Annotated in this window: 49 protein-coding genes (2 of these 49 running past the window's edge); 17 read left to right on the top strand and 32 right to left on the bottom strand. The window is 69.0% G+C overall.

What is annotated here, in order from left to right; translation table 11 throughout:
• Both kynU and kynA read left to right on the top strand, forming a co-directional pair.
• A protein-coding gene (gene kynU / locus HWX39_RS28075; protein ID WP_175970982.1) for a kynureninase crosses the window boundary here: on the top strand, positions 1 to 971 show its 3' portion. Its footprint begins 280 nt before the window's first position; 971 of the gene's 1251 nt are visible here — the last part of the coding sequence; its start codon lies beyond the left edge, outside the window; the stop codon is at positions 969 to 971.
• 79 nt (positions 972 to 1050) lie between these two features.
• The gene (kynA, locus tag HWX39_RS28070; RefSeq protein ID WP_175970981.1) at positions 1051 to 1983 is read left to right on the top strand and encodes a tryptophan 2,3-dioxygenase; all 933 of its coding nucleotides are present in this window, start codon (positions 1051 to 1053) and stop codon (positions 1981 to 1983) included.
• Positions 1984 to 2013: 30 nt separating this feature from the next.
• On the opposite strand, the gene HWX39_RS28065 is transcribed toward kynA, so the two are convergent.
• The 4 genes from HWX39_RS28065 to mdlC all read right to left on the bottom strand — a co-directional run bounded on the left by HWX39_RS28065 (position 2014) and on the right by mdlC (position 7734).
• Entirely contained in the window at positions 2014 to 3411 is a 1398-nt protein-coding gene (locus HWX39_RS28065) for an MFS transporter (RefSeq protein ID WP_175970972.1), read from the bottom strand.
• 266 nt (positions 3412 to 3677) lie between these two features.
• The gene (locus HWX39_RS28060; protein WP_175970971.1) at positions 3678 to 4622 is read right to left on the bottom strand and encodes a 2-dehydropantoate 2-reductase; all 945 of its coding nucleotides are present in this window, start codon (positions 4620 to 4622) and stop codon (positions 3678 to 3680) included.
• A 14-nt stretch (positions 4623 to 4636) separates the two neighbouring features.
• Positions 4637 to 6088 (bottom strand): aldehyde dehydrogenase, encoded by a 1452-nt coding sequence (locus HWX39_RS28055; RefSeq protein ID WP_175970970.1) that lies wholly within the window; start codon positions 6086 to 6088, stop codon positions 4637 to 4639.
• Between the two features lie 38 nt (positions 6089 to 6126).
• The gene (mdlC, locus tag HWX39_RS28050; protein ID WP_175970969.1) at positions 6127 to 7734 is read right to left on the bottom strand and encodes a benzoylformate decarboxylase; all 1608 of its coding nucleotides are present in this window, start codon (positions 7732 to 7734) and stop codon (positions 6127 to 6129) included.
• A gap of 97 nt (positions 7735 to 7831) precedes the next feature.
• On the opposite strand from mdlC, the gene HWX39_RS28045 reads away from it, so the two are divergent.
• The 4 genes from HWX39_RS28045 (at position 7832) to HWX39_RS28030 (ending at position 12980) form a co-directional block, all read left to right on the top strand.
• Positions 7832 to 8743, top strand: a complete 912-nt coding sequence (locus HWX39_RS28045; protein WP_175970968.1) for a LysR family transcriptional regulator — start codon at positions 7832 to 7834, stop codon at positions 8741 to 8743.
• Between the two features lie 198 nt (positions 8744 to 8941).
• Positions 8942 to 10336 carry a D-arabinitol 4-dehydrogenase gene (gene dalD, locus HWX39_RS28040; protein WP_175970967.1) on the top strand — a complete coding sequence of 465 codons (1395 nt, stop codon included), beginning with the start codon at positions 8942 to 8944 and terminating at the stop codon, positions 10334 to 10336.
• An 83-nt stretch (positions 10337 to 10419) separates the two neighbouring features.
• Positions 10420 to 11901, top strand: a complete 1482-nt coding sequence (gene xylB / locus HWX39_RS28035; RefSeq protein WP_175970966.1) for a xylulokinase — start codon at positions 10420 to 10422, stop codon at positions 11899 to 11901.
• 65 nt (positions 11902 to 11966) lie between these two features.
• Positions 11967 to 12980 (top strand): sugar-binding transcriptional regulator, encoded by a 1014-nt coding sequence (locus tag HWX39_RS28030; protein ID WP_175970965.1) that lies wholly within the window; start codon positions 11967 to 11969, stop codon positions 12978 to 12980.
• Positions 12981 to 12996: 16 nt separating this feature from the next.
• Here the strand turns inward: HWX39_RS28030 and HWX39_RS28025 are convergent, their stop codons facing one another.
• Both HWX39_RS28025 and HWX39_RS28020 read right to left on the bottom strand, forming a co-directional pair.
• Positions 12997 to 14214: an MFS transporter gene (locus HWX39_RS28025; protein WP_175970964.1), complete on the bottom strand. Its 1218-nt coding sequence runs from the start codon at positions 14212 to 14214 to the stop codon at positions 12997 to 12999.
• Positions 14211 to 15407 carry a serine hydrolase domain-containing protein gene (locus HWX39_RS28020; RefSeq protein ID WP_175970963.1) on the bottom strand — a complete coding sequence of 399 codons (1197 nt, stop codon included), beginning with the start codon at positions 15405 to 15407 and terminating at the stop codon, positions 14211 to 14213. Before HWX39_RS28020 ends, HWX39_RS28025 begins: the two co-directional genes overlap by 4 nt.
• 113 nt (positions 15408 to 15520) lie before the next feature.
• Between HWX39_RS28020 and HWX39_RS28015 the strand changes: the two genes are divergently transcribed.
• Positions 15521 to 16405 (top strand): LysR family transcriptional regulator, encoded by an 885-nt coding sequence (locus HWX39_RS28015; protein WP_175970962.1) that lies wholly within the window; start codon positions 15521 to 15523, stop codon positions 16403 to 16405.
• Positions 16406 to 16418: 13 nt separating this feature from the next.
• On the opposite strand, the gene ugpC is transcribed toward HWX39_RS28015, so the two are convergent.
• The 8 genes from ugpC to HWX39_RS27975 form a co-directional block, all read right to left on the bottom strand.
• Positions 16419 to 17528 (bottom strand): sn-glycerol-3-phosphate ABC transporter ATP-binding protein UgpC, encoded by a 1110-nt coding sequence (gene ugpC, locus HWX39_RS28010; RefSeq protein WP_175970961.1) that lies wholly within the window; start codon positions 17526 to 17528, stop codon positions 16419 to 16421.
• A 62-nt stretch (positions 17529 to 17590) separates the two neighbouring features.
• Positions 17591 to 18274, bottom strand: a complete 684-nt coding sequence (locus tag HWX39_RS28005) for an HAD-IA family hydrolase (RefSeq protein WP_175970960.1) — start codon at positions 18272 to 18274, stop codon at positions 17591 to 17593.
• Entirely contained in the window at positions 18271 to 19122 is an 852-nt protein-coding gene (locus HWX39_RS28000) for a carbohydrate ABC transporter permease (protein ID WP_175970959.1), read from the bottom strand. The genes HWX39_RS28005 and HWX39_RS28000 overlap by 4 nt, the downstream gene beginning before the upstream one ends.
• Complete coding sequence (locus tag HWX39_RS27995) at positions 19119 to 20072, bottom strand: sugar ABC transporter permease (protein WP_046544533.1); 954 nt, start codon at positions 20070 to 20072, stop codon at positions 19119 to 19121. Before HWX39_RS27995 ends, HWX39_RS28000 begins: the two co-directional genes overlap by 4 nt.
• A gap of 99 nt (positions 20073 to 20171) precedes the next feature.
• Positions 20172 to 21497 (bottom strand): sugar ABC transporter substrate-binding protein, encoded by a 1326-nt coding sequence (locus HWX39_RS27990; protein ID WP_175970958.1) that lies wholly within the window; start codon positions 21495 to 21497, stop codon positions 20172 to 20174.
• Positions 21498 to 21555: 58 nt separating this feature from the next.
• Positions 21556 to 22917, bottom strand: coding sequence for a D-tagatose-bisphosphate aldolase, class II, non-catalytic subunit (locus tag HWX39_RS27985; RefSeq protein WP_175970957.1), 1362 nt, complete (start codon positions 22915 to 22917; stop codon positions 21556 to 21558).
• Positions 22905 to 23861: a sugar kinase gene (locus HWX39_RS27980; protein WP_175970956.1), complete on the bottom strand. Its 957-nt coding sequence runs from the start codon at positions 23859 to 23861 to the stop codon at positions 22905 to 22907. The genes HWX39_RS27985 and HWX39_RS27980 overlap by 13 nt, the downstream gene beginning before the upstream one ends.
• A 96-nt stretch (positions 23862 to 23957) precedes the next feature.
• Entirely contained in the window at positions 23958 to 24734 is a 777-nt protein-coding gene (locus HWX39_RS27975; protein WP_175970955.1) for an L-iditol 2-dehydrogenase, read from the bottom strand.
• A gap of 329 nt (positions 24735 to 25063) precedes the next feature.
• Here HWX39_RS27975 and HWX39_RS27970 point away from each other — a divergent pair, with 329 nt between their 5' ends.
• The 4 genes from HWX39_RS27970 to HWX39_RS27955 are packed head-to-tail and all read left to right on the top strand — an operon-like array spanning position 25064 to position 28166.
• Positions 25064 to 25525 carry a Fur family transcriptional regulator gene (locus HWX39_RS27970; protein ID WP_175970954.1) on the top strand — a complete coding sequence of 154 codons (462 nt, stop codon included), beginning with the start codon at positions 25064 to 25066 and terminating at the stop codon, positions 25523 to 25525.
• A 46-nt stretch (positions 25526 to 25571) separates the two neighbouring features.
• Positions 25572 to 26486, top strand: a complete 915-nt coding sequence (locus HWX39_RS27965) for a metal ABC transporter solute-binding protein (RefSeq protein WP_175970953.1) — start codon at positions 25572 to 25574, stop codon at positions 26484 to 26486.
• 14 nt (positions 26487 to 26500) lie between these two features.
• Entirely contained in the window at positions 26501 to 27391 is an 891-nt protein-coding gene (locus tag HWX39_RS27960) for an ABC transporter ATP-binding protein (RefSeq protein ID WP_175970952.1), read from the top strand.
• Positions 27384 to 28166 (top strand): metal ABC transporter permease, encoded by a 783-nt coding sequence (locus HWX39_RS27955; RefSeq protein ID WP_069248733.1) that lies wholly within the window; start codon positions 27384 to 27386, stop codon positions 28164 to 28166. Before HWX39_RS27960 ends, HWX39_RS27955 begins: the two co-directional genes overlap by 8 nt.
• Positions 28167 to 28292: 126 nt before the next feature.
• Here HWX39_RS27955 and fghA read toward each other — a convergent pair whose 3' ends face one another.
• From fghA to HWX39_RS27940, 3 genes are all read right to left on the bottom strand, one after another.
• On the bottom strand, positions 28293 to 29141 hold the full coding sequence (gene fghA / locus HWX39_RS27950) for an S-formylglutathione hydrolase (protein ID WP_175970951.1): 849 nt from the start codon (positions 29139 to 29141) through the stop codon (positions 28293 to 28295).
• 16 nt (positions 29142 to 29157) lie between these two features.
• Positions 29158 to 30264, bottom strand: a complete 1107-nt coding sequence (locus HWX39_RS27945; RefSeq protein WP_011353045.1) for an S-(hydroxymethyl)glutathione dehydrogenase/class III alcohol dehydrogenase — start codon at positions 30262 to 30264, stop codon at positions 29158 to 29160.
• Between the two features lie 275 nt (positions 30265 to 30539).
• Entirely contained in the window at positions 30540 to 31976 is a 1437-nt protein-coding gene (locus HWX39_RS27940) for an FGGY family carbohydrate kinase (RefSeq protein ID WP_175970950.1), read from the bottom strand.
• Between the two features lie 439 nt (positions 31977 to 32415).
• On the opposite strand from HWX39_RS27940, the gene HWX39_RS27935 reads away from it, so the two are divergent.
• Complete coding sequence (locus HWX39_RS27935; protein ID WP_175970949.1) at positions 32416 to 33792, top strand: nucleobase:cation symporter-2 family protein; 1377 nt, start codon at positions 32416 to 32418, stop codon at positions 33790 to 33792.
• A gap of 380 nt (positions 33793 to 34172) precedes the next feature.
• On the opposite strand, the gene HWX39_RS27930 is transcribed toward HWX39_RS27935, so the two are convergent.
• The 3 genes from HWX39_RS27930 to HWX39_RS27920 are packed head-to-tail and all read right to left on the bottom strand — an operon-like array spanning position 34173 to position 40189.
• A complete protein-coding gene (locus HWX39_RS27930) occupies positions 34173 to 35696 on the bottom strand; it encodes an efflux transporter outer membrane subunit (RefSeq protein ID WP_175970948.1) in 1524 nt (507 codons plus the stop codon).
• Positions 35696 to 38896 carry an efflux RND transporter permease BpeB gene (gene bpeB, locus HWX39_RS27925; protein ID WP_175970947.1) on the bottom strand — a complete coding sequence of 1067 codons (3201 nt, stop codon included), beginning with the start codon at positions 38894 to 38896 and terminating at the stop codon, positions 35696 to 35698. Before bpeB ends, HWX39_RS27930 begins: the two co-directional genes overlap by 1 nt.
• Before the next feature lie 15 nt (positions 38897 to 38911).
• Positions 38912 to 40189, bottom strand: coding sequence for an efflux RND transporter periplasmic adaptor subunit (locus HWX39_RS27920; RefSeq protein ID WP_175970946.1), 1278 nt, complete (start codon positions 40187 to 40189; stop codon positions 38912 to 38914).
• A gap of 402 nt (positions 40190 to 40591) precedes the next feature.
• Between HWX39_RS27920 and HWX39_RS27915 the strand changes: the two genes are divergently transcribed.
• Positions 40592 to 41233 carry a TetR family transcriptional regulator gene (locus HWX39_RS27915; RefSeq protein ID WP_175970945.1) on the top strand — a complete coding sequence of 214 codons (642 nt, stop codon included), beginning with the start codon at positions 40592 to 40594 and terminating at the stop codon, positions 41231 to 41233.
• Between the two features lie 87 nt (positions 41234 to 41320).
• On the opposite strand, the gene HWX39_RS27910 is transcribed toward HWX39_RS27915, so the two are convergent.
• Positions 41321 to 41998, bottom strand: a complete 678-nt coding sequence (locus HWX39_RS27910; protein ID WP_175970944.1) for a cysteine hydrolase family protein — start codon at positions 41996 to 41998, stop codon at positions 41321 to 41323.
• A gap of 160 nt (positions 41999 to 42158) precedes the next feature.
• On the opposite strand from HWX39_RS27910, the gene HWX39_RS27905 reads away from it, so the two are divergent.
• Entirely contained in the window at positions 42159 to 43175 is a 1017-nt protein-coding gene (locus HWX39_RS27905; RefSeq protein ID WP_175970943.1) for a helix-turn-helix domain-containing protein, read from the top strand.
• 42 nt (positions 43176 to 43217) lie between these two features.
• Here the strand turns inward: HWX39_RS27905 and HWX39_RS27900 are convergent, their stop codons facing one another.
• From HWX39_RS27900 to HWX39_RS27870, 7 genes are all read right to left on the bottom strand, one after another.
• Positions 43218 to 43925, bottom strand: a complete 708-nt coding sequence (locus tag HWX39_RS27900) for an SRPBCC domain-containing protein (protein WP_175970942.1) — start codon at positions 43923 to 43925, stop codon at positions 43218 to 43220.
• 29 nt (positions 43926 to 43954) lie between these two features.
• A complete protein-coding gene (locus HWX39_RS27895) occupies positions 43955 to 44314 on the bottom strand; it encodes a DUF427 domain-containing protein (RefSeq protein ID WP_175956505.1) in 360 nt (119 codons plus the stop codon).
• A gap of 131 nt (positions 44315 to 44445) precedes the next feature.
• On the bottom strand, positions 44446 to 44883 hold the full coding sequence (locus HWX39_RS27890; RefSeq protein ID WP_175970941.1) for a carboxypeptidase-like regulatory domain-containing protein: 438 nt from the start codon (positions 44881 to 44883) through the stop codon (positions 44446 to 44448).
• Positions 44884 to 44988: 105 nt separating this feature from the next.
• Positions 44989 to 46473: a DegQ family serine endoprotease gene (locus HWX39_RS27885; protein WP_175970940.1), complete on the bottom strand. Its 1485-nt coding sequence runs from the start codon at positions 46471 to 46473 to the stop codon at positions 44989 to 44991.
• 111 nt (positions 46474 to 46584) lie between these two features.
• Positions 46585 to 47931, bottom strand: coding sequence for an ATP-binding protein (locus HWX39_RS27880; RefSeq protein ID WP_175970939.1), 1347 nt, complete (start codon positions 47929 to 47931; stop codon positions 46585 to 46587).
• A 3-nt stretch (positions 47932 to 47934) separates the two neighbouring features.
• Positions 47935 to 48597: a response regulator gene (locus HWX39_RS27875; protein ID WP_175956497.1), complete on the bottom strand. Its 663-nt coding sequence runs from the start codon at positions 48595 to 48597 to the stop codon at positions 47935 to 47937.
• Entirely contained in the window at positions 48564 to 48785 is a 222-nt protein-coding gene (locus tag HWX39_RS27870) for a hypothetical protein (protein WP_175970820.1), read from the bottom strand. Before HWX39_RS27870 ends, HWX39_RS27875 begins: the two co-directional genes overlap by 34 nt.
• Between HWX39_RS27870 and dacB the strand changes: the two genes are divergently transcribed.
• From dacB to HWX39_RS27855, 3 genes are all read left to right on the top strand, one after another.
• A complete protein-coding gene (gene dacB / locus HWX39_RS27865; protein WP_175970938.1) occupies positions 48784 to 50310 on the top strand; it encodes a D-alanyl-D-alanine carboxypeptidase/D-alanyl-D-alanine-endopeptidase in 1527 nt (508 codons plus the stop codon). The two genes, HWX39_RS27870 and dacB, sit on opposite strands and share 2 nt — an antisense overlap.
• 393 nt (positions 50311 to 50703) lie before the next feature.
• A complete protein-coding gene (locus HWX39_RS27860; RefSeq protein ID WP_175970937.1) occupies positions 50704 to 51618 on the top strand; it encodes a sterol desaturase family protein in 915 nt (304 codons plus the stop codon).
• Positions 51619 to 51713: 95 nt separating this feature from the next.
• The gene (locus HWX39_RS27855; protein ID WP_175970936.1) at positions 51714 to 52853 is read left to right on the top strand and encodes an SGNH/GDSL hydrolase family protein; all 1140 of its coding nucleotides are present in this window, start codon (positions 51714 to 51716) and stop codon (positions 52851 to 52853) included.
• An 81-nt stretch (positions 52854 to 52934) separates the two neighbouring features.
• Here the strand turns inward: HWX39_RS27855 and HWX39_RS27850 are convergent, their stop codons facing one another.
• The 4 genes from HWX39_RS27850 to HWX39_RS27835 form a co-directional block, all read right to left on the bottom strand.
• Positions 52935 to 53963: an L-threonylcarbamoyladenylate synthase gene (locus HWX39_RS27850; RefSeq protein WP_011353063.1), complete on the bottom strand. Its 1029-nt coding sequence runs from the start codon at positions 53961 to 53963 to the stop codon at positions 52935 to 52937.
• 8 nt (positions 53964 to 53971) lie between these two features.
• A complete protein-coding gene (locus tag HWX39_RS27845) occupies positions 53972 to 55168 on the bottom strand; it encodes a 5-(carboxyamino)imidazole ribonucleotide synthase (RefSeq protein WP_175970935.1) in 1197 nt (398 codons plus the stop codon).
• A gap of 80 nt (positions 55169 to 55248) precedes the next feature.
• Complete coding sequence (gene purE, locus HWX39_RS27840) at positions 55249 to 55770, bottom strand: 5-(carboxyamino)imidazole ribonucleotide mutase (RefSeq protein ID WP_039360624.1); 522 nt, start codon at positions 55768 to 55770, stop codon at positions 55249 to 55251.
• Between the two features lie 16 nt (positions 55771 to 55786).
• A protein-coding gene (locus tag HWX39_RS27835; protein WP_175956483.1) for a phosphoribosylaminoimidazolesuccinocarboxamide synthase crosses the window boundary here: on the bottom strand, positions 55787 to 56639 show its 3' portion. It continues 38 nt past the right edge of the window; only the last 853 of its 891 coding nucleotides appear in the window; the start codon falls outside the window, past its right edge; its stop codon occupies positions 55787 to 55789.

Here is a 56639-nt window from a genome sequence, read left to right as displayed (position 1 = left end):
CCGATACGATCTCGATCAACCTGTTCAAGCTGCTGTCGGCGATGGTGCGCCACCAGGCCGAGCGCGCGCCCGAGCGCCGCGTGATCGTGTCGGAACGCTCGAACTTCCCGACCGACCTGTATATCGCGCAGGGGCTGATCGAACAGCTCGGCGGCGACTACGAACTGCGCCTGATCGACGATCCGGCCGACCTGCCCGGCGCGCTCGGCACGGACACGGCCGTCGCGATGATCACGCACGTGAACTACCGCACCGGCTACATGCACGACATGCCGGCGGTCACGCAACTCGTGCACGACGCGGGCGCGCTGATGCTGTGGGATCTCGCGCACTCGGCCGGCGCGGTGCCGGTCGACCTGAACGGCGCGCGCGCGGACGGCGCGGTCGGCTGCACGTACAAGTACCTGAACGGCGGCCCCGGTTCGCCCGCCTTCGTGTGGGTGCCGCAGCGCCATCACGCGCACTTCTCGCAGCCGCTGTCCGGCTGGTGGGGCCACCGCGCACCGTTCGCGATGCAGCCGGGCTTCGCGCCCGATCCGGGCATCGCGCGCTTCCTGTGCGGCACGCAGCCGATCGTGTCGATGTCGATGGTCGAATGCGGGCTCGACGTGTTCCTGCAGACCGACATGCACGCGATCCGCCGCAAGTCGCTCGCGCTGACCGATGCGTTCATCGCGCTCGTCGAAGCGCGCTGCGCGGGCCTGTCGCTGAAGCTCGTCACGCCGCGCGCGCATCACCAGCGCGGCTCGCAGGCGAGCTTCGAGCATCCGCACGGCTACGAGGTGATGCAGGCGCTGATCGCGCGCGGCGTGATCGGCGACTACCGCGAGCCGTACGTGCTGCGCTTCGGCTTCACGCCGCTCTATACGCGCTTCGCCGACGTGTGGGATGCCGTCGAGACGCTGCGCGACATCCTCGCCACCGGCGCGTGGAAGGCGCCCGAGTTCGCCGAACGCGGCGCGGTGACCTGACCCGCTTCGCGCGGCGCACGCATGACGCGCGCCGCGCCCCCGTCATTCAAATCTGGAGAGAGTCGTGAATTCTGGTCATATGGAGCCCCCCCGCGACGACGCGCCGGCGGGCTGCCCGTTCTCGGGCGCACGCGCCGCGCATCCGGCACCGGCGGCCCAGGCCGCGCACGAAGCGTCGCACGTGCCGGGCGACGCCGGCTGGCACAACGCGCAGCTCGATTTCTCGAAGTCGATGAGCTACGGCGACTACCTGTCGCTGAATTCGATCCTCGATGCGCAGCACCCGCTGTCGCCCGATCACAACGAGATGCTGTTCATCATCCAGCATCAGACGAGCGAGCTGTGGATGAAGCTCGCGCTGTTCGAGCTGCGCGGCGCCCTCGATGCGGTACGCACCGACGCGCTGCCGCCCGCGTTCAAGATGCTCGCGCGCGTGTCGCGGATTCTCGAGCAGCTCGTGCAGGCGTGGAACGTGCTGTCGACGATGACGCCGTCCGAATATTCGGCGATGCGGCCCTATCTCGGGCAGTCGTCGGGCTTTCAGTCGTACCAGTACCGGCAGCTCGAATTCCTGCTCGGCAACAAGAACGTGCAGATGCTGCAACCGCATGCGCACCGGCCCGACCTCCTCGAACAGGTGCGTGCAACGCTCGAGGCGCCGTCGTTCTACGACGAAGTCGTGCGCCTGCTCGCGCGGCGCGGCTTCCCGATCGCGGCGGAGCGGCTCGAGCGCGACTGGACCCAGCCGACCCGGCATGACGAGACGGTCGAGGCCGCGTGGCTCGAGGTGTATCGACACCCGCAGCAGCACTGGGAACTGTACGAGATGGCCGAGGAACTCGTCGATCTCGAGGACGCGTTCCGCCAGTGGCGCTTCCGTCACGTGACGACCGTCGAGCGCATCATCGGCTTCAAGCAGGGCACGGGCGGCACCAGCGGCGCGCCGTACCTGCGCAAGATGCTCGACGTCGTGCTGTTCCCGGAGCTCTGGCACGTGCGCACCACGCTGTAACGCACGACTCGCCCCCGGGCCCGCGCGCCGTCACGACGACGTGCGGGCCAGCGCCTCCCCTTCGCGCGGCTGCGCGGCCGCGCTCGACAGTCGCGGGATATGCCGTCGCACGACGAGCAGCGCGACGCAAACAATCCCCATCGCGATCGCCAGCATCGTCAGATAGGCCACAGCGCCGCCCGTGGTGATCACGATCGCGCCCGCGAACGCGCTGAGGATCGCGCCGAGCCGCCCGAACGCGAGCGCGCTGGCCGTCCCCGTCGCGCGCACGGCTGTCGGATAGATGTACGCACAGAGCGCATACATCGTCGACTGCACCGCATTGACGAACAACCCGTGCAGGCCGAGCCCGACGATCAGCCAGCCCGTGTGGCGGCTTGCATCGACACCCATCAGCCACACCGCGCTCGCCGCGCCGCCGATACTGCATAGCACGAGCGGCCAGCGCGACCCGGCATGCGCGATCGTCCACGCGCACAACAGCGCGCCGATCACGCCGCCGAGGTTGTACGCGGTGAGGCCCGTACCGGCGACCGACACGCTCAGCCCGCTTGCCGCCAGCATCGTCGGCAGCCAGCTGAACGCCGCATACACGGCGAGCAGGCACATGAAGAAGGCGCACCACAGCGCGATCGTGTCGCGCGCCTGACCGCTCGCGAACAGCGCACCGAAGCCGCCGCGCCCGCCTGCCGCGCGCGCGTCCCTCATGTCGGTAAAGGCGGTGCCCGGTGCGACCGGCCGCTCCATCCGCGCAAGCAGCGCGCCGAGCTCCGGCCAGCGCGCGGGGCGCCGCGCGAGATAGCGCGGCGATTCGGGCAACGCACGCACGAGCACGAAACCGAGCACGAGCGGCAATGCGCCGCCCGCGAAGAACAGCCCGCGCCAGCCGTAGCGCGGCAGCACCTCGTGCGCGAACAGGCCGGCCAGCATCCCGCCGAGCGGCACGCAGACGATCGTCGCGGTCACCATCATCGTGCGACGCCGCGCGGGCGTGTATTCGGCCGTCATCGTCGTGGCGGTCGGCAGCGCGCCGCCGATCCCGAGCCCCGCGCAGAAGCGCAGCATCGCGATCGCCGCGACGTCGGGCGCGAAGCCGATCGCGCAGGTCGCGACGCCGAACAGGAACACGCTGCCGATCACGGCCTGGCGGCGGCCGAAGCGATCCGCGACGATCCCCGCGCACGCGCTGCCGATACCCATCCCGATCAGCCCGGCCGCGACGGCCGGCGCGAACGCGCCGCGCGTGATGCCCCATTCGCGGATCAGCACCGGAATCGCGAAACCGATCAACTGGCCGTCGAAGCCGTCGAGCACGATCGCGAGCGCGGCGAGCAGCACCACGCCGCGCTGCATCGTCGTAAACGGCCCGTCGTCGAGCGTCGCGCCGATGTCGACGGACGGCGACTGAACTCCGTCGCGCGTGCTCATGCGGCCTCCCGTTCGCCGCGCCGAGGCGGCAACGTGCGCGAACGGCGCGCGGCAAGACAACGGCATTCGATGGCTTTCATGGCGTCTCCTGTGGCCCGGGCTGGCGCGGTGGCGCGTGCCCGGATCCCGTGCTGCGCAGGCGGCCGGTGCCGACGCAGCGGCGCCGGCCCCGGTGTCTCGTCCAACCCGTCCCGATCCGATGCGGTCGCCTGCGCGCGACGCGCTCGTATCGTCGTGCGGCGCAAGCAGCGCCGCCGGCCCGATGCTCAGCTCATCCGCGCGTCGATCAGCCGGACCAGCGTGAGCAGCGTTTCCGCATGCGGCACCGCCACGCCCGCTTCGCGCGCGGCCGCGACGACCTTGCCGCCGATCGCGTCGATTTCCGTGCGGCGGCCCGCGAGCACGTCCTGCAGCATCGACGGGCGATGACCGCGATGCGCGCGGATCGCATGCTCGACGTTGCGCGCGATGCGTTCGCCGTCGACCGCCATGCCCTTCGCGCGGGCAACGGCGGCCACCTCGGCCGCAATCGCGAGCGCGAGCCGCGGCCCGTCGTGATGATTGCCGAGCTGGTCGACCATGCAGCCCGTCACCGCGCACAGCGTGTTGAGCGCCGCGTTGAACGCGACCTTCTCCCAGATCGCGGCCCACACGTCGGCATCCAGCGTGCACGCGAGCCCCGCGCGCGACAGCGTATCGGCCACGGCCGTCGCGAACGGGCGCGCCGCGCCGTCGGCCGTCATCATGCGGATCGTGCCCGCGCCGTGCGAGCGCACGTGTGCAGGCCCCACGGCGTCGGCGGGCCACGTCGTCACGCCAACCAGGATGCGCTCGAGCGGCACGAACGCATTCAGCGTCTCCACGTTGCCGAGCCCGTTCTGCAACGTGAGCACGTGCGTGTGCGGCGTCAGCAGCGCGCGCACGCCGTCGAGCGCGGTGCGCGTATGCAGCGACTTCGTGAAAACGATCAGCAGGTCGAATGGCGTATCGGACGATGCGGCCGCATCCGCTTGCGCGGTTTCCGGCCGCACGGCCTGCAACGTGCGGACGCGTCGTTCACCACGATCGTCATCGATGCGCAGCCCGTCGCGGCGAATCGCATCGAGGTGCGCGTCGTTCACGTCGATCAGCGTGACGGCCTCACCGCTTTCGGCCAGCAGCCCGCCGAACAGCGAGCCCATCGCGCCGGCGCCCAGAATCGCAATCCTCATGGTCGGCGGCCTCGTCAGAACGGATAGTGGCGCGGTGCGGTCTGCACGGTGATCCAGCGCAGGTCCGTGAACGCCGCGATGCCGGCCTTGCCGCCGAAGTGGCCGAAGCCGCTGTCCTTCACGCCGCCGAACGGCATCTGCGCCTCGTCGTGCACGGTCGGGCCGTTCACGTGGCAGATGCCCGACTCGATGCGCCCCGCGACGCGCATCGCACGCGCGACGTCGCGGCTGAAGACGGCCGACGACAGCCCGAACGCGTTGTCGTTCGCGCAACGGATCGCGGCCTCCTCGCCGTCGACGCGCACGATGCCCTTCACCGGGCCGAACGATTCTTCCGCATAGATGCGCATCGCCGGCGTCACATGGTCGAGCAGCGTGGCCGGATACAGCGTGCTGTCGGCCTTGCCGCCGCACACGAGCGTCGCGCCGTGCGCGAGCGCATCGTCGACCAGCGCATTGCAGCGCTCGACGGCCTTCATGTCGATCAGCGAACCGAGCACGACGGGGCCCTTGCGCGGATCGCCGAGCGGCAGCGACGCGGCCTTGTCGGCGAGCTTCGCGACGAACGCATCGGCGATCGACGCGTCGACGACGATGCGTTCGGTCGACATGCAGATCTGCCCGGAATTCGCGAACGCGCCGAACGCGGCCGCCGCGACCGCCGCGTCGAGATCGGCATCGTCGAGCACGACGAACGGCGCCTTGCCGCCGAGTTCCAGCACCGACGGTTTCAGGTGACGTGCGCAGGCTTCGGCGACGATCCTGCCGACACGCGTCGAGCCCGTGAAATTCACGCGGCGCACGGCCGGATGCGCGATCAACGCATCGACGATGGCGCCCGCGTCCTCGGGCGCGTTCGTCACGAAATTGACGACGCCCGGCGGCAACCCGGCTTCCTGCAGCGCCTCGACGATCAGCCCGTGCGTGACGGGGCACAGCTCCGAACCCTTCAGCACGACCGTGTTGCCGCACGCGAGCGGCAGCGCGAGCGCGCGCGTCGCGAGGATCACCGGCGCGTTCCACGGCGCGATGCCGAGCACGATGCCTGCCGGCTGCCGCACGCCCATCGCGAGCGAGCCCGGCACGTCGGACGGAATCAGCTCGCCGCCGACCTGCGTGGTCAGCGACGCAGCCTCGACGAGCCCGCTCGCGGCAAGATGCACGTTGAAGCCGGCCCACAGCGCGGACGCGCCCGTCTCGGCCGCCATCGCGGCGACGAACTGATCGTGTTTCGCTTCGAGCGCGGCGGCCGCCTTCAGCAGCAGCGCGCGGCGTGCGCCGGGACCGAGCGCGGCCCATTCGGGAAACGCGCGCGCGGCCGCGTCGGCTGCCGCACGCGCATCGTCGACGGTGCAGGCGGGCGCTTCGGACGCGATTTCGCCATCAAGCGGGTTGCGGCGCACGAAGGTCGCGCCGCTGGACGAGTGACGGCGTTCGCCGCCGATCAGCATCGATACGGTTTGCATGAAGGCTCCGGAAGGACGCGCGTTGCGCATCACGTAATTCAGGCAATCTCGACTTCGACGACGACCGGCGTCGCCGCACGCAGCGCATCGGTCAACGTGTCGCGCAGGTGCGCGGCATCGGTCACGCGCACACCGCGGCAGCCCATTCCTTGCGCGAGCGCGACGAAATCCAGGTTCGGCAGATCGGTGCCCTGCACGGGGTCATCCGGGCCGAAGCCGAACACCGGCGCGAAATCCTGCAGCGCCGCGTAGCGCCGGTTGTTCAGGATCACGAACGTGATGGGCAGCTTCAGTTGCGCGGCGCTCCACAAGGCCTGGATCGAATACAGGCTCGACCCGTCGCCGATCAGCCCGATCACGCGCCGCCCCGGCTGCGCGAGCGCGACGCCGACGGCGGCCGGCATCCCGTAGCCGAGCCCGCCGCTGTCCATCGTGTAGAACGTGCCGCTGCGCGTGAACGGCAGGTGTTCCTGCATCACGGGCCGTGCGCTCGGCGCTTCCTCGACGACGATGTCGTGCGCGTCGCGCACGTCGGCGAGCGTCTGCAGCGCGAACGCGACCGGCATGCGCTCGCCGGCGGCCGGCGCTTCGACACGCGCGCGCGGCGGCCGCGGTGCGGGCATCGGCCGCTCGGGCGGCGCCGGGCGCGCGAGCAGGTCGCGCGCCGCGAGCCGCAGGTTGCCGACGACCGCATCGCCCGACGGCGTCCACGCGGCGACACCCGGATCGTCGACCAGCTGCACGAGCGTCGCGCCCGGCGGCACGTGCGGGCCGAAGCCCTCGATGTGATAGGTGAACGCGGGCCCGCCGAACGCGAACACGAGGTCGTGCCCGTCGAGCCGCGCGACGATCTTCTCGCGGATCGCGGGCAGGAAGCCGGCGAACAGCGGATGGTCCTCGGGGAAACTGCAGCGCCCCGACATCGGCGCGACGTACACGCGCGCACGGTGCCGCTCGGCGAGCCGCACGGCTTCATCCCACGCACCGGCGCGATCGACGGCCGCACCGACCACGAACGCGGGACGCCGCGCGGCGTCGAGCGCGTGGCCGAGCCGCGCCAGCGCATCGGGATCGGGCCGCACGATGCTGCTGACGTCGCGGCGCGGCAGCAGTTCGGCCGGCTGGTCCCAGTCGTCGACCGGGATCGACACGAACACCGGGCCGCGCGGTTCCTGCATCGCGATGCGGTACGCCCGCGCGATCGCGGCCGGCACGTCCTGCGCGCGCGCGGGCTCGATGCTCCACTTCACGTACGGCTTCGGCAGCTCGGCGGCCTGCGTCGCGCCGAGGAACGGGTCGAACGGCAGGATCGCGCGCGCCTGCTGGCCCGCGGTGACGATCAGCGGCGTGCGGTTCTTGAATGCGGTGAAGAGGTTGCCCATCGCGTTGCCGACGCCCGCCGCCGAATGCAGGTTGACGACCGCCGCGTTGCCGCTGGCCTGCGCATGGCCGTCGGCCATCCCGACCACGACGGCCTCATGCAAACCGAGCACGTAACGGAAATCGTCCGGGAAGTCGCGGAACATCGGCAGCTCGGTCGAGCCGGGATTGCCGAACACGCGGTCGATGCCGAACTGGCGAAGCAGGTCGATCACCGCATCGCGAACGGTGATCGATGCGGCGGAAGGGGGCGAATGGCCGGACATGCTCGGCGCTCCTCGATGGCTTGGCGGTTTCCACAGTATCGAAGCGCAAGCCATTCTCGGATACTGTATTTTCTGCGATAAGCCATACCATTCCGTCATGACTTTCGATCTCCGACAATTGCGCGCCTTCACGACGATCGTCGCGTGCGGCAGCCTCGGCCGCGCGGCCGACGCGCTGCACGTGACCCAGCCGGCGCTGAGCCGGATCCTGAAGCGGCTCGAGGACCAGGTCGGTGCGCCGTTGTTCGAGCGTCACTCGAAGGGCGTGCAGCTGACCGCGTTCGGCGAGGCGCTGCTGCCGCACGCGACGCTGCTGCAGCACGAGGCCGAGCACGCGCGCGAGGAGCTCGACGCGATGCGCGGGTTCGCGAAGGGCACGATCAAGGTCGGCACGGTGGGCAGCATCGCGAGCCTCGTGCTGCCGGTCGCGGTGGGCCGCGTGCTCGACCGCTGGCCGAACCTGCGCGTCGAGATCATCGAAGGCGTGTGGGACCGGCTCGCGGAAGGGCTGAACAAGCACGAGATCGATCTCGCGCTGTCCGCGCACGGGCCCGACACCGACGAGATCGTCGCGATTCCCGAGTGCCGCTGGGAAGATCGCAGCCATATCGTTGCGGCGCCGCACCATCCGCTGCGCGCGCTCGGCCGCGCGCCGACGCTCGCCGATACGCTGCACGCGCGCTGGGCGATTCCGCCGCGCGGCACCGCGCCGTTCGACCACATGCGCGCGACCTTCGACGCGGACGGGCTCGCGCTGCCCGACATCGCGGTCGAGACGCGCTCGGTCACAACGTTGAAGAGCCTCGTCGCGCATGCGGGCTTCCTCAGCTGGATGGCCGAGCCGATGTACGGTGCCGAGCAGCGCGCCGGCACGATCGACACGCTGCCGGTGCGCGAGGTCGTCGCGGTACGCACGCTCACCGCGTTCCGGCGCCGCCACGGCATCCTGCCGGGGCCGGCCGGCAAGCTGCTCGACGAACTCGTCGCGTTGACGCGCGAAGGACGCTGACGGCACTTCGCGCACCGGCCGCCCGTTCGCGCGCGCCCCGCCCTGCCCGCGCCGCCACCGCAGCGCACCATCGAAATGCGGTTTCCCCGCCTTGACTTTCGCTCGCCCGAATACGATCATTCGCTCACACAAAGAGCAAATGATCGTATTCGTCGGTCGCATGCGACCGGACAGTCAGGCACGAACAGGAGACACCGGATGAGCGCATCGCCCTCCGCCCGCACGCCCGTGCTGCTGCACATCGGCGCGGGCTCGTTTCACCGCGCGCACCAGGCGTGGTATCTGCATCGCGTGAACGCGGCCGTACCGGCCGACGAGCGCTGGTCGCTGACCGTCGGCAACATCCGCGACGACATGCACGCGACGATGGACGCACTCGCCGCGCAGCACGGCGCCTACACGCTCGAAACCGTCACGCCGCAAGGCGAACGCGCGTACGAGACGATCCGGGCGATCACGCGCGTGCTGCCGTGGTCGATCGACCTCGCCGCGCTGATCGACGCCGGCGCCGATCCGGCCTGCCGGATCGTGTCGTTCACCGTCACCGAAGGCGGCTACTACCTCGACGAACACAACCGGCTCGACATCGCGAACGCCGATCTCGCGGCCGATCTGCAAGGCGCGCGCACGACGCTGTACGGCGCGCTCGCGGCGCTGCTCGCCGAACGCGTGAAGCGCGGCGCGGGCCCGCTCACGCTGCAGAGCTGCGACAACCTGCGCAACAACGGCGCGCGCTTTCGCGCGGGGATGCGCGAATTCCTCGAACGGCGCGGGCAGGCCGACCTGCTCGCGTGGTTCGATGCGAACGTCGCCACGCCGAGCGCGATGGTCGACCGCATCACGCCGCGCCCGACCGCCGACGTGCGCGAACGCGTGCTGGCCGCCACCGGCATCGACGACGCTTGCCCGGTGATGGGCGAATCGTTCATCCAGTGGGTGATCGAGGACCGCTTCGCGGCCGGCCGGCCGCGCTGGGAGCTGGCCGGCGCCGAACTCGTCGACGACGTGCACCCGTACGAGGAAGCGAAGATCCGCATCCTCAACGCGACGCACAGCTGCATCGCGTGGGCCGGCACGCTCGCGGGCTACACCTACATTCACGAAGGCACGCAGGACGCGGCGATCCAGCGCTTCGCGCACGACTACGTGACGCAGGACGTGATCCCGTGCCTCACGCCGAGCCCGCTCGATCTCGCGCGCTACCGCGACGTCGTGCTCGAGCGCTTCGGCAACCCGTACGTCCTCGACACGAACCAGCGCGTCGCGGCCGACGGCTTCTCGAAGATCCCCGGCTTCATCGCGCCGACGCTCGTCGAATCGTTCGCACGCGGCGCGGCGCCGGTCGCCACCGCCGTGCTGCCCGCGCTGTTCCTGCGCTTTCTCGAACGCTGGGCGCGCGGCACCTTGCCGTACGCGTACCAGGACGGCGTGATGGACGAAGGCGCCGCGCGGGCGATCGTCGCCGCCGACGACCCGGTCGTCGCGCTGTGCGCGAGCCGAGCGCTGTGGGGCTCGCTCGCCGGCAATGCGGCGCTGTTCGAGGCGCTGCGCGCCGGGCTCGCGCGGGTCGACGCATGGCTCGCGGCACGCTGACCCGCCTCCGGGCGAACCTGCCTTGGCACGGGCGCGGCCGCGCGGCTAAAGTAGCGACTCCCCACTGACGGAACGGATCGCACATGTATCTCGGCATCGACCTCGGCACCTCGGAAGTGAAGGTGCTGCTGCTCGCCCCGGACGGCACGGTCGTCGGCACCGCCGGCTCGCCGTTCACCGTGTCGCGGCCGCATCCGCGCTGGGCCGAACAGCATCCGGAGGACTGGTGGCAAGGCACGCTCGCCGCGCTCGCGGCCCTGCGCGAACGGCACCGCCAGGCGTTCGCGGCCGTGCGCGGGATCGGGCTGTCGGGCCAGATGCACGGCGCCGTGCTGCTCGGACGCGACGACCGCGTGCTGCGCCCCGCGATCCTGTGGAACGACATGCGCAGCGCCGACGAATGCGCGCTGCTCACCGAACGCGCGCCCGATCTCCACGCCCTCGCCGGCAATCTCGCGATGCCGGGCTTCACCGCGCCGAAACTGCTGTGGGTCGCGAAGCACGAACCCGACGTGTTCGCGGCGACCGCCTGCGTGCTGATGCCGAAGGATTACCTGCGGTTCCGGCTGACCGGCGCGAAGGTGTCCGATCCGTCGGACGCGGCCGGCACGCTGTGGCTCGATGTCGCGCGCCGCGACTGGTCCGATGCGCTGCTCGCCGCGTGCGGGATGTCGCGTGACCAGATGCCGCGCATCGTCGAAGGCAATGCGACGTCCGGCACGCTGCGCGCGGACATCGCCCGCGAACTCGGGCTCTCGGAAGCCGTCGTGGTCGCCGGCGGCGGCGGCGACAACGCGACGAGCGCGCTCGGCATCGGCGCGATCCAAGCGGGCGACGGCTTCGTGTCGCTCGGCACATCGGGCGTGCTGAGCGTGGTCGGCGATCGTTTCATGCCGAATCCGGCATCGGCCGTGCATGCGTTCTGCCATGCGATTCCCGATCGCTGGCAATTGATGAGCGTCGTGCTGTCGGCCGCGAGCTGCCTGCGCTGGGTCTGCAAGCTGACCGGCACCGACGAGCCCGCGCTGCTCGCCGAAGTCGAGGCGCTCGACGCCGACGCGCTCGCGACGGCGCCGCTGTTCCTGCCCTACCTGTCCGGCGAGCGTACGCCACACAACGATCCGTACGCGCAGGGCGTGTTCTTCGGGATGACGCATGCGACCGAACGTGCGCATCTCGGCTACGCGGTACTCGAAGGCGTGACGCTCGGCCTCGCCGACGGTCTCGACGCGCTGCATGCGGCCGGCGTCGAAACCGACCGGCTGTCGCTGATCGGCGGCGGTGCACGCAGCGCGTTCTGGGCGCAACTGATCGCGGACGCGCTGAACGTGCGCACGCGCCAGATCGGCGGCGGCGAAACGGGCGCGGCGCTCGGCGCGGCCCGGCTCGGCTGGCTGGCCGTCGGCGGCGATCCGCAGACGGTGCTGACCAAGCCGCCGGTGCGCGCCGAATACACGCCGGATGCCGCCCGCCATGCGCGGCTGCGCGAACGCCTCGATGCATTCCGCGCGTTGTACCGCCACGTGCGGCCGCTGTACGAACCGTCGCGCACACGGCTCGCGTAAGCGCCGCAAGCCAAGCGTGGCGGCCGTCGGCCGCTTGCGCGACATGCGGTACAGTGGATGCCGTCATGCGGCCCATCGGCCGGCCCGCGGGGCGGCCCCCAGATCCGAATCGAATCGCTATCGTGTCCAAGTCCTCAGAAAAACTCGATCTCGCCACGCGTGCCGCGTGGCTCTACTACGTCGCGGGCGACACGCAGAACGAAATCGCGGAAAAGCTGCAGGTGTCGCGCCCGGTCGCGCAGCGCCTCGTCGCGTTCGCGGTCGAAAAGAACCTGATCCGCGTGCGCGTCGACCATCAGCTCGCCGACTGCCTCGATCTCGGCGCGCAACTGTCGAAGCGCTACGGCCTCGCGATGTGCGAAGTCGTGCCCGTCGATGCCGATGCGCCCGACGCGATCGACCGCAAGCTCGCGGTCGCCGGCGCGCAGGTGATGGAGCGCTACCTGAGCGAAACGCGGCCGATGGTGATCGCGGTCAGCAGCGGCCGGACGCTGAAGGCAGCAGTCGCGCAGATCGCGCAGATCGACCGCCCGCAGCACCGGCTCGTGTCGATGGTCGGCGCGATCGCGGCCGACGGTTCGTCGAACCGCTACGACGTCGCGCAGTACATCTCCGAGAAAACCGGCAGCAAGCACTTCCTGCTGCCCGCGCCGCTGTTCGCCGACAGCGCCACCGAACGCGCGCAGTGGTGCAATCACCGGCTGTACCGGATCGTCGAGGCGCTGTCGGGCCAGGCCGATGTCGCGTTCGTCGGGATCGGCAACACCGGCCCGCACTGCCCGCTCTACGAAGACGGCTTCATCACCGAACAGGAACTCGACGAGATGACCGCGCTCGGCGCGGTGGCCGAACTGCTCGGCATGCCGATCGACGCGCACGGCAAGATGATCGACGTGTCGACCAGTGCGCGCGTGACGAGCGTATCGCTCGCCGCGCCGCCGAAACGCCCGACGATCGCGTTCGCCGGCGGCCCGAAGAAACGCGACGCGGTGATCGCCGCGCTGCGCGGCGGCTGGCTGTCCGGGCTCGTCACCGACGAAACCTGCGCGCGCGCCGCGCTCGACGCGAAGGCCGACTGACGCGGCGGCCGAACGTTCAGGCTGCGCGCGGCGCCGGAAACCCATGCCGGCGCGCACGCCACGCACCGACCCACGCGGCCGCCAGCAGCGCAACGAGCACCCACGGAATCGCGCCGGCGCCCGTTGCGCCGAGCAACATCCCGCCTGCAATGCCGCCACCGGCGATCGCGAGATTCCACACCGTCACGAGCATCGACTGCGCGACGTCGGCCGACTCCCCTGCCGCATTCGCGGCAGCGGTCTGGAACAGCGTCGGCGCGCCGCCGAACGCGAGCCCCCACAGCGCGACGCCCGCATAGACGATCGTCATCCCCGATCCGGCGCCGAGCATCGCCGCCGCCAGCGCGAACAGCGCGATGCTGGCGAGCGTCAGGCGCCGTTGCGCGGCGCCGATCCACGCGCCCGTCAGCGCGATGCCGGCGAGCGACGCGATACCGAACACCAGCAGCACCGCATCGACCTGCGCACCCATCCGCACGCCGGCGAGAAACGGCGCAACGTATGTGTACAGCATGTTGTGCGCAAGCACGTACGCGAACATCACGGTCAGCACCGGCCGCACGCCGGGCAGCGTCATCACGCCGAGCACCGGCTCGCGCGCGCCGGCCTGCTGCCCCGGATAATCGGGTATGCGCAAGCGGATCCAGCCGATCAGCGCGAGCGCCGCGAACGTGATGGCCGCGAACGCAACACGCCACCCCAGGGCCGCGCCGAGTGCGGTGCCGGCCGGGATACCGATCGACATCGCGACCGGCGCGCCGAGCATCGCGACCGCGATCGCGCGGCCGCGCAGCGACGCATCGACCATCCGGCTCGCGTAGCCGGCCAGCAATGCCCACAGCAGCCCGGCCGCCATCCCCGCGACGAAACGCGCGGCGAGCGTGAGCGCGTAGTACGGCGACACGGCCGTCAGCGCATTCGACACGACGAAGCCGGCCAGCGCCGCGAGCAGCAGGCGGCGCCGGCGCATCGCGCGCGTCGCGGCGACGAGCGGAATCGCCGCGACGATCGAGCCGAGCGCATACACGGTCACGAGCTGGCCGATCAGCGCCTGGGGCACGCGCAGGTCGACGCTCATCAACGGCAGCAGGCCGGCCGGCAACGCCTCGGTGAGGATCGTGATGAAGGCGGCGGTCGCGAGCGCCAGCAGGTTCGCGACCGGCAGGCGAGCGCGTGCCTGCGCGGGCGCGGCGGCAACTTGATCGTCCATCTCGATCGACGTGCAGTCGCTCATGACGCGCTCCCGGTATCGACGCCGTAGACCGCATCGCGCACGTCGGTCACGATCCGCCCGTGCATGCCCTCGTACAGCGTGTTGGTCAGCGCGACGACCGTCAGCCCGGCGGCGCGGTCGACGAACCATGCATGCCCGTAAGCGCCGCCCCAGCGCCAGGTGCCGACCGATTCCGGCGACCGCGCGGCCGCCGGATCGCGCAGCACCGAAAAGCCGAACCCGAAGCCGAAACCCGGCGCATCCTGCAGTTCGTGCGCGCCCGGCTGGATGCGCGCCATCTCGTCGATCCACGCGGGTTCGAGCCAGCCGTCGCGGCCGGTGCGCAGCGCGTCGAGCAGCGTCACGCAATCGCGCGCGGTGCCGACCATCCCCGCGCCGCCCGACGGCCACGCATCGCGATCGAACGCGCGGGCCGGTTCGAAGCGGATGCCGACCGTGCCGTCGAACGCCGGCACGAGATCGATATCGGCCATCCGGCGCGGGGCGCCCGGCGTGCTCACGTAAGGCGTCGCGACACGCGCGGCGTCGTGCGCGACGAACGCGGTGTCGGTCATCCCGAGCGGCCCCGTGACGAGCGCGGCGACCGCATCGGCGAGCGGCCGGCCGTCGACCGCCTCGATCAGCGCGCCGACCACGTCGGTCGCGAGTGAATAGCCCCACGCCGTGCCGGGCGCGAACTGCAGCGGCACGCCGGCGATGCGCCGCACGTTCTCGGCGAGCGAGATGCCCGCGCGATCCATCCCGTCGGACACGCCGGCGCGCGCATACGGGCCGTCGCCGTCGGCTTCGAGAAAGCGGTAGCCGAGGCCGGCCGTATGCGACAGCAGATGGCGCAACGTGATCGCGGCGGGCGCGCCATCGGGCAGCGCCGGACGGAATTCGGGCAACCGGCGCGCGACGGGTTCGTCTAGCGCGATGCGCCCCGCCGCGACGAGCCGCATCGCGGCGGCCGTGACGACCGGCTTCGTGACCGACGCGAGCCGGAACAGCGCGTCTTCCCGCATCGGCGTACCGGCTTCGCGATCGGCAAGCCCGGCGGCGCGCGCATAGCGCAGCTCGCCGTCGCGCGCGACCAGCACGACCGCGCCGACCACGCGCTCGTCGGCAAGCGCGGCGTCGAGCGCGGCGTCGAGCCGGCGGCGCAGCGCGGCGTCCGGATCGGCGCGGGAAGCTGTAACAGGCAGGGATGACATGGCGTGACCTCATAGCGTGAACGAGCGTCCATCGTAGGGGGCCGACGCAACGAGAAAAACCGGGTTAGAGTTCCGGACACTCCGGACGCTGGCGTCCGCAATCGGAAACTTGCATGGAAAATCTCGGCGGGTTCGTCGTGTTCGTTCAGGTCGCGGAAACGCGCAGCTTCGTCGCGGCCGGCCGCGCGCTCGGGCTGTCGGCGTCGGCGGTCGGCAAGCGCATCGCGCGGCTCGAGGCGCGCCTGAACGTGCGGTTGTTTCATCGCAGCACGCGCAGCATCACGCTGACGGCCGAAGGCACGCGCTTTCTCGAGCGGTGCCGGCGCGTGATCGCCGAGATCGACGCGGCCGAACGGGAACTGACGCACAGCGCCGAAGCGCCGCGCGGGCGCTTGCGCGTGAGCCTGCCGACGATCGGCACGCTGCTGCTGCCGGTGCTCGCGGATTTCATGGCCGCGTATCCGGAAATCGAACTCGACATCGATTTCAGCGACCGGCTCGTCGACGTCGTCGACGAAGGTTTCGACGCGGTGCTGCGCACCGGCCGGCCGTCGGATTCGCGGCTGTCGTCGCGGCTGCTCGGCCATTTCCGCCAGCACCTCGTCGCATCGCCCGACTATCTCGACCGGCACGGCACGCCGCGCGCGCCGGCCGATCTCGCGCGGCACCGCTGCCTGCATTACCGCTTCCCGAGCAGCGGCAAGCTCGAAACCTGGCCGCTGCGCATGCCGCGCTCGGGCGCGCCGCCGGACGTGCCGGTATCGATGGTCAGCAACAACGCGGAAACGCGCCTGTGCTTCGCGCTGCGCGGGCTCGGCATCGCGTGCCTGCCCGAATTCTTCGTGCGCGGCGCGCTCGATGACGGCGCGCTGCGCGCGGTGCTCGACGAACACGTCGCGAGCCGCACGCCGCTCTACGTGCTGTGGCCGTCAGGCCGCCACTCGACGCCGAAGCTGCGCGCGTTCGTCGATTACATGGCCGCGCACCTGCACCTCTGACCGAAGCCGACCGTCACGCCGCCTTCGCGTGCACGCTCAGCCGGCGCAACGCCTGCCCGTGCTCGTCGAACAGGTGGCAGTGCTCGGCTTCCGCGTGCACGTGCAGCGCCTCGCCGGTGCGGTACGTGTCGAGCGGCGGAATCCGCGCGATCAGCCCGTCCGGCGCGACCGCCGACTCCGCATACAGGTACGCGGCATCGCCGAGCGACTCCACGGCCATCGTCTTCGCAGCGACACCGGCAGCCGCCGCTTCGACTTTCAGGTGCTCGGGCCGCACGCCGACCGTGACCGCCGCCCCGCGCTGCAACCCGGCCGCCTCGACCGCGACACGCTGCGTCTCGCCGCTGTCGAAGCGCACGAGCACGCCGCCCGCATCGACCGATTCGACAGTGCCCTTCAGGAAGTTCATCTTCGGCGAACCGATGAAGCCTGCGACGAACAGGTTCGCCGGCGCGTGATACAGCGCGTTCGGCGTGCCGACCTGCTGCACCGCGCCGCCCGACAGCACGACGATCTTGTCCGCGAGCGTCATCGCCTCGACCTGGTCGTGCGTCACGTAGATCATCGTCGTCTTCAGCTCGTCGTGCAGCCGCGCGAACTCCAGCCGCATCTTCACGCGCAGCGCCGCGTCGAGGTTCGACAGCGGCTCGTCGAACAGGAACACCTTCGGCTTGCGCGTGATCGCGCGGCCGATCGCGACGCGCTGCCGCTGGCCGCCCGACAACTGCTTCGGCTTGCGGTCGAGCAGATGGTCGATGTGCAGGATCTTCGCGGCCTGCTTCACGGCCTGGTCGATCTCCGGCTTCTTCGCGCCCGCGAGCTTCAGGCCGAACGCCATGTTGTCGTACAGCGTCATGTGCGGGTACAGCGCATACGACTGGAACACCATTGCAATGCCGCGCTTCGCGCTCGGCACGTCGTTGACCTTCGCGCCGTCGATCAGCAGGTCGCCGCTCGAAATATCCTCGAGACCGGCGATCATCCGCATCAGCGTGGATTTGCCGCAGCCGCTCGGGCCGACGAACACGACGAATTCGCCGTCGGCGATGTCGAGGTTCACGTTGCGCAGCACTTCGGTGTCGTCGTAGCGCTTCGCGATGTTGCGCAGGAGCACGCTTGCCATGATCTGTCTCCGTTCGTTCGTGATGCGCCGCGCCGAACGCGGCGCGCAGTCGTTCGTGGTTGCTAGTTCGGCAGCACCGTGCCGCTCGCCTGCCAGCGCGCGACGTAACCGGGCAGCTCGTGCATGTCGTCGAATACGTGACGCGCGCCGATCCCGCGCAGCGCGTCGATCTGCGCGGCCGACGCATGCCCGCCGCCGACGAAGCCGAGCACGGTCATGCCGGCCGCGGCGGCCGCGGTGATGCCGGTCACGCTGTCCTCGACCACGAGGCACTGGGCGGGCGCGACGCCGAGCGTGCGCGCCGCCGCGAGATACACGTCGGGCGCCGGCTTCGGCCGCGCGACGGCATCCGCGCAGAACAGCCGGTCGCCGAAAAAGCGCGCGAGGCCCGTGCGTGTCAGTGCCGCCTCGACGTACGCGCGGTAGCTGTTGCTCGCGCAGGCCGTCGTCAGTTGAATCGCACCCAGCGCCGCATCGATGCCGTCGACCATCGGCGCGTTGACGGCCGCCGCCTCGACCGCGGCGCGGATTTCGACCACGTCGTCGTTCGACAGCCTGCGCCCGACGGCCTCGCTCGCGCCGGCCAGCACGCGCTCGATGCGCAGCCCGAGCAACGGCATCACGGCCGGCCGTGCATCGACGCCCGGCCAGCGCGCATCGAGTTCGCGCACGAGCACGTCGGCGGCCACCGCCTCGCTGTCGATCAGTACGCCGTCGCAATCGCAGATCAGTACGTTCGTCGTCATTTGACCGCTCCGAACGTGAGCCCGCGCACGAGCTGCTTCTGCGACAGCCAGCCGACGATCAGGATCGGCGCGACCGCCAGCAGCGAAGCCGCGGACAGCTTCGCCCAGAACAATCCTTCGGGGCTCGAGTACGACGCGATGAACACGGTCAGCGGCGCCGCGTTCGAGCTCGACAGGTTGATGCTCCAGAACGCCTCGTTCCACGACAGGATCACGAGCAGCAGCGCGGTGGACGCGAGCCCCGGCAGCGCCATCGGCATCAGCAGGTAGACGATCTCCTGCCACGTCGATGCGCCGTCGATGCGCCCGGCTTCGAGGATGTCCTTCGGGATCTCGTTGAAGTACGTGAAGGTCATCCACACCGCGATCGGCAGGTTGATCAGCGTGTAGACGATCACGAGGCCCGACACCGTATCGAGCAGCCCCGCGTTCTTCCACAGCAGGTAGATCGGCACGAGCACGCCGACCGACGGCATCATCTTCGTCGACAGCATCCACAGCAGCACCTTCTGCGTGCGGTGATTCGGGAAGAACGCCATCGCGTACGCGGCCGGCACCGCGAACAGCAGCGAGATCACCGTGACGCCCGCCGAGATCAGCACCGAATTCCACGCGAACGCGAAGTAGTTGCTGCGCGCAAACACCTCGCGAAAGCTGTCGAGCGTCGGCATGAAGAACAGCGTCGACGCATACGCCTGCTGCTCGGTCTTGAACGCGGTAATCGCCATCCAGAAGATCGGAAAGAACAGCAGCAGCGCGATCAGCCACGCGAGCGCGCCCGGCAGCGCGCGCCGCACGAGGTCGAACACGGCCGGTACGCGCCGGCCCTCGGAGGTCAGGTCGCTCATTTCTCGTACTCTCCCTTCAGGTTGCGCGCGAGCATCCGCACGAGGAAGAACGACACGACGTTCGCGACCACCACGGCGATGATGCCGCCGGCGGACGCGAGGCCGACGTCGAACTGCTGCAGGCCGAGCGCGTAGATCAGGTACGACAGGTTGGTCGTCGCGTTGCCCGGGCCGCCGCCGGTCGTCGTGTAGATCTCCGCGAAGATCGACAGCAGGAAGATCGTCTCCATCATCACGACCACGGCGATCGCGCGCTTCAGGTGCGGCAGCGTGATGTAGAAGAACATCGCGATCGGGCCCGCGCCGTCGATGCGCGCGGCTTCCTTCTGCTCCTGGTCGAGCGACTGGATCGCGGTGAACAGGATCAGGAACGCGAACGGCAGCCATTGCCACGCGACGATGATGATCACCGCGGTGAGCGGGTAATCCGCGAACCAGTCGATCGGCGTCATCCCGAGCGCGCGCATCGCGTTCGCGACGAGCCCGTACACCGGGTGCAGGATCATGTTCTTCCAGATCAGCGCGGATACCGTCGGCATCACGAAGAACGGCGCGATCGCGAGCAGGCGTGCCACGCCCTGTCCGTAGAACTTGCGGTCGAACAGCACGGACATCAGCACGCCGCCGATCACCGTGATCGCGAGCACCGCGCCGATCAGCACGAGCGTGTGCCAGATCGCGGGCAGGAACGACGGATCGGTCGCGAGGAAACGGTAGTTGTCGAGCCCGGCGAAACCCTTCACGTCCGGATTCAGCAGGTTGTAGCGCGAGAACGAATACCAGATCGTCATCGCGAGCGGAATCGACATCCACAGCAGCAGCACCGCGACGGACGGCGAGACGAGCCAGCTCGCGCCGCCGCGCGCGCGGCGCGGCGCGCCGGGCGGCGACGACGCGTCGCCGACCGACGGCGCGTGGGCATGGCTCAGGGGAAGACGCAGGTGACGCATGATCGGAGTCCCTCCGGTTGATGCGCGGGCGCGAAGGCCAGCCCGCCTTTCAGCTTCGACGACGCGCACCGTGCGCCACCGCGCACGGTGCGGGCCGCGTTACTTCTTGTAGCCGGCCTGCCGCACCGCGCGGTCGGCGGCGGCCTGCCCGGCGGCGAGCGCCTGGTCGACCGTCATCTGGCCCGCCACCGCACCCGCGATCGACTGGCCGACCACCGTGCCGAACGACTGGAATTCAGGAATCCCGACGTACTGCACGCCCGTGTACGGCACCTTCTTCAGCGACGGATCGTTCGGGTCGGCCGTCTCGATCGCCTTCAGCACGAAGTCCGAGAACGGCGCGGCGGCCTTGTACTCGGGGCGCTGATACGTCGACGTACGCGTGCCCGGCGGCACCGACGCCCAGCCTTCGTCCTTGCCGACCATCTCGATGTACTGCTTCGACGTCGCCCACGCGATGAACTTGCGCGCGGCGTCCTGCTGCTTCGACGTCTTCGGCACGGCCAGCGCCCACGCCCACAACCAGTGCGACCCCTTCGGCGTGGCGGCAATCGGCGCAGCCGCGAAGCCGATCCTGTCGGCGACCTGCGACTGCTGTTTGTTATAGAGCATGCCGGCCGCGACCGTCGCATCGATCCACATCGCGCACTTGCCCGATGCGGTCAGGGTCAGGTTCTCGTTGAAGCCGTTCGAACTCGCTCCCGGCGGGCCGTCCTTCTTCAGCAGGTTCACGTAGAACGTGATCGCCTTCTTCCATTCAGGCGACGTGAGCTGCGCGTTCCAGTTCTCGTCGAACCAGCGCCCGCCGAACGTGTTCACGACCGTCGACACGTACGCCATGTTCTCGCCCCACCCGGCCTTGCCGCGCAGGCAGATCCCGTAGGTACCCTTCGCCTTGTCGGTGAGCTTGTCCGCGAACTCGGCGATCTGGTCGTAGGTCGGCTGGTCCGGCATCTTCAGGCCCTTCGCCGCGAACAGGTCCTTGCGGTAGAACGTCATCGAGCTTTCGACATAGAACGGCAGCGCGTACAGCTGGCCGTTGTACGACAGGCTGTCGCGCGCGGTCTTCACGATGTCGTTCAGGTCGTAGTCGGCGGGCAGGCCCGTCATCGGCGCGAGCCAGCCGCGCTTCCCCCACTGCGGCGTCTCGTAGGTCCCGATCGCCATCACGTCGAACTGGCCGCTGCCGGTCGTGATGTCGGTCGTCGCGCGCTGGCGCAGCACGTTTTCCTCGAGGATCACCCAGTTCAGCTTGATGTCCGGGTTCGCCTTCTCGAACGCCGGCGACAGCTTCTTCAGCTCGATCATGTCGGGATTGTTCAGCGTCGCGATCGTCAGCGTGCCGGCGGACGCGGCGCAGGCCGCCGTCGCGAGCGCGGCTCCGGCGAAGCAGCGTGCGGCGGCGTCGAGCATCTTTCGTTGCATGGCATGTCTCCTGTGTTTTTTCGAAGTGTCGTCGGTACTGCGTTTCGCTCGCGGCCCGTCATGCCGGCCGCTGCATTCCGCACGCGCGCGCATAGTGCGCGATCACGTCGCGTATCCGGTGGCGCACCCATGCGCGCGGCTCTTTCGCGAGGCCGCCCGCGCGGCATGCCGCGTACACGTCCGGCAACCACTGCGCGACGAGCGTTTCCGGCACCGGCTGGCGCGCCAGGTTGTCGAACAGTTGCTCGACCGCGGCCGCGACGGCCGGCTGCAGCCAGTAGTAGCGGATCCGGTCGCTATAGCTGAACTGGCGCGCGAGCCGCTGCTCGGCTTCGTCGCCACGGTAGTACGGCGCCCAGTGCTCGGGCTGCGCGCGCATCGCGGCGTCGACGACGTCGCGCAACCGCGAGCGCTGCGCGAGCTCGCCGATCAGCGCGTCCTCGATGAAGGTCAGCGCGAACAGCGCCTCGCGCAGCGCGAACGTCAGCGCGGGGCCGACCTTCAGCACCGCGAAGTGGTCGCGCACGAGCGCGGCGAGTGCGCCCTCGGTCTGGTAGTCGGTCGAATGCGCCTCGAACACGAGGCGCGGTGTCTGCAGGATACTCGCGCCGAGCGAGGCGGCCTTCGTGCTGTCGTAGTCGAGCACGTGGCGATCGTCGAAGTCGACGCCCGGTTGCGCGACGATCGCGACGACACGCGTCCATGCGTGGTCGAGACCGGCAGCCGCGAACGCGTGGCGGTGCGCGTCGAGCGTCGCCGCGATGCTGTCGCTGCGCGTGACCGCGATCCGCGCGATCGCCGTGTCGCCCGCCTCGCCCGTATTGCCGCTGACTTCGCCGCCCGGCGTCGGCACCTCGGTGCCGATCACATAGACGGGCGCGATGCCGGCGCGGGCCGCCGCGTCCTCCGCCACGCGGCACAGTTCGGTCGCGCGTGCGGCGATCGTGCGATCGTCGAGCCGCACCGGATCGTCCGCGCACGCCATGCTCGCATCGAGGTGGATCTTTTCGAAACCGGCTTCGACGTACGCGGCGACCATCGCGCACGCTTCGCGCATCGCGTCGGCCGCGCGGCGATGCCGCCACGGGTTCGGGCCGAGATGGTCGCCGCCGAGCACGAGCGCCGACGGGGCAAGCCCGCAACGCTGCGCGATCGCGTCGACGTCACGGCGGAAATCGGCAGGCGTCATGCCCGTGTAACCGCCGAGATGGTTGACCTGGTTGCAGGTCGCTTCGATCAGCAGCGGCGAGCCGTCCGCGCGCGCCGCTTCGCACGCGGCCTCCAGCACGAGCCGGTGCGCGCTGCAGATCGCGTAAATGCCGCGCTGCGCGTCCGCCCGGTTCGCGTCGAAGATCATCCGCAGCACGGCGTCCGCGTGCGCGGTGCGCGAACGCTCGACGAAGGTCGTCACGCCGGACATGCAATACCTCGTTCGGTCAGGAAACGGTCGATTTCGACTGCACTGCTGTTGCCCTCCATCGGGCCGCGCCGCGTGACCGCGATCGCACCGGCCGCGTTCGCGCGGCGCAGCGCGATCTCGATCGGCACGCCCGCGACGAGGCTCGCGACCAGCGTGCCGCCGAAGCAGTCGCCGGCGCCGGTCGGATCGACTTCGTCGACCTGGAACGCGGGCGCTTCCACGCGGTTCGCCCGGTCGAACGCGACGCTGCCCTGCGCGCCGCGTTTCAGCACGACACGCTCGAGCAGCGGATGCGTCGCGAGCAGGCCCGCGATCGCGCGCTCGGCAGGCTGAGGCCCGCAGAAGAACGGCAGGTCGGCTTCGCTCGGCAGGAACAGGTGGCACGCGGCGAGCATCGCGTCGAGCGCCGCGCGCATCGGCCGAAAAGCCAGCATTTCGGGCCGCACGTTCGGATCGAACGACACCTTCGCGCCGGCGCGCGCCGCCTCGATCACGCCGCGCTGCACCGCCGCGATCGCCGATTCGCTCGTCAGCGACGAGCCCATCACGTGGAAGTAGCGGCAGCCGTCGAACATCGCGGTATCGACGTCGGATGCATCGACGCACGCGGCCGCGCTGGTGGAAAGACTAAAGACGAAGCTGCGCGAGCCGTCGTCGCGATACGCGACGAACGCGGTGCCGGTCGGGCGCGCGACGCGGCGGATGCGCGCGACGTCGACCCCGTCGCGTTCGAGCCGCGCGACGATCGCATCACCAAACGCGTCGCGGCCGACGCAGCCCGCGTACGCGACGCGCGCACCGAGCCGCGCGGCCTGGTCGGCGAAGATCGCCGGCGCGCCGCTCGGGAACGGCCCCTCGAACAGGCCCGGCGCATCGAAACCCTGGCCGCGCTCGGCGGCGACGAATTCGGCGAGCAGTTCGCCGGCGACGACGATCTCGGCCATCAGGCGTGCCCTCCTCGTTCGACGGCGGCCTCGACGTGCGGCCATGCCGCTGCGTCGCAGGCCGGCAGGCAAGTGGCGCGTGCGAGCGGCGCCATGTCAGCTCATCCAGTTGCCGCCGTCGACGTTCAGCGTCTGGGCGGTGATGTAATCGGCGTCGGACGACGCGAGGAACAATGCGGCGCCGGTCAGGTCGCCCGGCACGCCCATGCGGCCGAGCGGCACGGCTTCGCCGACCAGCCGCTTCTTCTCGCCGAGCGGCCGGTTCTCGTAGCGCGCGAACAGCGCATCGACCTGTTCCCACATCGGCGTGTCGACGACGCCCGGCGCGATGCCGTTCACGTTGATCCGGTGCGGCGCGAGCGCGAGCGCGGCCGACTGCGTATAGCTGATCACCGCGGCCTTGGTCGCGCAGTAGTGCGAAACGAGCGCCTCGCCGCGACGCCCGGCCTGCGACGACATGTTGACGATCTTGCCGCCGCGCCCCTGCTCGACCATCCGCTGTGCGACGGCCTGCATCAGGAAGAACAGCCCTTTCACGTTGACCGCGAACAGCCGGTCGAACACGTCCCACGATTCGTCGAGGATCGGGCGCATGTCGAACAGCGCCGCGTTGTTGAACAGGATGTCGACGCCGCCGAAGCGTTCGACCGTCGTGGTGACGATCCGCTCGATGTCGTCGCGGCGCGTGACGTCCGCGGTGACGGCCACCGCGCGGCCGGGGTTCGCATCGATGAGCCGCGCGAGCGAGCCGCCTGCCGGCTTCACGTCGACGAGCACGCAGCGCGCGCCCTCGTCCAGATAGCGTTGCGCGACCGCCTCGCCGATGCCGCTTGCGGCGCCCGTCAGGATCGCGACCTTGTCTTCCAGTCTCACTGGCTGTCTCCGGTTCGTTCTGCTTTACGACGGCCGCGAGGTGAGCGAACGCTCGCCAACCGATCAATTGCTCTAGTAGTGATCGAATGATCGGATACGCGATTCGCGCTGTCAAGGCGGCGTGACGGCTTTCTATGATGCGCTGCGGCACAACCGCGCAGCGTGGCGGCCCGCCGCGCACGCCCGGCAAGGCGCGGCGCGCGCGGTGCGGCGCGGTCGGAATCGCGATGAAGGGGACGGAACGAGGACGGAAAGGGGAATTCGCGCTGCACGGCGCGGCGATACGTTATATCATCGCCGTACTGTGTTTCATCGCCCTGCCTCACGCCATGGCTACCTCATCGTCCATTGACGCCCGGCTGTCCCGGGCCGACGCATTCGCCGCCGAGCACGGGCTCGCGTGGACGCCGCTGCGCCGCCAGGTCTACGAACACGTGCTGGCCGCGCAACGCCCGATCGGCGCGTACGACCTGCTCGCCGAACTCGAGCCGCAGCGCGGCCGCGTGCCGCCCACGACCGTCTATCGCGCACTGGATTTCCTCGTCGAGCACGGCTTCATCCACCGGATCGAATCGAAGAACGCATTCTTCGCGTGCTGCGAGATCGGCGTGCCGCACGAAGGGCAGTTCCTGATCTGCGATTCGTGCGGCGACACCGTCGAGATTCCCGGCGGCGACCTCGCCAAGCAGTTGTCCGCGAGCGAGCCCGCGCACGGCTTCGAAGTCCACCACCAGGTCGTCGAGCTGAGCGGCCTGTGCGGGCACTGCAAGCACAAGCCCGTGCAACGCTGACGCGTATCGTGCGGCGCACGCGCCGCCCCTTCCAACGAGGAGTTCCATGTCCATTGCCCTGAAGCGCGCGCCGCGGCGTGCCCTGTCGCCTGTCCGCTGGCTCGCCAGCACCGTTGCCGTCCTGTCGCTCGCGGCGCCCGCCTTCGCGCAGGCCGCGACCGTCAACGTCGTGGCCGCCGAGAATTTCTACGGCGATGTCGCGACGCAGATCGGCGGCAGCCATGTCGCGGTGACGAGCATCCTCAGCAATCCGGACCAGGATCCGCACCTGTTCGAAGCGAGCCCGAAGACGGCCCGCGCGCTCCAGCACGCGCAGGTCGTGATCTACAACGGCGCCAACTACGATCCGTGGATGAGCAAGCTGCTCGGCGCGTCGAAGCAGGCGAAGCGCGCGACGATCGTCGTCGCCGATCTGGTCGGCAAGAAGGCCGGCGACAACCCGCACCTGTGGTACGACCCGGCGACGATGCCGGCCACCGCGCGCGCGATCGCGGCCGAGCTTGGCCGCGCCGACCCGGCGAACAAGGCCGACTACGACGCGAACCTGCGGAAGTTCGTCGCGTCGCTGAAGCCCGTCGACGACAAGGTTGCCGCGCTGCGCGCGCAGTACAAGGGCGTGCCGGTCACGGCCACCGAGCCCGTGTTCGGCTACATGTCCGACGCGATCGGCCTCGACATGCGCAACCAGCGCTTCCAGCTCGCGACGATGAACGACACCGAGGCGAGCGCGCAGGACGTCGCCGCGTTCGAGAGCGACCTGCGCAAGAAGCAGGTGCGCGTGCTGATCTACAACAGCCAGGCTGAAGAACCGATGACCAAGCGCATGCTGAAGATCGCGCGCGACGGCGGCGTGCCGACCGTCAGCGTCACCGAGACGCAGCCGGCCGGCAAGACCTTCCAGCAATGGATGGCCAGCCAGCTCGACGCGCTCTCGGCCGCGCTGGCCGCCGGCAAGGAATAAGCAACCGCAACGAAATGACCGTCACTCCTCACGCACTCGCCGTCGATCGCGTCACGCTCGAACTGGGCGGACGCACGATCCTGCGCGACGTCAGCTTCTCGATCGAACCCGGCGAATTCGTCGGCGTGCTCGGGCCGAACGGTGCGGGCAAGACGACGCTGATGCGCGCGGTCCTCGGCCTCGTGCCCGTGTCGGCCGGCACGCTGTCCGTCGGCGGTGTGCCGGTCGTGCGCGGCAACGCGTCGATCGGCTACATGCCGCAGATCCGGAGCGGCCTCGCGAACCGCAGGATGCGCGGCTACGACTTCGTCGCGATGGCCGCCGACGGCCACCGCTGGGGGCTGCCGCACGCGAATGCGGCGACGCGCCGCGACGTCGACCGCGTGCTCGATCTCGTCGGCGGTGCGGCGCTCGCGCGCCGGCCGCTGTCGGAACTGTCCGGCGGCGAGCGGCAGCGCCTGCTGCTCGCGCAATGCCTGCTCGGCAGCCCGAAGCTGCTGCTGCTCGACGAGCCGCTGATCAGCCTCGACCCGAACCACCAGCGCGGCGTCGTCGAGCTCGTGCGCAACGTGCAGCGCGAGCTCGGCATCACCGTGCTGTTCTCCGCGCACGAACTGAATCCGCTGTTGAACGCGCTCGACCGCGTGCTGTATCTCGGCAACGGCGTTGCCGCGCTCGGCACCGTCGACGAGGTGATCACGAAGCCCGTGCTGTCGCGGCTCTACGGGTCGCCGATCGACGTGATGCGCGTGAACGGCAAGATCTTCGTGATGTCGGGCGACGTCGAGATCGAGAAGCACGATCACGAACACGAGGACGACGACGGCCACTCGCACCGCGGTGGCGGCGGCCACGGCCATCACCACCACGGACACGCTCATCCCGGGCATGCTCACGATGTTTGAATACGACTTCATGATCAACGCCTTCGCGGCGTCGGGGATCGTCGCGGTGCTCGCAGGCATCGTCGGCTACTTCCTGGTGCTGCGCGGGCAGACCTTCGCCGGCCATGCGCTGTCGCACGTCGGCTTCACCGGCGCGACGGGCGCGGTGCTGCTCGGCATCTCGCCGATCTGGGGGATGGTCGGTTTCACGCTCGCCGCCGGGATCGGGATGGGCGCGCTCGGCGAGAAGCTCGCGGGCCGCGACGTCGCGATCGGCGTGATCCTGTCGGGCGCGCTCGGCTTCGGCCTGCTGTTCCTGCATTTCTATACGTCGTTCGCGACGCAGGTCACCGCGCTCTTGTTCGGCAACGTGCTCGCGGTGAGCCACGATACGCTCGCGGTACTCGCCGGCATCGGCGCCGTGAGCCTGCTCGCGCTCGCGCTGATCGCACGGCCGCTGCTGTTCGCGTCGCTGCAGCCCGAACTGGCCGAAGCCAAGGGCGTGTCGCTGCGCACGGTGTCGGTGCTGTTCCTCGCGGTGTGTGCGCTTGCGGTGGCCGCCGCGACGCAGATCGTCGGCGTGCTGCTGGTGTTCACGCTGCTGGTCGGGCCGGCTGCCGCCGCGCAGAACGTGACGACGCGGCTGTCGACCGGCGTGCTGCTCGCCGCGCTGTTCGCGTTGTTCGAAGCGTGGCTCGGCATCGTGCTCGCGTATCACACCGACTGGCCGACGAGCTTCTGGATTACCGCGCTGTCGGCGCTCGTGTACGGCGCAAGCCTGTTGCGGCGTCACTGATCGCCGCCTGGCGGATCATCGGCCGACGAAATCAAAAACGCCGGCGTGCCCGAGGGCAGCGCCGGCGTTTTTCATGCGTCCGCGATCGTGCGGCGCGCCGTGTGCGTCACCGGCTTCCCTTCCCGTTCATCGTGCTAGCACGCGCGCGTGATGCGCGATGTGATCGGCGATGAACGTCGAGATGAAGTAGTACCCGTGGTCGTAGCCCGGATGGCGGCGTAGCGTCAGCGGCTGGCCGGCCTTCGCACAGGCGGCTTCGAATACGTCGGGGTTCAGTTGGTTCGCAAGGAACGGGTCGGCGAGGCCCTGATCGACGAGGATGCCGTCCGCGAACTTCGGCGCATCGGCACGCGCGACGAGTTCGCTCGCATCGTGCGCCTTCCACGCGTCACGATCGGCGCCGAGGTAACCCGAGAACGCCTTCTCGCCCCACGGGCAGCGTGTCGGCGCGGCGATCGGCGCGAACGCCGATACCGACCGGTACAGGCCCGGATGGCGCAACGCGAGGGTCAGCGCGCCGTGCCCACCCATCGAATGCCCGAAGATCCCGAGCCGCGCGCCGTCGATCGGCAGCTCGGCCGTGACGAGCGCGCGCAGCTCGCCCGTCACGTACGACTCCATCCGGTAGTGCGTCGACCACGGCGCTTCGGTCGCATCGACATAGAAGCCCGCGCCGACGCCGAAATCCCACGCGTCGGTCTCGCCCGGCACGCCCGCGCCGCGCGGGCTGGTGTCGGGCATCACGAGCGCGATGCCGTGCTGCGCCGCGTATTGCTGCGCGCCGGCCTTGATCGCGAACGTCTCGTCGGTGCACGTGAGCCCCGCGAGATAGAACAGCGCCGGCACGCGGCCGTGCGCGGCCTGCGGCGGCAGGTACACCGAGAACTTCATCGGCAGGCCGATGGCCGCCGAATCGTGACGGTAGAAACGCTGCTCGCCGCCGTGGCATGCGTGCGAGGAAACGAGTTCGAGCATCGCGGTGCGCTCCCGGTCAGTACAGCACGACCGAGCGGATCGACTCGCCGGCCTTCATCAGGTCGAAGCCTTCGTTGATCCGCTCGAGCGGCAGCGTGTGCGTGATCAGGTCGTCGATGTTGATCTTGCCTTCCATGTACCAGTCGACGATCTTCGGCACGTCGGTGCGGCCGCGCGCGCCGCCGAACGCCGAGCCCTTCCATTCGCGGCCCGTCACGAGCTGGAACGGACGCGTGCTGATTTCCTCGCCGGCTGCCGCCACGCCGATGATGAACGACTGGCCCCAGCCCTTGTGCGTGCACTCGAGCGCCTGGCGCATCAGCTTCACGTTGCCCACGCATTCGAACGAGTAGTCGGCGCCGCCGTCGGTCAGCTGCACGATGTGGTCGACCACGTTCTCGACTTCGTTCGGGTTGATGAAGTGCGTCATTCCGAACTTCTTCGCGAGCTCGACGCGCTTCGGGTTGATGTCGACGCCGATGATCTTGTCCGCGCCGACCATCTTCGCGCCCTGGATCACGTTCAGGCCGATCCCGCCGAGGCCGAACACGACGACGTTCGCGCCGGCCTCGACCTTCGCCGAGTACACGACCGCGCCGACACCCGTGGTCACGCCGCAGCCGATGTAGCAGATCTTGTCGAACGGCGCGTCCTCGCGCACCTTCGCGACCGCGATCTCCGGCACGACGATGTAGTTCGAGAACGTCGACGTGCCCATGTAGTGGAACAGCGGCTTGCCGTCGAGCGAGAAGCGCGACGTCGCGTCGGGCATCAGCCCCTTGCCCTGCGTCGCGCGGATCTTCTGGCACAGGTTGGTCTTGCGCGACAGGCAGAACTTGCACTCGCGGCATTCGGGCGTGTAAAGCGGAATCACGTGGTCGCCCTTCCTCAAGGTGCCGACGCCGGGGCCGACGTCGACCACGACGCCCGCGCCTTCATGGCCGAGGATCGCCGGGAAGATCCCTTCCGGATCGGCGCCCGACAGCGTGTAGTAGTCGGTGTGACAGATGCCCGTCGCCTTCACCTCGATCAGCACTTCGCCGGCGCGCGGCCCTTCCAGATCGACTTCCTCGATCGTCAGCGGCGCGCCCGCCTTCCATGCAATCGCTGCTTTCGTCTTCATCGTGTGACTCCTGTCTGTGTGTGAGGTCGGCCCGGGTTGGCGCGTCAGCGCTCATGTCGACCGGCGTGGGTGCGTCAGCACCCACGCCGGTCCCATGCTCCGCACCGGGGTCCGTGCAACGCTGTCGAAACCGTGCCGCACGGCATCGCGCACGGCACGGCGAAAGAATCTCGTGCTCGCCATGATGGCCGCTCCGGCCGCGCATCGCGTGCGGGAAACGGTCGCCGGCTTGCCACGATGCGTCATGGCTGACGCAAAAGAACAAGTGTTCGAGTTTAAACGCCCGTCGTGAACCATGCATCCGTTCGCGCATACAGATCGATGAAGCGTGCGTGGCGCGCGGCCAGCGCGCGATCGTCGCGCGGCTCGGCAACCGGCGACGCGGCCGGCGCCAGCGCGTGCAGTGCGCCTTCCCGCCAGTGCCCGATCGCGACGCCCGCGAGCAGCGCGGCGCCGCGCGTCGCGGCGTTCGGGCAGTCGATCGCGTGGAGCGACGCGCCCAGCGCGTCGGCCAGCAGCTGGCGCCAGCGCGGATCGACCGAGCCGCCGCCCGCGAGACGCAGCGTCGCGACCGGATCGCCGCGATCGGCATCGCGAATCGCATCGAGCCCGGCGCGCAACGCGAACGCGACGCCTTCGAACGCGGCGCGCATCATCGCGCCGCGCGTGTCGCCGAGCCCAAGGCCGAGCCAGCCGCCGCGCGCATCGGGATTCATCCACGGCGAACGCTCACCGGTCAGGTACGGCAGGAAGCACAGACGTTCCGACGCAGCGTGGGCGAACGCATCGTCATACGCATCGGCCCACCGCGCGTAACCGAGCCAGCCGCGCACGGCTTCGAGCGCCAGCCCGACGTTCTGCATCGCGGCCATCGTGTAATAGCCGCCGCCGGCCGCCGCGCGATACCGATGCAACCCGCGTCGCGCGGGCGGCAGCGCATCCGCGAGCACGACGATCTGGCCACCGCTGCCCGTCGTCAGCAGTGCATCGCCGGCGGCGGCGAGCCCGCTGCCGAGCGCCGCGCATGCGGTGTCGGCCGCGCCCGTCGCCAGCGGCACGCCGGCAGGCAGGCCAAGCACCGCCGCAGCCTGCGCGCCGAGCGTGCCGCAGTGCGCGGTCGACGAACGGACCGGCGCAAACCGGTCGGCCGGCAGGCCCAGCGCGTCGATCAATGCGAGATCCCATGCGCCGTCGGGGGTCGCGAGCGCGGTCGCGCACGCGTCGCTCGGATCGGCCGCGACGTCGCCGCCCAGCACGATGCGCAACCAGTCCTTCGGCTGCACGGCCCAGCGGGCGGCACGCAGCGCATCCGGTTCGTGCGCGGCCAGCCAGCGCAACAGCGGGCCGGCCATGCCCGGCGCGACGGGATTCGGCGCAGTGGGCCAATCGGCCGCATCCGCTTCGCGCACCGCGCGTGTGTCGGGCCACAGCAGCGCGGGCCGCACCGGCTGCCCCGCCGCGTCGATCAGCACGACGCCGTGCATCTGCCCCGAGAACCCGATCGCCGCCACCTGCGCACGCTCGTCGGCCGGCAGCCGCGCGGCCGCGCGCACGAGCGCCTGCCACCACGTGTGCGGCGCGATCTCCGCCCAGCCGGGCTGCGGCGACGACAGCGCATAAGGTTCGCTCGCGACCGCGCGCTCGACGCCGTCGGCATCGAGCGTGACGAGTTTGACGGAGCCGGTGCCAAGGTCGATTCCGAGCAGGCGCATGACGTGGGGGCGAATTCGAATGAACGGATGTCGATGATAACGGGATCGCGATGCGCGCCCCGTTTTTTGCCGCCACCGCGGCAGGCCGAAAACGCGGATGCCGGCCGGGTTCAACCCGGCTGCGCCTTGCGGGCAAAAGCGGCCGTTCGCGGGTTAACCCGCCACGATTTTTCCCAGGCACTTTTTGCCACTATGCACCCCGCCCGATACACACCATAAAGCGGCCGATATTTGACACGGGGGCCAGCGCTATTTTGAAGGGCTATAAAACCGGGAAACCTCACTCCTGCGGCTGTTTCCCGATGATCGACACCCTGTTTCATGCCGAATTGGCATATCGAACCCGCAAAGAGCGGAATAGTACCCAGCGCTCTTGTTGCGTGGATTCATTCCGCATAACTTCGTATCACCCCGAAAACAAGATCATGGAGTGAGACAGATGCAATCGAACACGGTCCATCCGTGCGATGAGGTGCTGCCGACCGGCAAGCTGGTAACGCTTGGCCTGCAACACGTCCTCGTCATGTACGCCGGCGCTGTCGCCGTGCCGCTTATCGTCGGCGCCGCGCTCAAGCTGCCGAAAGACCAGATCGCGTTCCTGATCAGCGCCGATCTGTTTTCGTGCGGCGTCGCCACGCTGATCCAGACACTCGGCCTGTGGATCTTCGGGATCCGCCTGCCCGTCATCATGGGCTGCACGTTCGCGGCAGTCGGCCCGATGATCGCGATCGGCACCAACCCCGGCCTCGGCATCCTCGACATCTTCGGCTCGACCATCGCGGCCGGCATCATCGGCATCGTGCTGGCGCCGATGATCGGCAAGCTGTTGCGGTTCTTCCCGCCCGTGGTCGTCGGCACCGTGATCGCGGTGATCGGACTGTCGCTGATGGAAGTGGGCATCAACTGGGCGGCCGGCGGCGTCGGCAACCCCGAATACGGCAGCCCCGTCTATCTCGGCCTGTCGCTGCTCGTGCTGACACTGATTCTGCTGATCAACAAATACGGCCGCGGCTTCATCGCGAACATCTCGGTGCTGCTCGGCATCGTCGCCGGCTTCGCGATCGCCTTCGCGATCGGCCGCGTGAATACCGACGGCGTCGCGCACGCACCGTGGGTCGGCTTTGTGATGCCGTTCCACTTCGGCCTGCCGCATTTCGACCCGCTGTCGATCGTGACGATGGTCACGGTGATGTTCGTCACGTTCATCGAATCGACCGGCATGTTCCTCGCGGTCGGCGACATGGTCGATCGCCCGGTCAACCAGGAGCGCCTCGTGCGCAGCCTGCGCGTCGACGGCCTCGGCACGCTGATCGGCGGCATCTTCAACTCGTTCCCGCACACGTCGTTCTCGCAGAACGTCGGCCTGATCGGCGTGACGGGCGTGAAAAGCCGTTTCGTATGCGCCACCGGCGGCGTGATCCTCGTGCTGCTCGGCCTGTTCCCGAAGATGGCGCAGGTCGTCGCGTCGGTGCCGCCGTTCGTGCTCGGCGGCGCAGGCATCGTGATGTTCGGGATGGTGGCCGCGAACGGCATCAAGGTGCTGTCGAAGGTCGACTTCGTGAACAACAGCCACAACCTGTTCATCGTCGCCGTGAGCGTCGGCATGGGCCTCGTGCCGGTCGTGTCGCCGCACTTCTTCTCGAAGCTGCCGCCCGCGCTCGCCCCGATCCTGCACAGCGGCATCCTGCTGGCATCGGCGACGGCCGTGATCCTGAACGTCGTGTTCAACGGCGTGAAAGGCGAAAAGGACGCACGCTGCGACATCCGCCGCGCCGGACACGACTTCGACGGGCGGCCCGCCGACGTGCACCACTGATCGCCACGCGCCGGACGACGGCGCGAAGCGGTCACGAAAGACGCCACGGCATGCCGTGGCGTTTTGCTTGGCGGGGGCGGGACTGTACGCGGGGATCGGACGGCCTGACGGCCAGACAGCCGGTCATGGCGCGTGAAAGCCGGTCGCCCGCGGGCGCGGCACCGGATGCCGGTTCGGTTGGCCACGCAGAATGATGGGGCCGGCGCAACAAATCGCACCGGAGTCCGATGCGCGCATCGTCACCCGATCCGTCTTCGCGCCGCTCGATTCAGGCATGCAAAAGAAAACGCCACGGACTTTCGTCCGTGGCGTTTTCGATACCGCAAACAGCCGGTTCGAAGGACAAGCGCGATCGAGACCGCGCCTGCCCCTCCTTGCGCTTACCCGTTCGCTGCCGCTGCCGACGCAGGCGCCGGAGCGGCCGCCTTGTCGTAGTCGACCGGCGCATCCGGCGCGCGCGGCGTCTCGCCGGCCCGCTCGATCCACCCGCCGCCCAGCGAACGGTACAGGTTGACCAGGTTGGTCCAGCGTGCGAGACGTGCATTGATCAGCGTCTGCTGCGCGTTGTACAGGTCCGTCTGCGCGGTCAGCACCAACAGGTAGCTGTCGACACCGTTCTTGTAACGCAGGTCCGACAGGTCGAAACGTCGCTGCTGCGCGTGCTCGTTGCGCTCGAGCGCGGCGATCTGCTGGTCGTACGTGCCGCGTGCAGCCAGCCCGTCGGCCACGTCGCGGAACGCCGACTGGATCGCCTTCTCGTAGTTGGCGATCTCGATGCGCTTCTGCACGTGCGCCAGGTTCAGGTTCGCGATGTTCTGACCGCCCTCGAAGATCGGCATCGTGATCTGCGGCGCAAACGACCACGCCGCCGTGCCGGCCTTGAACAGGCCGCCGAGCGTCGGGCTTCCGGTGCCGAACGCGCCCGTCAGCGAGATCTTCGGGAAGAACGCCGCGCGCGCCGCACCGATGTTCGCGTTCGCGGCCAGCAGCGACTGCTCGGCCTGCATCACGTCGGGGCGACGCGTCAGCAGATCCGACGGAAGGCCCGCCGGCACGTCCGTCAGCAGGTTCTGCGCGTCGAGCGGCATGCCCGCCGGCAGATCGTCCGGCAGCGGCTCGCCGATCAGCAGCACCAGATAGTTCAGCGCCTGCGCACGCGCACGCGCCTGCTCCTGCTGGTTCGCGAGCGCCGTCTCGACGACCGTCTGCGCCTGGCGCAGGTCGAGCTCGGTGCCCGTGCCGTTGTCGAACTGCAGCTTCGTCAGGTTGTACGAGTCCTGCGCCGTCTTCAGCGTGTTCTCGGTAACCTTCAGCAGATCCTCGGTCGACAGCAGCGTCAGGTATTGATCGGCCACCTGCGATACCAGCGAGATCTCCTGCGCTTGACGCGCATAAGACGTCGACAGGTACTGCGCGAGCGCCTGGTCCTTCAGGCTCTGCACGCGGCCGAACAGGTCGAGTTCCCACGACGCCGAAAGGCCGACGTTGTAGGCACGCGAGATGTACGGCGCGCCCGTCGTCGACAGGCCCTGCGGCACGCGCTGGACGTTACCCGTGCCCGTACCGTCGAGCGTCGGGAACAGCCCCGCGCGCGTGATCTGGTACTGCGCGCGCGCCGCCTCGATGTTCAGCACCGACACGCGCAGGTCGCGGTTGTTTTTCAGCGCGATCTCGATCAGCCGCTGCAGGCGCGGATCGACGAAGAACTCGCGCCAGCCGATGGCGGTCGCCGCCTGGCCGTTCGCGCTGCGCGCGCCGGCCGCACCCGGCTGCGTCGCGTAGACGCCGCCGGCAGGGTACGCCTGCGCGACGGGCGCGTCGGGCCGCTTGTAATGCGGCGCCATCGTGCAGCCCGTGGCAAGGAGCGCGACCGCGATTGCAGTCAAAGCGTGTTTTTGCATCATCACTGTCCCTTGTTGCCTTCGTCGCCGTTGCCCGGCTTCTCTTCGTGGTGCGAGTGCTCCTGAGCCAGGCGCAGCGCCTCGTCGACGTCCTCCTTCTCGCCGCTGAAGATCGCGCGGATCTTCACGAAGAACATCGGGATCATGAAGATCGCGAGGAACGTCGCCGTGATCATCCCGCCGATCACGCCCGTACCGATTGCGTGCTGGCTGGCCGAACCCGCGCCGTTGCTGATCGCGAGCGGCATCACGCCGAGAATGAACGCGAGCGACGTCATCAGGATCGGACGCAGCCGCAGGCGCGCCGCTTCCAGCGCGGCCTCGATCGGCCCCATCTTCTCCGTCGTCTGCAGTTCGCGCGCGAACTCCACGATCAGGATCGCGTTCTTCGCGGACAAGCCCACGGTCGTCAGCAGGCCGACCTGGAAGAACACGTCGTTCTCGAGGCCGCGCATCGTTGCCGCAAGCAGTGCACCGATCACGCCGAGCGGCACCACCATGATCACCGAGAACGGGATCGACCAGCTTTCATACAGCGCCGCGAGACACAGGAACACGACGAGGATCGAGATCGCGTACAGGATCGGCGCCTGCGAGCCGGACTGGATTTCCTGGAACGACAGGCCGGTCCACGAATAGCCGATACCGACCGGCAGCTTCTTCGCGAGCCCTTCCATCGCGGCCATCGCCTGGCCGGTCGACTTGCCCGGTGCGGCCTGACCCTGGATTTCCATCGCCGACACGCCGTTGTAGCGCTCGAGCTTCGGCGAACCATACGTCCAGTGACCGGTCGCGAACGAACTGAACGGCACCATCCCGCCCGACCCGTTGCGCACGTACCAGATGTTCAGGTCGTCCGGCGTCATCCGGAACGGTGCGTCTGCCTGCACGTAGACCTTCTTGATCCGGCCATCGGTATCGAGGAAGTTGTTCACGTACTTCGACGCCCATGCGATCGAGAACGTCTGGTCGATCGCATCCGCCGTCACGCCGAGCGCGTTCGCCTTCTCGCGGTCGATGTCGACCTTGTACTGCGGCGTATCGTTCAGGCCGTTCGGACGCACACCCTGCAGCGTCGGATCCTTCGAGGCCATCCCGAGCAGTTGGTTACGCGCGGCCATCAGCGCGTCGTGGCCGAGACCCGCGTTGTCCGTCAGCTCGAAGTCGAAGCCGGCAGCCGTACCGAGTTCGGGAATCGACGGCGGGTTGAACGGGATCACCATCGCGTCCTTGTAGCCCGCGTAGCGCCCGAACATCCGGCCGATCAGCGCCTGCACCTTCTGGTTCGCATGCTGACGCTGCGAGTAGTCCTTCAGGCGCACGAACACGAGACCGGAGTTCTGGCCGCGGCCGGCGAAGCTGAAGCCGTTGACCGTGAACGCCGATTCGACGATGTCCTTCTCGTCCTTCAGCAGGTAGTCGGAAATGTTCGCGAGCGTCTTCGCGGTCGTTTCCTGCGTCGAGCCCGACGGCGTCTGCACGATCACGAACATCAGGCCCTGGTCTTCATCCGGCAGGAACGACTTCGGCAGGCGTACGAACAGCAGGCCGACCGCGACGATCACGACCAGGTAGATGATGAGCCAGCGGCCCGAGCGCTTGATCACGTGGTGCACGCCGACGTGGTACTTGTCGCGGCTGTTGTTGAACGTGCGGTTGAACCAGCCGAAGAAGCCCTTCTTCTCTTCGTGATGCCCTTGCGGGATCGGCTTGAGGATCGTCGCGCACAGCGCCGGCGTCAGAATCAACGCAACGAGCACCGACAGCACCATCGCCGACACGATCGTCAGCGAGAACTGGCGATAGATCGCGCCGACCGACCCGCCGGAGAACGCCACCGGCACGAACACCGCCGACAGCACGAGCGCCACGCCGACGAGTGCGCCGGTGATCTGGCCCATCGCCTTGCGGGTCGCCTCCTTCGGTGACAGGCCCTCTTCCGCCATCACCCGCTCGACGTTCTCCACGACCACGATCGCATCGTCCACCAGCAGGCCGATGGCGAGCACGAGGCCGAACATCGACAGCGTGTTGATCGAGAAGCCCACCATCGACATGATCGCGAACGTGCCGAGCAGCACGACCGGCACCGCGATCGTCGGGATGATCGTCGCCCGCAGGTTCTGCAGGAACAGATACATCACGAGGAACACCAGCACGATACCTTCGAGCAGCGTCTTGACCACTTCCTCGATCGACAGCTTCACGAACGGCGTCGTGTCGTACGGGTACTTCACGACGAGGCCGTGCGGGAAGAACGGTGCCAGTTCGTCGATCTTCGCGCGCACGGCCTTCGCGGTCGCGAGCGCGTTCGCGTTGGTCGCGAGCTGGATACCGAGTGCCGCGGTCGGCTGACCGTTGTACTTCGTGTCGAAGTTGTAGTTTTCACCACCGAGTTCGATCTTCGCGACATCCTTCAGGCGAACCTGCGAGCCGTCCTGGTTGACCTTCAGCAGGATGTTGCCGAACTGCGCGGGCGTCTGCAGCAGCGTCGATTCGGTGATCGTCGCCTGCAGCATCGTGCCCGGCTTGGCCGGCGTGCCGCCGATCTGGCCGCCCGCGATCTGCACGTTCTGTGCGGAGATCGCGGTCGACACGTCGACCGGCGTGAGGCTGTAGTTCGTCAGGCGGTTGGCATCGAGCCAGATCCGCATCGCGTACTGCGAGCCGAACAGCGTGACGGTACCGACGCCGTTCAACCGGCTGATCGGGTCCTTCACGTGCGACGCCACGAAGTTCGCGAGGTCGTACTTGTTCATGCTGCCGTCTTCGGAGTTGAAGGCGAGCACCAGCAGGAAGCTGCTGCTCGACTTCGTCACCGAGAGGCCGAGCTGCTGCACGACCTGCGGCAGGATCGGCGTCGCGAGCGACAGCTTGTTCTGCACCTGAACCTGTGCGATGTCGGCGTTGGTACCCGGCGCGAAGGTCAGCGTGATCGTCGCGTTGCCCGAGTCGTCACTGGTCGACGACATGTACAGGAAGTTGTCGAGACCGCTCATCTGCTGCTCGATCACCTGCGTCACCGTGTCTTCCACCGTCTTCGCGGAAGCGCCCGGGTAGTTCGCGGTGATCTGGATCGATGGCGGCGCGATCGTCGGATACTGCGAGATCGGCAGCGTGAAGATCGCTGCAACCCCGGCCAGCATCAGGATGATGGCGATCACCCACGCAAAGATCGGGCGATCGATAAAAAACTTTGCCATGAAACAGGCTCCCTGTTATTGCGCGCTCGAAGCAGCGGCAGCACTCGCCGGCGCAGCGCCCGATGCGGCAGCACCGGAAGCGGCAGCGGCGCCGGAACCGGCGGCAGCCGGCGCGGCGGACGCGGCAGCAGCACCCGAAGCGGCATCGGCCGCCGGTGCGAGCTGCGCGGCGACGGTCTTCACGGTCGCACCCGGGCGCACCTTCTCGACGCCCTGCACGATCACGTGATCGCCCGCCTGTAGACCGCCTTCGACGATCCAGTTCGGGCCCTGCATGCCCGTCGTCTTCAGCGGACGCGGCTCGACCTTGTTGCTGGCGTTCACCACCATCGCGATCGCCTGGCCCTTCTGGTCATGCGTCACGCCGATCTGCGGCACCAGGAACGCGTTCTCGTTCACGCCTTCCTCGATCCGCGCACGCACGAACATGCCCGGCAGCAGCACGCGGCCCGGGTTCGGGAACACCGCGCGGATCGTCACCGAGCCGGTGGTCTGGTCGACCGTCACGTCCGAGAACTGCAGCTTGCCCGGCTCCGAGTAGGTCTTGCCGTCTTCCAGGATCAGCGACACCTTCGCCGCGCCCGGGCCGCTCGTCTTCAGGCGGCCGCTCTGCACGTCCTGGCGCAGCTTCAGCCCGTCGAGGCTCGACTGCGTGAGGTCCACGTACACCGGATCGAGCTGCTGCACCGTCGACATCAGCGTCGCCTGGCTCGCCTGCACGTAGGCACCCGGCGTCACCTGCGAGATGCCGACGCGGCCGGTGATCGGCGACACGACATCGGTATAGCCGAGGTTGATCTGCGCGGTGTCGACCGCTGCCTTGCCGGCCGCGACGTCCGCCGCGGCCTGGCCTTGCGTGGCCACCGCGTTGTCGTAGTCCTGCTTGCTGACCGCGTTCGCGGCCACCAGCACCTTGTAGCGTGCGACCAGCGCGTTCTGCGTGACGAGGTTCGCCTGCGCCTTCGCGAGCGTCGCCTTCGCGCTGTTCAGCGCGGCGACGTACGGCGCCGGATCGATCTTGTACAGGCGCTGACCGGCCTTGACGTCGGTGCCTTCGGTGAATTCACGGCGCAGCACGATGCCGTCGACCCGTGCGCGGACCTGCGCAACGAGGAATGCACTGGTGCGGCCCGGCAGGTCGGTGAAGACCGGTACGGCTTGCGGCTGGACGGTGACGACGCCGACTTCCGGTACTTGCGGCGGCGGTGCCGATTCTTTTTTTCCGCACGCGGCCAGGAAAACGGCGGCCGTCGCGACAGTGATTAAGCGGTATGGAACCCGTTCGACGCGCATGGAGCGACCTCTGTGTGTAACCAATGGAATAAGTGCCGCACCCCACCGGAGGGAGTGCAACACGGATGCGCCTCACGGCGCAGATCGAACACCTGAAATACTGGACTGCTAGATACAGCAAGCGGCACGAAACCTCCGTGCCGACAGGTTGCCCCGCAACTGCGGACTGGTACTTTGGCGGGAATCAGCAGAGTGGGATATTAACTGATTGCCACTTGGGTCATTCGATCGTAGGGTGGTATTGTATATACATTCATGAATGTATGTAAAAAGCCCGTTTATGCTCCGCCCGCGGTCCAGTCTTACGGATTGTTACCAGTCGCAAGCATAGCCGGTCTGTCTGGCTGCGACGAGGGTTGCAGACCCCATATTCACCTACGATCATTCCAATCAGGCCTGCACATGGTCAGACGTACCAAGGAGGAGGCGCTCGAGACGCGCAATCGCATTCTCGACGCCGCCGAGCACGTGTTCTTCGAGAAGGGCGTGTCGCATACGTCGCTCGCGGACATCGCCCAGCATGCCGGCGTGACGCGCGGCGCAATCTACTGGCATTTCTCGAACAAGAGCGAACTGTTCGACGCGATGTTCGACCGCGTGTTTCTGCCGATCGACGAGCTGAAGCGGATGCCGCTCGACGCGCCGGGCGGCAATCCGCTCGAGAAGATTCGACAGATCCTGATCTGGTGCCTGCTCGGCGTGCAACGCGACGCGCAGTTGCGCCGCGTGTTCAGCATCCTGTTCATGAAGTGCGAGTACGTCGCCGACCTGGAGCCGTTGTTGCAGCGCAACCGTGCGGGAATGAGCGAGGCGCTGCATGCGATCGACGCCGATCTCGCGGGGGCCGTGCGGCTCAAGCTGCTGCCCGAGCGGCTCGATACGTGGCGCGCGACGCTGATGCTGCACACGCTCGTCAGCGGTTTCGTGCGCGACATGCTGATGCTGCCCGACGAGATCGACGCCGAGCAGCATGCGGAAAAGCTCGTCGACGGCTGTTTCGACATGCTGCGCTACAGCCCGGCGATGCTGAAAGACGGCGACTGACCGCGCGACGCGCGCGCCTGCGGTTTTCGTTTCATCGGGCGGCGCACCGTGCCGCACCAACGCGCTGCCCCCTTCCCCCCGCCCGGTTCAGGCCGCCTTCGCGCGTTGCGCGCGGGCCAGCTGGTTCGATGCGGCGACCGAGCCACGCTTGGGCATCGGCGCACCGGCCAGTCCCGCGATCCACGCGTCGGTCGGCATCACGGCCGCGAAATTCGACTGGAACACCACCGTGTACGCGCGGTGAATCTCCTCGGCGCTCGCCGCGCCGGCTTCGTTCTCGTAAGGCAGCGCGCCCGTCGCGTCGTCCAGGTACTCGACATTCAGCCCCGCGTGCGCCGCGTGATAAACCGTCGACGCATTGCAGTTGTGCGTCATGTAGCCGGCAACCGCGAGCGTGTCGATCCCGTGCGCCTCGAGCCACGCGGCGAGGTCGGTCCCGGCAAACGAGCTTGCCTGCTTCTTCTCGATCAGGTGCGCGTACGGCCGGCCGGCGACGACCGCGTGCAGCGCGACGCCGTCGGAGCCGGGCGCGAAGATCGGCGCGCCGGCCGGCGCGACGTGCTGGACGACGATCACGGGCACGCCGGCCGCATGCGCGGCATCGATCGCGCGGCCGATGTTCGCGAGCGACACGTCGAGCGGCGGATACTCGATGGGCAGATTGCCCGTCACGTATTCGTTCTGGACGTCGATCACGATCAGCGCACGGCGGGAAGCCGGAGGGGAAACGATCGGGGAAGCGGAATGCGGGACGGCGTTCGACATGACGGGCTCCTGGTCCGGGGCGCGGCCCCGCCCCGGAACGGGACGGCCAGCGGCGCGATGCGATGCGATGCGATGCATTGTCGGTGCGCATCGTTCACGCAGATAGTGGCCCGATAGTCATTCTTCGATAAAATCGGGCCATCGCCATTCCGGAGCCCCCATGACCGCCGCCGCCTCGTCCACCCGGCCCGCCCCGCCCGTTCCGACCGTCGTTGCCGTGATCGCGTACGACGGCATCAGCCCGTTCCACCTGTCGGTGCCGTCGGTCGTGTTCGGCAAGGAGCGCGACGCGGCCGCGTCGCCTGCGTTCGAGTTTCGCGTCTGCTCGGCCGAGCGTGGCCCGCTGTCGACGACGGGCGGCTTCACGATCACCGCGCCATACGGGCTCGACGGGCTCGACGATGCGGACATCGTCATCGTGCCGGCATGGCGCGATCCGGACGAAGCGCCGCCCGACGTGCTGCTCGACGCCGTCCGCGCGGTCGCCGCACGTGGCGCGCAGCTCGTCGGGCTGTGCCTCGGCGCCTACGTGCTCGCCGCGGCCGGCCTGCTCGACGGCCGCCCGGCCACCACGCACTGGGCGTGGGCCGAAGACTTCGCGCGACGCTTTCCGCGCGTGAAGCTCGATCCGGACGTGCTGTACGTGGACGACGGCAACCTGATGACGTCGGCCGGCACGGCAGCCGGGCTCGACTGCTGCCTGCACGTCGTCCGGCTGCGCTTCGGCTCCGACGCCGCGAACCAGATCGCGCGCCGCCTCGTGATCCCGCCGCACCGCCAGGGCGGGCAGGCGCAATACGTGCCGCAGCCGGTCGCCGCGCACCCGCGCGATGCACGGCTCGCGGGGCTGCTCGACTGGGTGCGCGCCCACCTCGACGCGGCGCACAGCGTCGACTCGCTCGCCGAACGCGTGCTGATGAGCCGGCGCACGTTCACGCGCCACTTCCGCCAGGCGACCGGCACGACCGTCACCGCGTGGCTGCAGGCCGAGCGGCTCGCGCGCGCGCAGCATCTGCTGGAGACCACCGGACAATCGATCGACGCGATCGCGCAAGCGGCCGGCTACGGGTCGAGCGTGTCGCTGCGCCAGCATTTCGCGGGCACGCTCGGCACGTCGCCGTCGGCGTATCGAAGGGAATTTCGCGGCGCCGGAGCCGGCGCCGAGGTCGTGCGGTAACGCGCGTGTCGAGCGGGCCTCGCAGCGGAACCGCCCGGCCGCTCAGCCGCCGTTGATCCAGCGTGCCGCGTAAAGCAGCAGCGCGACGAAGACGATCATCGCGGCCCACGCCCACACGGGCACCGTGCCGGAGCCGCGATGCGGGAGCGCGCTGGCGGCACGCCCGGTCAGCGCGCCGCCGAGGTGCGGCGGCAACGCACGCTTGGTCGCGGCCACCAGCGACGCCGGCCGCAGGAACACGTGCTGGCGCCGTGGCGCGGCCGAGCGCGCGCGATTCGGCGCAAGACCGTGCTTCGCCTGCACGACCGCACAGAATTCACGGAAGAAATCGTCGGTCCATTCGCGCAGCGTATTTTCGATCTGCCGCCCCGGAAGCTCGGTGAGCGGGCCGCTCGCCGTCGCCCAGACCACGTACTCGATGCGCGTGGCGTTGGCGTCGTCATCCGGCATCAGGACAAGTTCGACCTGGCCGCGCAGCGCGCCGAGCCCGTCGGCCCGCGCCTTGAAGTTGAGCACGCGGCGCGGCTGCCCTTCCGCGTCGCCCTGCTCGGCGGCAGCATGCGCACGCACGTCGTAGCGCGCGCGCAGCGGGCCGAGCGGCACCGTGATCGTCAACGCAAACTCGCCATGCGCAAGCTTCACGAAGGATTCGCAATGCTCGAAGCTCGCGCGCAGCAACGCGAGATCCTCGAACGCTTCCCGCACGACAGGCGGGGCGAGCGGTATGCGTAACGTGTCGTTCAGTTCCATGACGCCTCCCCCGATGAACACGCGCTGCATCAGGACGTCTCGACGAGACTGTCGATCCGTGCAGCGTCGAAGGCCACGTAGTGCGCGAGCGCCAGCGCGGCCTCCTTCGGTTCCTCGTAACTCCATGCGGCGTTCTCGATCACGCCGTCTTCGGTCTGCAAGTCGAAGTGCACGGCCTCGCCCCTGAGCGGGCAGGCCGACGTGACGCCTGATTTCACAAGCCGGCGCATGTTGACGTCGCCGCGCGGCAGGTAGTGGGTGTCCGGCAGGCCCGTTTCGCGCACGGTCAGCGCGCCGTGCGAATCGGCGTACGTGATGCCGCGATGGATAACGCGAACGCGATGGCGGTTCGGCACGATTTCGAGACGAGGGTCGGCTGCGTCGGACATCGTTTCTCCTTGGGGCGGTCAGGCCAAGCCAGGCTCAGGAAACGAAAAAGCCACGGCACGGGTGCCGTGGCTTTCATTATGGGCGAAACCGCAGCCGAATGCGCGACCCGCTCGGGGCCGCGCGCGGCGAGCTACTGCGCGCTCCACTGGAATGCGGTTTTCGCACCACCCTTCGCGCCGACCGTGACGGCGCGGGATTCCTCGTTGCCCTGGTACGACGCATGCACCGTATAGCGGCCCGGCGGCACCTTCACGAGCATGTATGGCCCGCGCGCGTCGGTCTTCAGCACTTCGGTACCCTTGCCGTCGACGATCCGCACATGGACGTCGGCCAGGAACTCGCCGCCCTTGCCGGTGAACCGCAGCGCCAGCGGCCAACTCGACTCGTTGCGCTGGAACGCCGTCGATTCGTCCTGTCCGACGCCGCCGGACACGAAGGTGACGTCGCCCTGCTGGCGCGCGGCGGGCAAGCCGTCCGACTGCGCGTACGCGCCGGTCGCCCCGGCTGCGAGGCCGGCGGCCAGCGCCGCGGCGACGGCAAATCGGGACACGTTGCGTAGATATTGCATGGCTCTCTCCTTGGGGTCGGAACACATACAGGGCGCCGAGTCACCCATTCAGAACGGCGGCGGCGCCCGCCGCGGCCGGCCTGGCCGGCCGTCGGCCGTGGCCGGTCAGCTCAGGTCGACCGGCACGAAGATCTGCGCATTATCGCGCTGGATCAGCAGAGCAAGACTGTTGCCCGCCCCCTTCACCGCGTCGCGCAGCTGCTCGGGGCTCGTGACCGGGCGGCCGTTGACCGCGAGGATCACGTCGCCGGGCTGGATGCCCGCGTTGGCGGCCGGCCCGCCGGCCTGCTGCACGATCAGCCCGTGCGACAGGTTGTCGGCACTGCGCTCCTGCGGCGACAGCGGACGCACCGCGACGCCCAGGCGGCCCTGCTCGACCGGCCCGTTGTCGTTCGACGCGAGTTTCGCATCGGCCATCGCGCCGAGCGTCACGCTGATCGACTTCTTCGACTTGTCGCGCCAGATCTGCAGGTCGGCCTTCGAACCCGGCTTCAGGTTCGCGATCTGCGCGGGCAGCGACGTCGAATCGGCGACCGGCGAGCCGTTGACCGACAGGATCACGTCGCCCGGTTGCAGGCCCGCCTTCGCGGCCGGGCCGTTCGGGTCGACGGAGCTGACGAGCGCGCCGTCCGGCTTCTGCAGTCCGAACGAGCTCGCGAGCGTCTGGTTCAGCCCCTGCACGGCGACACCGAGGCGGCCGCGGCTCACGTGGCCCGTCTTCACGAGCTCGTCCTTCACCTTGATCGCCTCGTTGATCGGGATCGCGAACGACAGGCCCTGGAAGCCGCCCGTCTGCGAATAGATCATCGAGTTGATGCCGATCACCTCGCCTTGCAGGTTGAATAGCGGGCCGCCCGAGTTGCCGGGGTTCACCGGCACGTCGGTCTGGATGAACGGCGTGTAGTTCTCGTCCGGCAGCGCGCGCGACTTCGCGCTGATGATGCCCGACGTGACCGTGTTGTCGAAGCCGTACGGCGAACCGATCGCGACGACCCACTGGCCGACCTTGCTCTGCGCCGGGTCGCCGATCTTCACGGTCGGCAGGCCGCTCGCGTCGATCTTCAGCACCGCGACATCGGACTGCTTGTCCGAGCCGACGACCTTCGCCTTGTATTCGCGCTTGTCGGTCAGCTTGACCGTGACGACGTTCGCGCCGTCGATCACGTGCGCATTGGTGAGGATGTACCCGTCGGAGCTGATGACGAACCCGGAACCGAGGCTCGCGCTCGGCTGGTCGTCCGGCTGCGCGTCGCCGCCCATGCCCGGCACCTGGCCGTAGAAATGCTTGAAGAACTGGTAGAACGGATCGCTCGGGTCGATCGGCAGTTGCGGCTGCGGGACGCGCCGCGACACCTGCTTCACGACGTGCTTCGCGCTGATGTTCACGACCGCCGGGCCGTAGGTCTCGACGAGCCCGGAGAAATCGGGGATGCCGGTCTTGGCGGCCGCTTCGGCCGGCATCAGCGCGGCAGCCTGCGCGGGCGTGATGATCTGCGGATCGGCGCGGCGCGTGCCGGCGACGTAGCCGGCGGACAGGGCGGCCGCCACGGCGACCGCGACGGCGCCGCGCGCAAGGAATCGGGTGTTCATCGTAGGACCTCCTCTTTGTTAGAACGCAGCGTAACGACCCTGACTTAAAGGAGGCTTAATCAGCCTTAAGCGGGGCTTAAGCGGCCGCCGGCGCCCGCCCGGCGGCGTTCTTCACACGGATTCGGACGGCTGCGGCGCCTCGGCCGGCATCTCGGCATCGCAGAACACGACGCTGACGAGCAGGCCGCCCGCGGCCGCGTCGCCGAGCGACACCGTCGCGCCCTGCTGCGCCGCCACGCGCTTGACGATCGCGAGCCCGAGCCCGCTGCCCGACACGTCGGTGCGCGCCCGCGCGGAGCTGTCGCGGTAGAAGCGGTCGAACACGCGCTCGCGCTCGTCGGCCGGAATGCCGGGCCCGCTGTCGCCGATCTGCACGCATGCGCGACCGGCCGCGTCGCGGGTCAGCGACACGTCGATGCGGCCGCCGTCCGGCGTGTACTTCACCGCGTTGTCGAGCAGGTTGCCGAACATCACGCGCAGCGCGCCGACGTCCGCGACGACGCTCGCCGCGCGCGTCTCCTCGAAACCGAGATCGATGTCGCGCCGCTGCGCGAGCGGCGCAAGCGCGGCCACGCATTCGGCGAGCAGCGCCTGCAGGTCGACCGGCTCGCGCATCGTCGCGCCATCCGGTTCGGCGCGTGCGAGCGCAAGCAGTTGCTCCGTGAGGCGCGTCGCACGCGACACACCATCCTGGAGATCCGCAACCGCCTCGCGGCGCGATGCGTCGTCCTTCGCGCGGGCGACGAGCTGCGCCTGGATCTGCACGGCCGCGAGCGGCGTGCGCAGTTCGTGCGCGGCGTCGGCCACGAAGGCCTTCTGCGTGTCGAGTGCGGCCGACAGCCTCGCGAGCAGCCCGTTCAGCGCCCGTACGAGCGGCTGCACCTCGAGCGGCAGGCGCGCATCGGGGAGCGGATCGAGCGCCTCCGGCCGGCGTGCCTCGACCGCGCGCGTCACGCGGCCGAGCGGTGCGAGCCCGCGCCCGACGATCACCCACACGGCCGCGCCGAGGAACGGCAGCAGCACGATCAGCGGCCACAGCGTGCGCAGCGCGACGTTCGCCGCGAGCCGGTTACGCACCGACAGCGGCTGCGCGAGCTGCACGACGTTGTCGCCGACGATCGCCCCGTACACGCGCCATTCGCCGCGATCGGTGCGCTCGGTCGAGAAGCCGAGCTCCGCGCGCGGCGCGATCGGCGCACGCGGATGCGAGAAGTACATCAGCACGCCGTTGCGGTTCCATATCTGGATCACGATGCCTTCGTCGCCGTTGGTGCGCGAACCGAACACCTGCGAGAACGGCTCGGACGGCAGGGCCGCTGCGATTTCCTGCAACTGGTAGTCGAACAGTTCGTTCGCCTCGGCGAGCGCCTGCCGGTAGATGAGCCAGCCCGCGATACCCACGCCCGCGACGACGATCGCGAGCAGCCAGATCAGCAATTGATGACGAATCGACCTCACGCGTCAGCTTTCCTTGACGACCATGTAGCCGAGCCCGCGCACGTTGCGGATCAGGTCCGAGCCGAGCTTCTTGCGCAGCGCGTGGATGTAGACCTCGACCGTGTTGCTGCCGATCTCCTCGCCCCAGCCGTACATCTTCTCCTCGAGCTGGCTCTTCGACAGCACCGCGCCGGGCCGTGCGAGCAGCGCCTCGAGCAGCGCGAACTCGCGCGCGGACAACGCGACGGGCACGCCGTCGAGCGTCACCTGGTGCGAAGCGGGATCGAGTGTCAGCGCGCCATGGCGGATCAGCGATTCGCTGCGCCCGGCCTGGCGGCGGATCAGCGCGCGCATCCGCGCGCCCAGTTCATCGAGGTCGAACGGCTTGACGAGGTAGTCGTCGGCGCCCGCGTCGAGCCCCTTCACGCGATCGGCCACCGCGTCGCGCGCGGTGACGATCAGCACCGGCAGCGCCAGCCCGCGTGCGCGCAGCGTGCGCAGCACGTCGATGCCGTCGCGCTTCGGCAGGCCGAGATCGAGCAGCAGCAGGTCGTACGCCTCGCCGCCGAGCGCCGTCAGGGCGGCGTCGCCGTCCTGAACCCAGTCGACCGCAAAGCCGTCCGAGCGCAGCGCCTTGCGCACGCCTTCGGCAATCATTCGATCATCTTCGACAAGCAGAATCCGCATCGGGACAGGCATCCATGGGGCAGGTCAAACACGCCGACCATTGTAGCGCCGCGAATCGCATGCGCGGCACCGTGCAATGCAACAGAAAGGCGGATTGCAAGGGGGCTGTCCGGACTTGTCTCTACAATGTGCGCTTTGGCGCCGCGCGCGCCCTGCCCGAACGTCGTGCTTCTCCCGTATTCGCTCATGCCGATTTCCGATCTTTCCACCCGGTTCGCCCCCCGTGCCTGCCTGCGGGCAGCCGCCGTCGTCGCCACCTGCACGGCCCTCGCCTTCGCGCCCGCCGCGCAGGCCCGCAAGAAATCCCACAAGGAAGCGCACAAGACGACCGTCGTGTCGCCCGCCGCACGCGCGGCCGGCCTGCCGGCGTCCGTGCTCGTCGCGCTGCAGCGCGCGAAGGTGCCGGCGTCGGCGATGAGCGTCATCGTCGAGCGCGTCGGCGATCCGGAACCGCTGATCGCGTGGAATGCGAGCCGGCCGATGCTGCCCGCGTCGACGATGAAGCTCGTGACGACCTTCTCGGGCCTGTCGATCCTCGGCCCCGACTACCGCTGGCGCACGACCGCCTACACGGACGGCACGATCGATCCCGACGGCACGCTGCAGGGCAACCTGTACATCAAGGGCACCGGCGATCCGAAGCTCGTGCCCGAAGAGCTGATCGACCTCGTCGACAAGCTGCGCAAGGCCGGCGTCAAGCGCGTGAGCGGCGGCCTGGTGCTCGACAAGAGCTACTTCGCGACATCGACGCGCGATCTCCCTTCGTTCGACGACGACGCGAGCGCGCCGTACAACGTCGGCCCCGATCCGCTTCTGTACGCGTTCAAGGCCGTGTCGTTCACCGTCACGCCGGGCGACGACGGCAAGGTGGCCGTCGACGTGCTGCCGCCGCTCGCGGACCTGTCGATCGACAACCAGCTGGTCGAAGGTACCGGCTCGTGCAGCGCGGCCGCCGCGGCCGCGCGTCCGACACTGACCGCCGGCGGCGGGATCATGACCGCCTCGTTCGCCGGCGACTACCCGTTGCGTTGCGGCGCGCACACGACCAACCTCGCGATCCTCGATCACACGACGTTCTTCGCGCGCGGCTTCCTCGCGCTGTGGCAGCAGGACGGCGGCACGATCGCCGGGCCGGTGAGCGAAGGCAAGGTGCCGCCCACCGCGCGGCCCCTCGCCGTGCATCACAGCCCGGTGCTCGGCAGCATCGTCTACGACATCAACAAGTTCAGCAACAACGTGATGGCGCGCAACCTGTTCCTGACGATCGGCGCGGTCGGCGGCAAGCCGCCCGCGACGCCCGAGCAGTCGAGCCGCGTGATCCAGGCGTTCCTGCAGAAGAACGGCATCGCGATGCCCGACCTCATGCTTGAAAACGGCTCGGGTCTGTCGCGCGAAGAGCATGTGAGCGCGCTGTCGCTCGCCGCGCTGCTGCAGGCCGCGAACGCGAGCCCCGTCGCGCAGGCCTTCATCGATTCGCTGCCGATCGCCGGCATCGACGGCACGATGAAGAACCGCCTCACCAACGCCGGCGTGCTCGGCAACGCGCACATCAAGACCGGCACGCTACGCGACGTGCGCGCGATCGCCGGCTACGTCGCCGGCGCGGACGGCCAGAGCTACGTCGTCGTGAGCTTCATCAACAACGATCACGCGGAAGGCGCGCGCGCCGCGCACGACTCGCTGCTCGAGTGGATCTACGCGGGCGCCCACTGACGTTTCCGCGCGCCGCGACACACGGCGGGCCTGCGGCCGGCGCGCGTCGGCTCGCCTCCGCATTGAGCCGCACCCGCACAACGGGTCGACCTGGCGGGCCGCCGGGGCGACCCGCCAGCGCGCCTGCACACCGACCTGCGCCCTCCCCGGTTTGAAACGGTAGCCGCCTCCGGCGCGCGACGCACCGCGCAGCACCTGCGCCCGCAAAACAGGGCCATACCGCCCGGCCCCGTGCCGCGCGGCTTCCGTAAAAACCCTGTCCTCAGAGGGAACCCTCTACGCTCCCCCCTCGCCTAGCGCGTGGCGATTGCGTAGGCTGTTGGCCTGACCGATATCTACAACGGGCCATACGCCCGGCCTCAAGGCTTGCAGGGGAAAGAAGGAGACACGCCCATGCGATTCGACGTCGAATTGCTTCTGCTCGCGCTGGCGCCCGTCTTCCTGCTCTGCATCGCGTGGGAGGCCTGGCACCTCGCCCGCACTCGTGCGCAGGACCATGTCTATGCGTGGCGCGACACGCTGTGCAACGCGGCGCTCGCGCTGATGCACCAGGGCGCCGACAAGATCGCGTGGCTGTTCGTGATCCCCGTCTATGCGTACTGCTACCAGCACTATCGCCTGTTCACGTGGCACGACGGCTGGCTGTCGTTCACCGTGCTGTTCGTCGCGCAGGATTTCCTCTACTACGTATTCCATCGCGCAAGCCATCGCGTGCGCTGGCTGTGGGCCGCGCACGTCGTGCACCACTCGTCCGAACGGATGAATTTCTCGACCGCGTTCCGCCAGAGCCTGATGTACCCGGTCGCGGGGATGTGGGTGTTCTGGCTGCCGCTCGCGTTCGCGGGCTTTCCGCCGCAACAGGTCGTCGGCATCGTGCTGATCAACCTCGCGTTCCAGTTCTTCGTGCACACGCAGGCGATCGGCAAGCTCGGCTGGCTCGAATACGTGCTGAACACGCCGTCGATCCACCGCGCACACCATGCGCGCAACCCGCGCTACATCGACCGCAATTACGCAGGCGTCCTTGTGATCTGGGATCGCCTGTTCGGCAGCTATGTCGAGGAAGCGCCCGACGATCCGCCGCAGTACGGGATCGTCGAGCGGCTCGACTCCAACAACCCGCTCGTCGCGACGTTCCACGAGTGGGTATCGATGGCCGGCGACGCGTTGCGCGTCGACGGCTGGCGCAACAAGCTGCGCGCGATTTTCGGCCCGCCCGAATGGGCGAGCGCTTATCATGCGCAGATTGCCGAGGCCGCGAACCCCGATCCGCGCACCGTGCCGCTTGCGGCTGCGCGAGACCAATAAACCGTTTCAGCCAACGGCCGCCGCGCAGCCCGGAACCGAGCAGGCACGCGGCAGATGAGAAACACATCAGGCCATATCTACGAGGAGATCGAACGATGCAGACACAACAACACGCACCCGCCCGCACCCGCCAACGCATGCTGCGCACCGCGCAGGTCGCGATCGCCGGCGCCGCGCTCGCGCTGCTCGCCGCATGCGGCGGCGGTGACGACAACAACAGCAGCAGCGCATCGAACACGCCGCCGTCGGGCGTAAAAATGCAGATCGTGTCGTTCGGCGACAGCCTGTCCGACGCGGGCACCTACTCGCAGATCAAGCTCGGCTTCGGCGGCGGCCGCTTCACGACCAACCCGGGTCAGGTGTGGACGCAGAACGTCGCGCAGTACTACGGCGACACGCTGCAGCCCGCGAACCAGGGCGGTTTCGGCATTCCGCTGCAGGCCACCGGCGGCCTCGGCTACGCACAGGGCGGCTCGCGCGTGACGCAACAGCCGGGCATCGGCCACGCGGACGCCAGCGTGCCGAACGCCGACTACGCGCAGGCGACCACGACGCCGATCGCCGACCAGGTCAAGCAATACCTGTCGCAGCACGGCAGCTTCAACGCCGGCCAGATCGTGCTGATCAACGGCGGCGCGAACGACATCTTCTACCAGGCGCAAGTCGCGCAGGCGCAAGGCAACACGCCGGCCGCCCAGCTCGCGGCAGCGCAGGCGATCGGCCTGGCCGCGCAGCAGCTCGGCGGGATCGTCCAGCAGATCGTCGCGGCTGGCGCAACGCACGTGTTCGTCGCGAACGTGCCGGACATCGGCGGCACGCCGCTCGCGCTGCAGGGCGGCACGCAAGCCGCGTTCACGCAACTGTCGGGGCTGTTCAACCAGACGCTCGTCGGCACGCTCGCCGCGCTGAAGGTCGACACGACGAAGTACGCGGTGGTCGATTCGTTCACGTGGCAGGACGGCATCGCGGCCAACTACCAGGCGAACGGCTTCAGCGTGTCGAACACCGACACCGCCTGCAACCTGAAGGCGATGGTCCAGGCCGCCACGCAGTACGGCGTCGCGAACGCAACCGCATTCGGCTCGTCGCTGTTCTGCTCGCCGCAGACCTACACGGTCGCGAACGCGGACCAGACCTACATGTTCGCCGACACGGTCCACCCGACGACGCGCCTGCATGCGCTGTTCGCGCAGTACGTCGAACAGCAGATCGCGAAGTCCGGCGTCGGCAAGTAAGCAGCCGGCCACGCGCCCAAACGAAAACGCCCGACCGGTTTGCCGGTCGGGCGTTTTTTCATTCCAGTGCCGGGATTGGCGTCAATCGCGCGCTTCGAACGCGGCCGCCGCGCGGCCGAGGCGATCGTTGACCGCGATCCATTCGACGGTCTCGGGCAGCTTCTCGACGAGAATCCGCGCAACCTGCGCGCGGTCGAGCGCACGCAACATCCCGTACAGGTCGCGCGCATACGCCTGCGGATCTTCCGGCGCCGCGACGAAATGCACGCCGTCGGCCTGCGCCCAGCGTCCCGCGCGCGAGGCGCGTGCGACGAGCGCGACACGCTCGCCATCGGTCTGCGCGGCCGCGAGCAGCGGCTCGAGCGCGTCGAACGGCAGCAGCGCGAGCGGCGTGCGCGGCGCGTAATGCGCTTTCAGCGTACCCGACGCACGCGGCGCGGTCGCATCGCTGCCGTCCGGCAGCCGCGGGGCGCGACCGAGCACGTCGGCGATCTGCTGCGGCGTCACGTGGCCCGGACGCAGCAGCGCCGGAAAGCCGCGCGACAGGTCGAGAATCGTCGATTCGATACCGACTTCCGATGCGCCGCCGTCAAGCACGTGCACGGTGTCGCCGAATTCGTCGCGTACGTGCTGCGCGGTGGTCGGGCTCACATGGCCGAACCGGTTCGCGGACGGTGCGGCCACGCCGCCATGCCCGCCGCGCCGCGCGCTGAACGCGGCCAGCAGCGCCTGCGCGACCGGATGCGACGGACAGCGCAGCCCGACCGAATCCTGGCCGCCGCTCACGGCGTCCGGAATGCGCGCATGACGCTTCAGGATCAGCGTCAGCGGGCCCGGCCAGAACGCATCGATCAACGCCTGCGCGTCGGCCGGCAGATCGTCGGCCCAGTAACCGGGATCGCCGCCCGGCGGCAGGTGCACGATCACCGGATGATTCGCGGGGCGCCCCTTCGCCGCGTAGATGCGTGCGACGGCCTCGGGATTCGCCGCGTCACCGCCAAGCCCGTAGACGGTTTCGGTCGGAAAGGCGACGAGCTGGCCCGCATCGAGCAGCGCGGCGGCCGCGTCGATCTGCGCGGCCGTCACCGAGTTCGGGAGATCGATGGACATCGGCCGGCTCAGTCGAGCGGCACGCGCAGCAGCTGCGCGCACGCGGTGGCCGCGGCAACGGCTTCGTCGCGCGTTTCAGCCGTGAAGTTCACGTGACCCATCTTGCGGCCGACGCGCGCCTCTTCCTTGCCGTACAGGTGCAGGTGCGCTGCGGGCATCGCCGCGACCGTGTCCCACGGCGGCGTGACGGCATCGGCCGCGGCCCCGTTCGGGAACCACACGTCGCCGAGGATGTTCAGCATCGCGGCCGGCGAATGCTGGCGCGGGTTGCCGAGCGGCATGCGCGTCATGGCGCGCACCTGCTGCTCGAACTGGCTCGTTGCGCACGCATCGACCGTGTAGTGGCCGGAGTTGTGCGGGCGTGGCGCCATCTCGTTCGCGACGAACGAACCGTCTTCCAGCACGAAGAATTCGACGCACAGCACGCCGACGTAGTCGAGCGTATCGGCAATCCGCACGGCGGCCTGCTGCGCCTCTTCGACGCGCGCGGCATCGGCGGCCGGCGCGGGCACGACCGTCAGCGCGAGGATGCCGTTGTGATGCACGTTCTGCGCGAGCGGGAACGCGGCCGAGCGGCCGTCCGCGCCGCGCGCGATCAGCGCCGACACTTCGTATTTCAGCGGCAGGCGCTTCTCGAGCACGCACGGCACGCCGTTCAGCGCCGCATGCGCGTCGCGCGCTTCCTGTGCGGTGCTCACGCGCACCTGGCCCTTGCCGTCGTAGCCGAGCCGCGCGGTCTTCAGGATGCCCGGCAGCACCGCGTCGAGCGCGGCATCGTCGAGCGCAGCGAGTGCCGCCGGCGATTCGATCACGACGTGCGGCGCGACGGGCACGCCCGACGCTTCGATGAAGCGCTTCTCCGCGATCCGGTCCTGTGCGATCGCGACGCAGCGGCCGGCCGGCGCGACGAACGTCGTGCGCGCGAGGAAATCGAGGCTCGCGGCCGGCACGTTCTCGAACTCCGTCGACACCGCGTCGCACAGGTCGGCCAGCTCGGCGAGCGCGGCTTCGTCGTCGTAGGCCGCGCGCAGGTGGCGGTCGGCGACCGCGCCGGCGGGGCTCGTCGGATCGGGATCGAGCACGGCGACGCGATAGCCCATCGACTGGGCGGCAAAGCAGAACATGCGGCCGAGCTGGCCGCCGCCGACCATGCCAAGCCACGCGCCGGGCAGGATCGGGGAAACGGAATCAGGAGTTGCGGTCATGTCAGTGGTCGGTCGCGGCGGGCGCTGCCCGCCGCAGTGGGGAGGTCAGGCGGCCGCGACGCGCGGCCGCCGGTGCGCCGTCATTCCAGCGGCGGCAGCACCATAGCGTGCGCGGCTTCGTTCTGACGCACGCGGAACGCGGCGAGCCGGTTCGCATAGTCGACCGAGTTGCCGGACAGGATCGACACCGCGAACAGCGCGGCGTTCGCAGCGCCGGCCTCGCCGATCGCGAACGTCGCGACCGGCACGCCCTTCGGCATCTGCACGATCGAGTGCAGCGAATCGACACCCTTCAGGTACTTGCTCGCGACCGGCACGCCGAGCACCGGCACCGTGGTTTTCGCGGCCAGCATGCCGGGCAGGTGCGCGGCGCCGCCGGCGCCCGCGATGATCGCGCGCAGCCCGCGCTCGCGCGCCTTCTCGGCATAGTCGAACATCTCGTCGGGCATCCGGTGCGCGGACACGACCTTCGCTTCGTACGGCACGCCGAATTCCTGCAGGATGGCAACCGCGTGCTTCATCACGTCCCAGTCGGAACTCGAACCCATCAGCACGCCGACGAGCGGCGCGCTGTGCGTGTGGGCAGTCTGAACTTCGCTCATGTGTTCCGTTCCCCGATCAAGCGAGCGCCTGGCCCGTGATGCGCTCGAGCGCTTCCTGGTACTTCGCGGCCGTCTTCTCGACGACGTCGGCCGGCAGCGCCGGCGCCGGTGCCGTCTTGCCCCACGGCTGCGCCTCGAGCCAGTCGCGCACGAACTGCTTGTCGAACGACGGCGGGTTCGTGCCGACTTCGTACTGGTCGGCCGGCCAGAAGCGCGACGAGTCGGCCGTCAGCACTTCGTCCATCAGGTACAGCTTGCCGTGGTTGTCGAGGCCGAATTCGAACTTCGTGTCGGCGATGATGATGCCGCGCGTTGCCGCGTAGTCGGCCGCTTCCTTGTACAGCTTGATCGAGATGTCGCGGATCGTCGCGGCCAGCTCGGTGCCGATGCGGCGCTCGGTTTCCTCGAACGTGATGTTCTCGTCGTGCTCGCCCATCTCGGCCTTCGCGGCCGGCGTGAAGATCGGCTCGGGCAGCTTCTGCGCGTTCTGCAGGCCTGCCGGCAGCGGCACGCCGCACACGGCGCCCGACGCCTGGTATTCCTTCCAGCCGCTGCCGGCCAGGTAGCCGCGCACGACCGCTTCGATCATGATCGGCTCGAGGCGCTTGACGACCACGCCGCGGCCCTTCACCTGCTCGACCTCGTCGGCCGCGACGACGGCTTCCGGCGCGTCGCCCGTCAGGTGGTTCGGCACGATGTGCGCGAGCTTGTCGAACCAGAAGTTCGCCATCTGGTTCAGCACGCGGCCCTTGTTCGGAATCGGCTCGCCCATCACCACGTCGAATGCCGACAGGCGATCGGTCGTGACGATCAGGAGCTTGTCGTTGCCGACCGCGTAGTTATCGCGGACCTTGCCGCGACCGAGGAGC

The organism is Burkholderia sp. BCC0322 (assembly GCF_902833045.1).
Lineage (GTDB): Bacteria > Pseudomonadota > Gammaproteobacteria > Burkholderiales > Burkholderiaceae > Burkholderia.
This window is presented reverse-complemented; position numbering and strand designations above follow the sequence as displayed.

Excerpts from the sequence above, each read along its gene's own strand:
- HWX39_RS28030 (WP_175970965.1), top strand. The coding sequence starts at position 11,967 with ATGCGGCCCATCGGCCGGCCCGCGGGGCGGCCCCCAGATCCGAATCGA.
- dacB (WP_175970938.1), top strand. The coding sequence starts at position 48,784 with ATGCCGATTTCCGATCTTTCCACCCGGTTCGCCCCCCGTGCCTGCCTG.
- HWX39_RS27845 (WP_175970935.1), bottom strand. The coding sequence starts at position 55,168 with ATGACCGCAACTCCTGATTCCGTTTCCCCGATCCTGCCCGGCGCGTGG.
- fghA (WP_175970951.1), bottom strand. The coding sequence starts at position 29,141 with ATGCTCGAACTCGTTTCCTCGCACGCATGCCACGGCGGCGAGCAGCGT.
- mdlC (WP_175970969.1), bottom strand. The coding sequence starts at position 7,734 with ATGTCCGGCCATTCGCCCCCTTCCGCCGCATCGATCACCGTTCGCGAT.
- HWX39_RS28060 (WP_175970971.1), bottom strand. The coding sequence starts at position 4,622 with ATGAGGATTGCGATTCTGGGCGCCGGCGCGATGGGCTCGCTGTTCGGC.
- kynA (WP_175970981.1), top strand. The coding sequence starts at position 1,051 with ATGGAGCCCCCCCGCGACGACGCGCCGGCGGGCTGCCCGTTCTCGGGC.
- HWX39_RS27915 (WP_175970945.1), top strand. The coding sequence starts at position 40,592 with ATGGTCAGACGTACCAAGGAGGAGGCGCTCGAGACGCGCAATCGCATT.
- HWX39_RS27960 (WP_175970952.1), top strand. The coding sequence starts at position 26,501 with ATGACCGTCACTCCTCACGCACTCGCCGTCGATCGCGTCACGCTCGAA.
- HWX39_RS27920 (WP_175970946.1), bottom strand. The coding sequence starts at position 40,189 with ATGCGCGTCGAACGGGTTCCATACCGCTTAATCACTGTCGCGACGGCC.
- HWX39_RS28065 (WP_175970972.1), bottom strand. The coding sequence starts at position 3,411 with ATGAGCACGCGCGACGGAGTTCAGTCGCCGTCCGTCGACATCGGCGCG.
- HWX39_RS27870 (WP_175970820.1), bottom strand. The coding sequence starts at position 48,785 with ATGAGCGAATACGGGAGAAGCACGACGTTCGGGCAGGGCGCGCGCGGC.
- HWX39_RS27990 (WP_175970958.1), bottom strand. The coding sequence starts at position 21,497 with ATGCAACGAAAGATGCTCGACGCCGCCGCACGCTGCTTCGCCGGAGCC.
- HWX39_RS27995 (WP_046544533.1), bottom strand. The coding sequence starts at position 20,072 with ATGCGTCACCTGCGTCTTCCCCTGAGCCATGCCCACGCGCCGTCGGTC.
- HWX39_RS27985 (WP_175970957.1), bottom strand. The coding sequence starts at position 22,917 with ATGTCCGGCGTGACGACCTTCGTCGAGCGTTCGCGCACCGCGCACGCG.
- HWX39_RS27885 (WP_175970940.1), bottom strand. The coding sequence starts at position 46,473 with ATGAACACCCGATTCCTTGCGCGCGGCGCCGTCGCGGTCGCCGTGGCG.
- HWX39_RS28015 (WP_175970962.1), top strand. The coding sequence starts at position 15,521 with ATGGAAAATCTCGGCGGGTTCGTCGTGTTCGTTCAGGTCGCGGAAACG.
- purE (WP_039360624.1), bottom strand. The coding sequence starts at position 55,770 with ATGAGCGAAGTTCAGACTGCCCACACGCACAGCGCGCCGCTCGTCGGC.
- HWX39_RS27875 (WP_175956497.1), bottom strand. The coding sequence starts at position 48,597 with ATGCGGATTCTGCTTGTCGAAGATGATCGAATGATTGCCGAAGGCGTG.
- HWX39_RS27945 (WP_011353045.1), bottom strand. The coding sequence starts at position 30,264 with ATGAAGACGAAAGCAGCGATTGCATGGAAGGCGGGCGCGCCGCTGACG.
- HWX39_RS27905 (WP_175970943.1), top strand. The coding sequence starts at position 42,159 with ATGACCGCCGCCGCCTCGTCCACCCGGCCCGCCCCGCCCGTTCCGACC.
- HWX39_RS27935 (WP_175970949.1), top strand. The coding sequence starts at position 32,416 with ATGCAATCGAACACGGTCCATCCGTGCGATGAGGTGCTGCCGACCGGC.
- HWX39_RS28025 (WP_175970964.1), bottom strand. The coding sequence starts at position 14,214 with ATGAGCGACTGCACGTCGATCGAGATGGACGATCAAGTTGCCGCCGCG.
- HWX39_RS27910 (WP_175970944.1), bottom strand. The coding sequence starts at position 41,998 with ATGTCGAACGCCGTCCCGCATTCCGCTTCCCCGATCGTTTCCCCTCCG.
- HWX39_RS27930 (WP_175970948.1), bottom strand. The coding sequence starts at position 35,696 with ATGATGCAAAAACACGCTTTGACTGCAATCGCGGTCGCGCTCCTTGCC.
- HWX39_RS27970 (WP_175970954.1), top strand. The coding sequence starts at position 25,064 with ATGGCTACCTCATCGTCCATTGACGCCCGGCTGTCCCGGGCCGACGCA.
- HWX39_RS27850 (WP_011353063.1), bottom strand. The coding sequence starts at position 53,963 with ATGTCCATCGATCTCCCGAACTCGGTGACGGCCGCGCAGATCGACGCG.
- ugpC (WP_175970961.1), bottom strand. The coding sequence starts at position 17,528 with ATGGCAAGCGTGCTCCTGCGCAACATCGCGAAGCGCTACGACGACACC.
- HWX39_RS27940 (WP_175970950.1), bottom strand. The coding sequence starts at position 31,976 with ATGCGCCTGCTCGGAATCGACCTTGGCACCGGCTCCGTCAAACTCGTC.
- HWX39_RS28000 (WP_175970959.1), bottom strand. The coding sequence starts at position 19,122 with ATGAGCGACCTGACCTCCGAGGGCCGGCGCGTACCGGCCGTGTTCGAC.
- bpeB (WP_175970947.1), bottom strand. The coding sequence starts at position 38,896 with ATGGCAAAGTTTTTTATCGATCGCCCGATCTTTGCGTGGGTGATCGCC.
- HWX39_RS27860 (WP_175970937.1), top strand. The coding sequence starts at position 50,704 with ATGCGATTCGACGTCGAATTGCTTCTGCTCGCGCTGGCGCCCGTCTTC.
- HWX39_RS27895 (WP_175956505.1), bottom strand. The coding sequence starts at position 44,314 with ATGTCCGACGCAGCCGACCCTCGTCTCGAAATCGTGCCGAACCGCCAT.
- HWX39_RS27965 (WP_175970953.1), top strand. The coding sequence starts at position 25,572 with ATGTCCATTGCCCTGAAGCGCGCGCCGCGGCGTGCCCTGTCGCCTGTC.
- HWX39_RS28045 (WP_175970968.1), top strand. The coding sequence starts at position 7,832 with ATGACTTTCGATCTCCGACAATTGCGCGCCTTCACGACGATCGTCGCG.
- HWX39_RS27855 (WP_175970936.1), top strand. The coding sequence starts at position 51,714 with ATGCAGACACAACAACACGCACCCGCCCGCACCCGCCAACGCATGCTG.
- HWX39_RS28055 (WP_175970970.1), bottom strand. The coding sequence starts at position 6,088 with ATGCAAACCGTATCGATGCTGATCGGCGGCGAACGCCGTCACTCGTCC.
- HWX39_RS28005 (WP_175970960.1), bottom strand. The coding sequence starts at position 18,274 with ATGACGACGAACGTACTGATCTGCGATTGCGACGGCGTACTGATCGAC.
- dalD (WP_175970967.1), top strand. The coding sequence starts at position 8,942 with ATGAGCGCATCGCCCTCCGCCCGCACGCCCGTGCTGCTGCACATCGGC.
- HWX39_RS27980 (WP_175970956.1), bottom strand. The coding sequence starts at position 23,861 with ATGGCCGAGATCGTCGTCGCCGGCGAACTGCTCGCCGAATTCGTCGCC.
- HWX39_RS27955 (WP_069248733.1), top strand. The coding sequence starts at position 27,384 with ATGTTTGAATACGACTTCATGATCAACGCCTTCGCGGCGTCGGGGATC.
- HWX39_RS27890 (WP_175970941.1), bottom strand. The coding sequence starts at position 44,883 with ATGCAATATCTACGCAACGTGTCCCGATTTGCCGTCGCCGCGGCGCTG.
- xylB (WP_175970966.1), top strand. The coding sequence starts at position 10,420 with ATGTATCTCGGCATCGACCTCGGCACCTCGGAAGTGAAGGTGCTGCTG.
- HWX39_RS28020 (WP_175970963.1), bottom strand. The coding sequence starts at position 15,407 with ATGTCATCCCTGCCTGTTACAGCTTCCCGCGCCGATCCGGACGCCGCG.
- HWX39_RS27900 (WP_175970942.1), bottom strand. The coding sequence starts at position 43,925 with ATGGAACTGAACGACACGTTACGCATACCGCTCGCCCCGCCTGTCGTG.